This window comes from Hymenobacter gummosus (genome assembly GCF_003970915.1).
Lineage (GTDB): Bacteria > Bacteroidota > Bacteroidia > Cytophagales > Hymenobacteraceae > Solirubrum > Solirubrum gummosum.
In genome coordinates this window covers 1-55,505 of the sequence record NZ_RXOF01000005.1, presented here as the reverse complement: position 1 = coordinate 55,505, position 55,505 = coordinate 1, and the positions used below count along the sequence as shown (strand labels likewise).

Annotated in this window: 54 protein-coding genes and 1 tRNA gene (1 of these 55 running past the window's edge); 29 read left to right on the top strand and 26 right to left on the bottom strand. The window is 63.4% G+C overall.

What is annotated here, in order from left to right:
• A protein-coding gene (locus tag EJV47_RS10310) for a translocation/assembly module TamB domain-containing protein (protein WP_126693077.1) crosses the window boundary here: on the bottom strand, positions 1–1,380 show its beginning. 3,198 nt of this gene lie to the left of the window's left edge; only the first 1,380 of its 4,578 coding nucleotides appear in the window; it begins with the start codon at positions 1,378–1,380; the stop codon falls past the left edge of the window.
• Positions 1,381–1,639: 259 nt separating this feature from the next.
• Between EJV47_RS10310 and tsaD the strand changes: the two genes are divergently transcribed.
• From tsaD to EJV47_RS10280, 6 genes are all read left to right on the top strand, one after another.
• Complete coding sequence (gene tsaD / locus EJV47_RS10305) at positions 1,640–2,650, top strand: tRNA (adenosine(37)-N6)-threonylcarbamoyltransferase complex transferase subunit TsaD (protein ID WP_126693076.1); 1,011 nt, start codon at positions 1,640–1,642, stop codon at positions 2,648–2,650.
• Positions 2,651–2,747: 97 nt separating this feature from the next.
• Positions 2,748–3,227 carry a hypothetical protein gene (locus tag EJV47_RS10300; RefSeq protein WP_126693075.1) on the top strand — a complete coding sequence of 160 codons (480 nt, stop codon included), beginning with the start codon at positions 2,748–2,750 and terminating at the stop codon, positions 3,225–3,227.
• A 62-nt stretch (positions 3,228–3,289) separates the two neighbouring features.
• A complete protein-coding gene (locus EJV47_RS10295; protein WP_126693074.1) occupies positions 3,290–3,697 on the top strand; it encodes a thioesterase family protein in 408 nt (135 codons plus the stop codon).
• Between the two features lie 75 nt (positions 3,698–3,772).
• Positions 3,773–4,243 (top strand): SsrA-binding protein SmpB, encoded by a 471-nt coding sequence (gene smpB / locus EJV47_RS10290; RefSeq protein ID WP_126693073.1) that lies wholly within the window; start codon positions 3,773–3,775, stop codon positions 4,241–4,243.
• Between the two features lie 192 nt (positions 4,244–4,435).
• Positions 4,436–5,239, top strand: a complete 804-nt coding sequence (locus tag EJV47_RS10285; RefSeq protein ID WP_243651102.1) for a C40 family peptidase — start codon at positions 4,436–4,438, stop codon at positions 5,237–5,239.
• A gap of 362 nt (positions 5,240–5,601) precedes the next feature.
• On the top strand, positions 5,602–6,096 hold the full coding sequence (locus EJV47_RS10280; protein ID WP_126693072.1) for an HNH endonuclease: 495 nt from the start codon (positions 5,602–5,604) through the stop codon (positions 6,094–6,096).
• 164 nt (positions 6,097–6,260) lie between these two features.
• Here EJV47_RS10280 and EJV47_RS10275 read toward each other — a convergent pair whose 3' ends face one another.
• Positions 6,261–7,145: an alpha/beta fold hydrolase gene (locus EJV47_RS10275; RefSeq protein ID WP_126693071.1), complete on the bottom strand. Its 885-nt coding sequence runs from the start codon at positions 7,143–7,145 to the stop codon at positions 6,261–6,263.
• A 231-nt stretch (positions 7,146–7,376) separates the two neighbouring features.
• Here EJV47_RS10275 and EJV47_RS10270 point away from each other — a divergent pair, with 231 nt between their 5' ends.
• Positions 7,377–8,612: a DUF3298 and DUF4163 domain-containing protein gene (locus EJV47_RS10270; RefSeq protein WP_126693070.1), complete on the top strand. Its 1,236-nt coding sequence runs from the start codon at positions 7,377–7,379 to the stop codon at positions 8,610–8,612.
• A 90-nt stretch (positions 8,613–8,702) separates the two neighbouring features.
• On the opposite strand, the gene EJV47_RS10265 is transcribed toward EJV47_RS10270, so the two are convergent.
• Together EJV47_RS10265 and EJV47_RS10260 are read right to left on the bottom strand one after the other, a co-directional pair.
• Positions 8,703–8,903, bottom strand: coding sequence for a helix-turn-helix transcriptional regulator (locus EJV47_RS10265; protein ID WP_126693069.1), 201 nt, complete (start codon positions 8,901–8,903; stop codon positions 8,703–8,705).
• The gene (locus EJV47_RS10260; RefSeq protein WP_126693068.1) at positions 8,893–9,366 is read right to left on the bottom strand and encodes a hypothetical protein; all 474 of its coding nucleotides are present in this window, start codon (positions 9,364–9,366) and stop codon (positions 8,893–8,895) included. Before EJV47_RS10260 ends, EJV47_RS10265 begins: the two co-directional genes overlap by 11 nt.
• 221 nt (positions 9,367–9,587) lie before the next feature.
• On the opposite strand from EJV47_RS10260, the gene EJV47_RS10255 reads away from it, so the two are divergent.
• A complete protein-coding gene (locus tag EJV47_RS10255; RefSeq protein WP_126693067.1) occupies positions 9,588–10,664 on the top strand; it encodes a fatty acid desaturase family protein in 1,077 nt (358 codons plus the stop codon).
• 234 nt (positions 10,665–10,898) lie between these two features.
• On the opposite strand, the gene EJV47_RS10250 is transcribed toward EJV47_RS10255, so the two are convergent.
• Positions 10,899–12,440, bottom strand: a complete 1,542-nt coding sequence (locus EJV47_RS10250; protein ID WP_126693066.1) for a hypothetical protein — start codon at positions 12,438–12,440, stop codon at positions 10,899–10,901.
• A 495-nt stretch (positions 12,441–12,935) separates the two neighbouring features.
• Here EJV47_RS10250 and EJV47_RS10245 point away from each other — a divergent pair, with 495 nt between their 5' ends.
• The 11 genes from EJV47_RS10245 (at position 12,936) to EJV47_RS10195 (ending at position 23,367) form a co-directional block, all read left to right on the top strand.
• Positions 12,936–13,835, top strand: coding sequence for a branched-chain amino acid transaminase (locus EJV47_RS10245; protein ID WP_126693065.1), 900 nt, complete (start codon positions 12,936–12,938; stop codon positions 13,833–13,835).
• 224 nt (positions 13,836–14,059) lie between these two features.
• Positions 14,060–15,226, top strand: coding sequence for a 2-isopropylmalate synthase (locus EJV47_RS10240; protein WP_126693064.1), 1,167 nt, complete (start codon positions 14,060–14,062; stop codon positions 15,224–15,226).
• A 196-nt stretch (positions 15,227–15,422) separates the two neighbouring features.
• Positions 15,423–16,862: a 3-isopropylmalate dehydratase large subunit gene (gene leuC, locus EJV47_RS10235; RefSeq protein ID WP_126693063.1), complete on the top strand. Its 1,440-nt coding sequence runs from the start codon at positions 15,423–15,425 to the stop codon at positions 16,860–16,862.
• Between the two features lie 13 nt (positions 16,863–16,875).
• Positions 16,876–17,472, top strand: coding sequence for a 3-isopropylmalate dehydratase small subunit (gene leuD / locus EJV47_RS10230; RefSeq protein WP_126693062.1), 597 nt, complete (start codon positions 16,876–16,878; stop codon positions 17,470–17,472).
• The gene (gene leuB / locus EJV47_RS10225; protein ID WP_126693061.1) at positions 17,460–18,581 is read left to right on the top strand and encodes a 3-isopropylmalate dehydrogenase; all 1,122 of its coding nucleotides are present in this window, start codon (positions 17,460–17,462) and stop codon (positions 18,579–18,581) included. Before leuD ends, leuB begins: the two co-directional genes overlap by 13 nt.
• A gap of 190 nt (positions 18,582–18,771) precedes the next feature.
• A complete protein-coding gene (locus EJV47_RS10220) occupies positions 18,772–19,500 on the top strand; it encodes a nucleoside deaminase (protein WP_126693060.1) in 729 nt (242 codons plus the stop codon).
• Positions 19,501–19,581: 81 nt separating this feature from the next.
• Positions 19,582–19,851, top strand: coding sequence for a hypothetical protein (locus EJV47_RS10215; protein WP_126693059.1), 270 nt, complete (start codon positions 19,582–19,584; stop codon positions 19,849–19,851).
• A gap of 236 nt (positions 19,852–20,087) precedes the next feature.
• Positions 20,088–21,152: a fatty acid desaturase family protein gene (locus tag EJV47_RS10210; RefSeq protein ID WP_126693058.1), complete on the top strand. Its 1,065-nt coding sequence runs from the start codon at positions 20,088–20,090 to the stop codon at positions 21,150–21,152.
• Between the two features lie 136 nt (positions 21,153–21,288).
• Positions 21,289–22,125, top strand: a complete 837-nt coding sequence (locus EJV47_RS10205) for a helix-turn-helix domain-containing protein (RefSeq protein WP_126693057.1) — start codon at positions 21,289–21,291, stop codon at positions 22,123–22,125.
• A gap of 53 nt (positions 22,126–22,178) precedes the next feature.
• The gene (locus EJV47_RS10200; RefSeq protein WP_126693056.1) at positions 22,179–22,760 is read left to right on the top strand and encodes a DUF1772 domain-containing protein; all 582 of its coding nucleotides are present in this window, start codon (positions 22,179–22,181) and stop codon (positions 22,758–22,760) included.
• A 34-nt stretch (positions 22,761–22,794) separates the two neighbouring features.
• Positions 22,795–23,367 carry a cupin domain-containing protein gene (locus EJV47_RS10195; protein ID WP_126693055.1) on the top strand — a complete coding sequence of 191 codons (573 nt, stop codon included), beginning with the start codon at positions 22,795–22,797 and terminating at the stop codon, positions 23,365–23,367.
• Between the two features lie 52 nt (positions 23,368–23,419).
• Here the strand turns inward: EJV47_RS10195 and EJV47_RS10190 are convergent, their stop codons facing one another.
• A complete protein-coding gene (locus tag EJV47_RS10190) occupies positions 23,420–23,950 on the bottom strand; it encodes a hypothetical protein (RefSeq protein WP_126693054.1) in 531 nt (176 codons plus the stop codon).
• A gap of 192 nt (positions 23,951–24,142) precedes the next feature.
• Between EJV47_RS10190 and rpsA the strand changes: the two genes are divergently transcribed.
• The 3 genes from rpsA to cphA all read left to right on the top strand — a co-directional run bounded on the left by rpsA (position 24,143) and on the right by cphA (position 29,745).
• Positions 24,143–25,996, top strand: coding sequence for a 30S ribosomal protein S1 (rpsA, locus tag EJV47_RS10185; protein WP_126693053.1), 1,854 nt, complete (start codon positions 24,143–24,145; stop codon positions 25,994–25,996).
• Between the two features lie 191 nt (positions 25,997–26,187).
• Positions 26,188–26,258: transfer RNA gene (locus EJV47_RS10180), tRNA-Cys, on the top strand.
• Positions 26,259–27,105: 847 nt separating this feature from the next.
• On the top strand, positions 27,106–29,745 hold the full coding sequence (cphA, locus tag EJV47_RS10175; protein WP_126693052.1) for a cyanophycin synthetase: 2,640 nt from the start codon (positions 27,106–27,108) through the stop codon (positions 29,743–29,745).
• A 193-nt stretch (positions 29,746–29,938) separates the two neighbouring features.
• Here cphA and EJV47_RS10170 read toward each other — a convergent pair whose 3' ends face one another.
• Positions 29,939–30,886 carry a hypothetical protein gene (locus EJV47_RS10170; protein WP_126693051.1) on the bottom strand — a complete coding sequence of 316 codons (948 nt, stop codon included), beginning with the start codon at positions 30,884–30,886 and terminating at the stop codon, positions 29,939–29,941.
• A gap of 124 nt (positions 30,887–31,010) precedes the next feature.
• Here EJV47_RS10170 and EJV47_RS10165 point away from each other — a divergent pair, with 124 nt between their 5' ends.
• Genes EJV47_RS10165 through kdsA form a run of 3 tightly spaced genes read left to right on the top strand, consistent with a single transcriptional unit; the run spans position 31,011 to position 32,761 of the window.
• Complete coding sequence (locus EJV47_RS10165; RefSeq protein ID WP_126693050.1) at positions 31,011–31,622, top strand: methyltransferase domain-containing protein; 612 nt, start codon at positions 31,011–31,013, stop codon at positions 31,620–31,622.
• Positions 31,623–31,644: 22 nt separating this feature from the next.
• Positions 31,645–31,887, top strand: coding sequence for a hypothetical protein (locus EJV47_RS10160; RefSeq protein ID WP_126693049.1), 243 nt, complete (start codon positions 31,645–31,647; stop codon positions 31,885–31,887).
• Between the two features lie 49 nt (positions 31,888–31,936).
• The gene (gene kdsA, locus EJV47_RS10155) at positions 31,937–32,761 is read left to right on the top strand and encodes a 3-deoxy-8-phosphooctulonate synthase (RefSeq protein WP_126693048.1); all 825 of its coding nucleotides are present in this window, start codon (positions 31,937–31,939) and stop codon (positions 32,759–32,761) included.
• 248 nt (positions 32,762–33,009) lie between these two features.
• On the opposite strand, the gene EJV47_RS10150 is transcribed toward kdsA, so the two are convergent.
• Positions 33,010–33,813: an O-methyltransferase gene (locus tag EJV47_RS10150; RefSeq protein WP_243651099.1), complete on the bottom strand. Its 804-nt coding sequence runs from the start codon at positions 33,811–33,813 to the stop codon at positions 33,010–33,012.
• A gap of 101 nt (positions 33,814–33,914) precedes the next feature.
• Between EJV47_RS10150 and EJV47_RS10145 the strand changes: the two genes are divergently transcribed.
• Entirely contained in the window at positions 33,915–34,724 is an 810-nt protein-coding gene (locus EJV47_RS10145; RefSeq protein ID WP_126693046.1) for a hypothetical protein, read from the top strand.
• A 117-nt stretch (positions 34,725–34,841) separates the two neighbouring features.
• On the opposite strand, the gene apaG is transcribed toward EJV47_RS10145, so the two are convergent.
• The gene (gene apaG / locus EJV47_RS10140) at positions 34,842–35,228 is read right to left on the bottom strand and encodes a Co2+/Mg2+ efflux protein ApaG (protein WP_126693045.1); all 387 of its coding nucleotides are present in this window, start codon (positions 35,226–35,228) and stop codon (positions 34,842–34,844) included.
• Between the two features lie 123 nt (positions 35,229–35,351).
• On the opposite strand from apaG, the gene EJV47_RS10135 reads away from it, so the two are divergent.
• The gene (locus tag EJV47_RS10135) at positions 35,352–36,014 is read left to right on the top strand and encodes a uracil-DNA glycosylase (RefSeq protein WP_126693044.1); all 663 of its coding nucleotides are present in this window, start codon (positions 35,352–35,354) and stop codon (positions 36,012–36,014) included.
• Between the two features lie 195 nt (positions 36,015–36,209).
• On the opposite strand, the gene lepB is transcribed toward EJV47_RS10135, so the two are convergent.
• The 5 genes from lepB to EJV47_RS10110 form a co-directional block, all read right to left on the bottom strand.
• Entirely contained in the window at positions 36,210–37,397 is a 1,188-nt protein-coding gene (gene lepB / locus EJV47_RS10130; protein WP_126693043.1) for a signal peptidase I, read from the bottom strand.
• 205 nt (positions 37,398–37,602) lie between these two features.
• The gene (gene dapB / locus EJV47_RS10125; protein ID WP_126693042.1) at positions 37,603–38,322 is read right to left on the bottom strand and encodes a 4-hydroxy-tetrahydrodipicolinate reductase; all 720 of its coding nucleotides are present in this window, start codon (positions 38,320–38,322) and stop codon (positions 37,603–37,605) included.
• 5 nt (positions 38,323–38,327) lie between these two features.
• A complete protein-coding gene (locus EJV47_RS10120) occupies positions 38,328–39,014 on the bottom strand; it encodes a DUF5683 domain-containing protein (protein WP_126693041.1) in 687 nt (228 codons plus the stop codon).
• A gap of 47 nt (positions 39,015–39,061) precedes the next feature.
• Positions 39,062–40,015: a ParB/RepB/Spo0J family partition protein gene (locus tag EJV47_RS10115; RefSeq protein WP_126693040.1), complete on the bottom strand. Its 954-nt coding sequence runs from the start codon at positions 40,013–40,015 to the stop codon at positions 39,062–39,064.
• Positions 40,016–40,208: 193 nt separating this feature from the next.
• Positions 40,209–40,559, bottom strand: a complete 351-nt coding sequence (locus EJV47_RS10110; protein ID WP_126693039.1) for a hypothetical protein — start codon at positions 40,557–40,559, stop codon at positions 40,209–40,211.
• Positions 40,560–40,695: 136 nt separating this feature from the next.
• On the opposite strand from EJV47_RS10110, the gene EJV47_RS10105 reads away from it, so the two are divergent.
• On the top strand, positions 40,696–42,690 hold the full coding sequence (locus EJV47_RS10105; protein ID WP_126693038.1) for a site-specific DNA-methyltransferase: 1,995 nt from the start codon (positions 40,696–40,698) through the stop codon (positions 42,688–42,690).
• 129 nt (positions 42,691–42,819) lie between these two features.
• Positions 42,820–45,549 carry a restriction endonuclease gene (locus tag EJV47_RS10100; protein ID WP_126693037.1) on the top strand — a complete coding sequence of 910 codons (2,730 nt, stop codon included), beginning with the start codon at positions 42,820–42,822 and terminating at the stop codon, positions 45,547–45,549.
• A gap of 40 nt (positions 45,550–45,589) precedes the next feature.
• On the opposite strand, the gene EJV47_RS10095 is transcribed toward EJV47_RS10100, so the two are convergent.
• From EJV47_RS10095 to EJV47_RS10040, 12 genes are all read right to left on the bottom strand, one after another.
• Positions 45,590–46,948 carry a D-alanyl-D-alanine carboxypeptidase gene (locus tag EJV47_RS10095; RefSeq protein WP_126693036.1) on the bottom strand — a complete coding sequence of 453 codons (1,359 nt, stop codon included), beginning with the start codon at positions 46,946–46,948 and terminating at the stop codon, positions 45,590–45,592.
• Between the two features lie 59 nt (positions 46,949–47,007).
• Positions 47,008–47,244, bottom strand: coding sequence for a hypothetical protein (locus EJV47_RS10090; RefSeq protein WP_126693035.1), 237 nt, complete (start codon positions 47,242–47,244; stop codon positions 47,008–47,010).
• Between the two features lie 487 nt (positions 47,245–47,731).
• Positions 47,732–48,133, bottom strand: a complete 402-nt coding sequence (locus tag EJV47_RS10085; RefSeq protein WP_126693034.1) for an OsmC family protein — start codon at positions 48,131–48,133, stop codon at positions 47,732–47,734.
• 188 nt (positions 48,134–48,321) lie between these two features.
• A complete protein-coding gene (locus EJV47_RS10080; protein WP_126693033.1) occupies positions 48,322–49,131 on the bottom strand; it encodes a toxin-antitoxin system YwqK family antitoxin in 810 nt (269 codons plus the stop codon).
• Positions 49,132–49,148: 17 nt separating this feature from the next.
• Positions 49,149–49,520 (bottom strand): hypothetical protein, encoded by a 372-nt coding sequence (locus EJV47_RS10075; RefSeq protein WP_126693032.1) that lies wholly within the window; start codon positions 49,518–49,520, stop codon positions 49,149–49,151.
• A 23-nt stretch (positions 49,521–49,543) separates the two neighbouring features.
• A complete protein-coding gene (locus EJV47_RS10070; protein ID WP_207895873.1) occupies positions 49,544–50,038 on the bottom strand; it encodes a YfbM family protein in 495 nt (164 codons plus the stop codon).
• Positions 50,039–50,049: 11 nt separating this feature from the next.
• Positions 50,050–50,697 (bottom strand): CPBP family intramembrane glutamic endopeptidase, encoded by a 648-nt coding sequence (locus EJV47_RS10065; protein WP_207895872.1) that lies wholly within the window; start codon positions 50,695–50,697, stop codon positions 50,050–50,052.
• A 65-nt stretch (positions 50,698–50,762) separates the two neighbouring features.
• Complete coding sequence (locus tag EJV47_RS10060) at positions 50,763–52,262, bottom strand: hypothetical protein (RefSeq protein ID WP_126693031.1); 1,500 nt, start codon at positions 52,260–52,262, stop codon at positions 50,763–50,765.
• Between the two features lie 138 nt (positions 52,263–52,400).
• Entirely contained in the window at positions 52,401–52,748 is a 348-nt protein-coding gene (locus EJV47_RS10055; RefSeq protein WP_126693030.1) for a nuclear transport factor 2 family protein, read from the bottom strand.
• 7 nt (positions 52,749–52,755) lie between these two features.
• Positions 52,756–53,592: a hypothetical protein gene (locus EJV47_RS10050; RefSeq protein WP_207895871.1), complete on the bottom strand. Its 837-nt coding sequence runs from the start codon at positions 53,590–53,592 to the stop codon at positions 52,756–52,758.
• Positions 53,593–53,645: 53 nt separating this feature from the next.
• Positions 53,646–54,191: an agenet domain-containing protein gene (locus EJV47_RS10045; protein WP_126693028.1), complete on the bottom strand. Its 546-nt coding sequence runs from the start codon at positions 54,189–54,191 to the stop codon at positions 53,646–53,648.
• A 250-nt stretch (positions 54,192–54,441) separates the two neighbouring features.
• On the bottom strand, positions 54,442–55,086 hold the full coding sequence (locus EJV47_RS10040) for a SanA/YdcF family protein (RefSeq protein WP_126693027.1): 645 nt from the start codon (positions 55,084–55,086) through the stop codon (positions 54,442–54,444).
• Between the last annotated feature and the right edge of the window lie 419 nt (positions 55,087–55,505).

Genomic DNA, 55,505 nt, shown 5'->3' with positions numbered 1-55,505 from the left:
CACGCCGTCGACCTTGCCATTGATGGCCACGTCGCGAATGACCGACTCGTCGCCGAGCAGCTTGCCCAGCTGGAAGCCAGCCGTGCGCACGGTGCCCTCGTAGCTGGAGTTGCGCGGGTCGTCCTTGAACTTCAGGTTCACGTCGGCCGTCACGTTGCCCAGGCGGGTGCGGAAGTCGCCGTTGGCCACGAAGTCGTTGTAGAAGCCCAGAAACTGCCCGTTCAGCGTGACGGTGCCCAGGCGCTGGAAGTAGGGGTACACCGCGGCGGGCAGTATGGGCTTGAGGTCCTTGGGGTTGACCACCGTGCCCGGGCGCAGGCGCAGCTCGGCGAAGGTTTCCTGCCACTCGGGCAGGCCCTGGGCGGTGATGTTGCCGATGATGTGGGTGCCGCCGTTGCTGTAGCGCAAGTCCAGGTTTTTGGCCGCGAAGTCGCGCACGTAGCCCTTGGCCTCGCCCGAAATCAGGATTTTCTCGCCCCAGCCCCAGAGCTGCGGGGCAAACAGGGCAATGTCGTCGGCGTACACCCGGCTGGGCTTAAGCCGCGCCGTCACCTTCACCGAGTCGTTGAAGTCGGTGAAATTCAGGAAATGGTCGTAGTCGAAGCGCACGTAATCTGCCAGCTGGCTGCCGCCCACGCGCAGCTTCAGCTTTTCGAACTCCCAGAACTTGGAGGCGAAAGTCATGCCCGCCGTCAGCTCGCGCAGCCGCGTTTTGGAGGGTAGATCCAGGGCCCGCAGCCCGTCGATCTGGGCGTGAATGGTGTCGCCCCGAAACCAGATCTGCGAGAGGTCGGCGTACACGCTGTCGATGTACATGTGGTCGTAGTCCATCGACTTGCCGTACTCCGGGGCTCGGGGCTTGTCTTTGCGGTCCAGCACGAAGCGGGCATTCTGCAGGCTCACCGCCTCCACCTTGAAGTCGAAGGGCTTGGTAGTCTTGGTGGTGTCGGGCGCGCCGAGCAGGCGCTGAAAGGCCGTTAGGAACTCATCGAGGTTAGTTTCCTCGTTTTGGGCGCCGGGGTAGGTCACCAGCTCGAAGCGCGGCTCGGTAAGCGTGACCTTGCTGAGGTACAGCTTGTTGGGCGAAAACACCGAGAAGGTACTCACGTCGGCCTCCAGCTCCCCGATGTAGAAGAGCGGGCCGCCGCGCCGGTCGAGCACCTGCACCCGCTCCAGCACCACTTTGGTAAAGGGCCGGACATCCACCCGCCCGATGCTGACGGGCTGCTCCAGCTTATCGGACAGGATTTCGGCCGCCCGCTGGGCCACCTCCGTCTGCACCGCCGGGATGCGCAAAGCCAGAATGGCCGCCCCGAGCAGCAGCGCCAGCAGCAGCACGAGCCCGAGCAGAACCTTCAGGATGGCCTTTATAACTTGCACGCTGGTAGTCGGCGGGGAGAGTTGAAGCGCTGCGGCCGGGCCCAAGCCCGTCCGGCACGAAGACGTAAACGCCGCCGGAATGGATGCTTATACGCATTCAGCCAACGGAAATTCCACAAAAAAAGCTAATAAGCGGCGAAATGGTGAGATGGTGAAATAGTGAACTGGTGAGTTTGCTGTTCGGACAGTCCCAACTGAGCCGGCAGAACCACCCTTCCTAGCCCATCAACTCACCATTTCACCACCTCACCATTTCACCATGGAGCATCCCATTATCCTGGCCATCGAGTCGTCGTGCGACGATACGGGGGCGGCCGTAATTGCCGGGGGCACCGTCCTGGCCAACGTGGTGGCCTCCCAGCAGGTGCACGAGCAGTTTGGCGGCGTGGTGCCCGAGCTGGCTTCGCGCGCCCACCAGCAGCACATTCTGCCGGTGGTGCAGGCCGCCCTGAGCCGGGCCGGCGTCACGAAGGAGGAGCTGGACGCGGTGGCCTTCACCCAGGGGCCGGGCCTGCTGGGCTCCCTGCTGGTCGGCGGCATGTTCGCCAAAAGCTTCGCGCTGGCCCTGGGCAAGCCGCTCATTGCCGTCAACCACATGCGGGCCCACATCCTGGCCCACTTCATCGAGGAGCCGCGGCCGGCCTTTCCTATTCTCTGCCTGACGGTGAGCGGGGGCCACACCCAGCTGGTCATTGTGCGCAGCCCGATGGAAATGGAAATCATCGGCCAGACCCAGGACGACGCCGCCGGCGAAGCCTTCGACAAGACGGCCAAGCTGCTGGGCCTGCCGTACCCCGGCGGCCCCCGCCTCGACAAGCTGGCCCAGCAGGGCGACCCGCTGCGCTTCCCGTTCCCGGTGAACCAGATGCCCGGCTACGACTTCTCCTTCAGCGGGGTGAAAACGGCCGTGATGTACTTTCTGCGCCAGCAGACCCAGCAGAACCCCAAGTTCATCGAGGAAAACCTCCCGGACCTCTGCGCCAGCATTCAGCACACCATCCTGCAGACGCTCATGCGCCAGCTGCGCCGCGCCGCCAAAGACTACGGCCTGACCAACGTGGCCATTGCCGGCGGCGTGGCGGCCAACTCCGGCCTGCGCGCCGAGCTGCAGCGCCTGGCGGGGGAGCTAGGCTGGGAGGTGTTCATCCCCGCCTTCCAGTACTGCACCGACAACGCCGGCATGATTGCCATGACAGCCCACTTCCAATACGAAGCCGGGGATTTTGCCGACCAGCTGGCCAGCCCGGACCCGCGGCTGAAGCTGGCATAGTAGGTTAGGGCGTCATGCTGAGCTTGTCGAAGCATCTCTACCGCTTCGTTTATAAATCACTAACCGTCGCGTCTCCAGCCTGACCCAATATTGAGGTATGAAGTCTTTTATCAGCCCAGTTTTGATTACCAGCCTTTTCGGGCTGAGCTGCCTTACTCTAACGGCTCAAGCGCAAGCTCACTTGCAAACCTTTCCCACTGGTAGCCTAGTGGGGAAATGGGTTCAGATTTCCACTGAGTACAAGGTAACCCGGCGCATTTCAAAGAATACCACGGAGGAAAAAAGCGCACGTACCCTCTGTAACGTATGCTCTGAAATAGATTTCAGAGCCGATTCAACAGCTACCATTATGGCGCACGGATCAGATGTAGCCCCTGCTAATGCCTTCCTATGGGGCGTTAGGGGCAATGCTTTAATCATCCGCAACCTGACTAGTGGTGAGGCAGCAGCAAATCTTCTTCCTGCTGGTCAATACATTATTGAAGCGAAAGGTGGGGGATCTGTAAGCCTTCCTGGTGAAGTAATAATGCTGACAGACATAAAAGGTGTGGGCCACATTCTGGTTAGAAGCAGGTAGTGATTGATGGCCCAGACGAAGCGGTAGAGATGCTTCGACTGCGCTCAGCATGACATTCTAATATGCGCAACCCCTTCCACCCCGGCGACCAGCAAACCCACCGCTACACCGTCGTAGCGGCCGACTTCGCCCAGTTCGAGGCCGGGGGCGGGCTGGTGCACCCGGTGCTGAGCACCTTCGCCCTGACGCGCGAAATGGAGTGGGCCGGGCGGCTGTTTGTGCTGCAGATGCGCGAGGCAGGGGAGGAGGGCATCGGCACCATGGTGGAGGTGCAGCACCACGCCCCGGCCTTCGAGGGCGAAACCGTAGAGCTGACTGCTACCTTTGCCGCCCTCAACGGCCGCGAACTGCTGTGCACCGTAGAAGCCCGCGTGGGTGAGCGGCTGGTAGCCACCGGCCGCACCGGCCAGCGCATCGTGGACAAGCACAAGCTGGCAGCCCGCTTTGCGGCCCTGCGCGCCGCCGAGTAACCACCCGCTATTATATTTCCGTTAAGCAACGGCTGCTACGGCGGTCCGCTGCTTCCCCCGCGACTTTTCCCCATCATGGCCAAAGCCAAAGAAACCACCCCGCGCTCCGTCAACATCCAGAACCGCCGCGCGGGCTACGAATACTCGTTTCTCGTCAAGTACACCGCCGGCATGGTGCTGGTGGGCACCGAAATCAAGAGCCTGCGCACCGGCAACGGCAACATCACCGACGGCTACTGCACCTTCGGGGCCAACGGCACCCTGTGGCTGCACGGCGTGACCATCGCCCAGTACACCCAGGGCACCTACAACAACCACGAGCCCACCCGCCCGCGCCAGCTGCTGCTCACCAAAAAGGAGATGCGTCAGCTCTCAACCAAAAGCCAGGAGCAGGGCCTGACCATCATTCCGCTGCGCATCTTCATCGGCGAGCGGGGCTTCGCCAAGGTGGAAATTGCCCTGGCCCGCGGCAAAAAGCTCTTCGACAAGCGCGAGGACCTCAAAGCCCGCGACGTGAAGCGCGAAATGGACCGCAACCAGTATTAACCGCTGATTTGCGCTGATTGAATTGATTTCGCTGATTTTTAGTCGTTCTGGCGGCCCGGTCAATGGGTTAGGCGCCAGCAACGCTGGTTTTGCGGAATCGATTATTAGCCGGAGCTTCGCGAAAATTTACCTCCGCTGAATTGAATGGTTTTGTATCAGCGAAATCACGTAAATCAGCGTTAATCTGCGATTGTGGAACACGGAATTTGCGCCCTGAGCGTGGTGCCGGTGCGCGCCGAGCCTTCCGATAAGGCCGAAATCGTCACCCAGCTCGTGTTTGGCGACTGTTACACGGTGCTGCTGACGCAGGGCAACTGGCAGCAGGTGCGCACCGCGGCCGACAACTACGTGGGCTGGATGGACCCCAAGCAGCACCAGCCCGTGTCAGCCGAGTACCTGGCGGCCTGGCTCGCCCAGGACCACCCCCGCAGCCTCGACGTGGTGCAGGTGGTCAGCAACGCCAAGGTGCGCATTCCCGTCACCCTGGGCGCCCGCCTGCCGTTTTTCGACGGCATGACCCTGCGCCTGGGCGACGACGCCTACTTCTACAACGGCGCGGCCACCAACCCGCAGAACGGCCACGGTCCGCAGGGGCCCACCGACAAACGCACCGCCCTGCTGCTCAAAGCCGGGCAGATTTTCCTGAAAGCCCCCTACCTCTGGGGCGGCCGCACCCTGTTCGGCGTCGACTGCTCCGGCCTGGTGCAGCAGCTCTACGGCCTTATCGGCGTGCAGCTCCCGCGCGACGCCCGCCAGCAGATCGACCACGGCCGCGTAGTGCACTTCGTGTCGCAGACCCAACCCGGCGACCTGGCCTTTTTCGACAATGCCGAGGGCAACATCATCCACGTAGGCCTGCTGCTCGACGACCAGCAGATCCTGCACGCCAGCGGCGAAGTGCGCATCGACCCGCTCGACCACAACGGCATCTACAACCGCCAGCGCCAGAAATACACCCACAAGCTGCGCCTGATCAAGCGCATCTTGCCCGAGTAACGGTTCGGGTAGCAGTCATTGCGAGCGAAGCGCGGCAATCTTTCCTCTCGCGGCACGACGGCCTAACTGGCAGAAACCAAAAACCGGTCCCGCCCAAAACTGATGCTACAGTTCCGGACGAGGCCGGTTTCGGGCAGTGGGTATTGCGTCGGCGGCGCACTGTACAGGACCGATTGCCGCGGCTGCGCCTCGCAATGACTGCCGGTGTTGCCCTTTGCTGGCGCTACCGTCTGCCGGGGCGGTGCCCAATCTACCGTCGAGCCACTTCCCGAATTGAACCAAGCCCGGGGCGCGGCGGTTGCTAAACCGGCTGGAAACCCCTAGCTTACCGCTAGTTCCGGTCGTTTACCACCACCGCTCGTATGGACCAAAAAGTGCTCGTGCTCAATGGCGACTATACCGCCATTACCCTGTGCAGCGTGCAGAAGGCCTTCGTGTTGCTTTACCTCGACAAAGCCGAGTTGATTGCCAACAAGGAAGGCGCGTTTCTGCGCACCGTTAGCAAGGCGTTTCCCAAACCCAGCATCATCAAGCTGCAGCGCTACGTGCGCGTGCCGTACAAGGGCATTGCCCTGAGCCGGCACAACATCATGAAGCGGGACCATTTTGAATGCCAGTACTGCGGCTCTACCAAGAACCTCACCCTGGACCACGTGCTGCCCCGCTCCCGCGGCGGCGACTCCAGCTGGAGCAATTTGCTCACCGCCTGCGCCCGCTGCAACCACGCCAAGGGCCACCGCACCCCCGAAGAGGCGGGCCTTGTCGTCAGACAAAAGCCCAGGAAACCCACCTTATCCAGTTTCCTCAAGCTCAGTGCCGGTACCATTGACCATACCTGGCACGCGTACCTAAACTGAAAAACCGGCGTAGCGGCAGCTGCACCGGTTTTTTTATTGGGTAAGAAGGGGTGAGAGTAGCAGGGTAGGAGTCAGAAAGTTTAAGAGGGTATGGGGGTAGGAGGGTAGGAGTCGTCCGAATAATGACTCCTTCCCTCCTACCCCCATACCCTCACACCCTAACCCTACGCCAGCGGTTCGCGCACGGCGTAGCGGTTGTCGCCGCTGGCGGTGCTGCCGCTGGTGAAGTCCAGCAGGTCTTGGGTCAGGCGGTCCTTGGAGGTGATAAACAGGCCGTGCGGCTCGCCGTCGTACTTGATGTACGTGGCCTGGGGCAGCAGCTCGGCCGTTTTGTCGCCGCTGGATTTGATGGGCACGGTCTGGTCGTCGGTGCCGTGGATGATGAGCGTGGGCACTTTGATGCTGCGCACATCCTGGCGGAAATCGGTGCTGCTGAAGGCCTTGGCGCACTCCTCGGTGGCGTGCGGGGCGGCCGGCAGGCACAGCATCTGCATCCAGTCGAGGGTGGCCTGGCTGACGGGCTTGCTCACCACGCCCACGCCGTAGAACTTCTTGCCGAAGTCCTGCAGGAAGTCGGGGCGGTCCTTGCGCAGGCCCTCGATGATTTTGTCGAACTCCTCCTGGGGCACGCCGTCGGGGTTGTCGTCGGTTTTGAGCAGGAAGGGCGTCACGGCCGAAACCAGGGCCACCCGGCTCACGCGGGCGCCGCCGTGCCGGCTCATGTAGCGGGCCACTTCGCCGCCGCCCATCGAGAAGCCCACCAGCGTCACGTTCTGCAGGTCGAGCCCGTCGAGGAGGGCTTTCAGGTCGTCGGCCAGCACGTCGTAGTCGTAGCTGCCCCAGGGTTTGTCGGATTTGCCGAAGCCGCGCCGGTCGTAGGCAATGACGCGCTTGCCGTAGTGAGCGAGGCTGTGCGACTGGTGCTCCCACATCTGGTGGTCGGCGGGCCAGCCGTGGATCAGTACGACCGGGTCGCCCTGACCCCAGTCCTGGTAAAAAATGTTGATGTCGTTGCCTCGGGCGTCTTGGCCGGCTTTGATAAAGCTCATGGTGTGGATGGTTGTGGTTGGATTTGTCAAAGGCTTACTTGTAAAGCTGGGCTGTGGTTGCGGGCCCGAATACGTAGTAAAAGGGCCATATTGGCCCAATAAGCCACCAGCCCCGGCGAATCAGCGGTAAACCGGCCCGCCCGGCCGATAAATATTTTGCGCCGCCCCGCGTATAGCCGGCACACCACGCCCGCCGCCGCCGCGGCCGTTTACTTGCCGCTCCCGTTGCCTATGAGCCTTTTCCTCCTTTCCCGCCCCGTCCTGCTGCTGGCTCTGCTGACCGCCTGCAACTCCCGGCAGAACGATACCGCCACCACCGCTCCGGCCCCCGGCCAGCCCACCGCGCCGCGCCCCGCGGCCCCGGCCGATTCGCCCGGGGCGTGGTACCGGCAATACCGCGGCGTGCTGCCCGGCGCCACCGACAGCATCACGCTGCAGCTGCAGGCTTGGCCGCGGCTCACCAACGACTCCGAATCGGCCGGAGTGGCGGGCAGCTACGCCGGCACCGACGGGCAGCCCTTCCTGCTCAACGGCGACTACGGCACCCGCCACGCCCCCGATTCGCTGGTGCTCATCGACTACAGCCCGGAGCACGTAGCCGAGGGGGCGCAGGCCGGCCCGGTGTGGCGCCTGCACCGGCAGGGCCCGCAGCTGACGGGTACCGTAAGCGGCCAGCCCGTGCGTCTGCGCGAAGTGCGCCCCCTGGGCAGCCTGGCGCTGATTTCCAAATTCTACAGCGACTCGGTAGCCGCCTTCCCCAATCAGGCCACGTCGCCCCACGCCCAGCTGCGCCTGCTGGCCCTGCAGCCCGTGGGCCTGGCCACCGGCCTGCTGCGCGACAACCTGCTGCGCCACCTGTGCGGCGACACCCTCGAAAACCAGCCCGCGCCCGACCTCGATGAGCTGTGGGGGCAGCGCCTGGCGGCATATACCAAAGACTACCGCCAGGACGCCGGGGAGCGGCAGCAGGAAACAGCGGGCGACACCCTGCCCAGCTACGCCCTGCGCTACGACGAGCAGCAGCTGATGCACGTATTCTGGAACCAGGCTCCGCTGCTGAGCCTCGGCTACTTCGTCTACAGCTACACCGGTGGCGCCCACGGCAGCTACGGCACCCGCGTCGTGAGCTACGACACGCGCACCGGCCGGCCCTTGCCCTACAGCGCCATCTTCCGCCCCGGCACCGAGCCGCAGCTGGTGGCCCTGCTCGACCGCGCCGCCCGCCGGCAGCTGCGCCTGGCCCCCAATGCCCCGCTCGACGGCCCGCTGTTCGTGCCGCACCTGCCGGCCACCCGCAACGTGTACCTGACCAGCGGCGGGGCCGTGTTCGTGTACTCGCCCTACGAAATTGCCTCCTTCGCCCAGGGCGAAATCCGCCTGTTTCTGCCCTTCTCCGAGCTGCGCCCCCTGCTGAACCCGGACCTGCTCGTGGGCACCGCCGCCGACGTGGCCGACCAGCCCCTGTAAGCCGCGCTGCGCCGGAAAATGACCACGGCCCGCCCCAGCTGCCTGCAGGCAGCTGGGGCGGGCCGTGGTCATTTTCCGGCGCAGCGCGGCTTAGTCGTCGGCTTCCAGCTCGAACAGCTCCTCCACCGATTTGCCCAGCAGCCGGGCCGCTTTCAGGGCCAGCACCGTGGAGGGCACGTACTTGGCCTGCTCCATGGCATTGACGGTCTGCCGGCTCACCCCGATGCGGCGGGCTACGTCTTCCTGCGTGAGGCCCAGGGCTACGCGGGCCAGTTTCAGCTTATTCAGCATAGCGGGCGGCGCGGCTGCTGCGGAACAGCACGTAGTGGAAACGGAGCAGGAACAGCACCAGCGGCGTGAACATGCTGTACACCATGATGTTGAGAAAGAGGAAGTCGTAGGTGAACAGCAGGGCCAGGATGAGCAGACCGTAGTTGACGTACACCGCCCAGAGCAGGGAATCGAGGCGCAGGCGCATGATGAACTCATCCTCGTACCGCTCGCGCGAACAGGCCGCCAGCAGTGCGCCCAGAATGCACAGCACGGCGCTTAGCTCGGGCAGAAAATTGTGGGGCACGGGTACGCCGTCTTTGCCGAGCGTGGGATGCGGCAGCACAAACGCGGGTATTTGAAACGTCAGCCAGGCTGGTTGCCACTCAAAATTCCAGGCGGCGAGACCCAGCACCGCACCGGCGGCAAACAGCACCCAGCCAATGGCCTTGTAGCGGTGCGGAAAAAGAAAGCGGGTATTCATAGCAGCAGAAGGATTGAAGTACGCTGCAAGTGTAAAGTATTCTTGACACAAAGTAAAGTTTGCTTGACAAAAATATTCCACCCGTCTAGGCCCGACGGAACGAGTTAGCCGGTCGGGGTGTCTACCCAAACCCGGCCGCGGCGGAGCTGATTTGCGTCAGGTCGCGTCCGCCGCGGGCTTTGTGCCGTACCTTTACGGCCCGATACCCACTACTCACCCGCATGTCCGTACCCAAGTTTGCCGCCGTCCGGCAGAGTGAATCGTTTCACCAGGAGCTGAAGCGCCGCGTCAACGACTACTTCGAGCAGGCCGGCAAAGCCACCACCGGCAACGCCACCCTGTTCACCAAAGCCGCCCTGCTGACCGGGGCCCTGCTGTTCCTCTACATCCACCTCGTGTTCTTCACGCCCCCGGCGGGCTGGGCCATCCTAGAGTGCGTGCTTATGGGCGCCGTCGGGGCTGCCATCGGCTTCAACGTGATGCACGACGGGGCCCACGGCTCGTTTTCGGAGCACAAGTGGCTGAACCAGGCCGCCGCCTTTACCCTGAACGTATTCGGCGGCAACTCCTTCATGTGGAACATGAAGCACAACCTCATCCACCACATGTACACCAACATCGACGGGGTGGACGACGACATCGATGCCCAGCCCTGGCTGCGCCTGAGCGAGACGCAGCCGCGCCGCGCCCTGCACCGCTACCAGCACTACTACTTCTGGTTTCTGTACGCGCTGTTCTACCTGGCCTGGGTGGTGATGATGGACTACCAGAAATACTTCAAGGGCGCCATCGGCTCGGTGCCGCTCAAGAAGATGACCCTCGGTGACCAGCTCACGTTCTGGGGCTTCAAGGTGCTGTACCTGGGCCTGTTCGTGGCCCTGCCGATTTACATGGTGGGCTTCGTGCCCTGGATTATCGGCTTCCTGATTTTCGCCGCCGTGGCCGGCTTCTCGCTAAGCCTGGTGTTTCAGCTGGCCCACACCGTGGAACCCGCCACCTTCCCCGTGCCCGATGCCCAGACCTACAAGATGGAGGACGAGTGGGCCATTCACCAGCTGAAAACCACCGCCAACTTCGCCACCGACAACAAAGTGGTAACCTGGCTGCTGGGCGGGCTGAACTTCCAGGTGGAGCACCACCTTTTCCCCAAGATTTCGCACGTGCACTACCCGGCCATCAGCAAAATCATCAAGCAGGCCTGCCAGGAATTCGACGTGGTCTACCACGAATTCCCGCGTATGCGCACCGCCGTATTGTCGCACGTGCTGTTCCTGCGCCAGCTCGGCCGGGCGGCGTAGAACGGGTTTGCGTCTGTCATCCTGAGCAGAGCGAACCGAAGGTCGGCGTAGCCAAGGACCTTCCTCGCACCCTGCACCATCTGAAAAGCGCAGCCGCTAACGTTCTATCGTTGGTGGCTGCGCTTTACCGTTTCAGCCAACTAGCGTCTGCACGTTGGCATTTGCGGCGTTGCGTGGTTCGAGGAAGGTCCTTCCTTCGTCAGGATGACGTTCTGTTTTGCTCCGTGCAACCGCCTACTTCATCCGGGCGAATTTCCGCCGCATGATGTCCTCCACTGGTACGTCCTCAATCTTGCTTTCCAGCCAGGAAATGATGTCGAGGTAGAGGAAGGGGCGCCGCTCGTAGGGGTTGTCGGATATGGCCAGCAGGCGGTTTTTTAGCTCAATAAAGGCCTCCTTGAGCTGGTGCGGGGCCAGCCGCCCGGCCGTGCGCAGGAAGCGGAAGATTTCCACCTGCATCTGCTGCTGCTCGTTCATCTTGCCCAGAAAGCGGTACACCGAGCGAATCTGGTACTCCAGCATTTCGTCCTGCCCGGCCTCGTAGTGCGCAATCAGGTTCAGGATGCGGGCAAAGCACTGAATGTCCTCGCGCAGGGTCACGTCGCGGTACTGAATGATTTTGTTCAGGTACTCGATGGCCTTGCGGTAGTGCCCGCTGCCGAAGTACAGGCTGGCAATCTTGTAGTAGAAAATCAGCCGGCGGTGCAAATCGAGCTGGGGCTGAAAGAGGACCAGCTTTTCCAGCAGCTCCGGCATCAGCTGCAGGCTGGCCGTAAAGCGCCCTTCCAAGAACGCCGCGTTGATTTTGTGGGTGTAGATGTACTGAAACAGCAGCACGTCGGTATTGGGCGTGGACCGGGTGAGCGTGGCGGCAAATGCTTCGAGCTTCGCCAGCACCCGCACGAATTTGCTGTAGTACAAGAGGTTGTAGAGGGCCGCCAGCAGGTTGTGCAGGCCTTTGATGTAGAGCATGGGCTGCTGCTCCATCATGTCGGGGGCCTGCTCAAACAAGTCCACCCACTTCTGCGCGTAGCGGTAGCCGGCCCGGAAATCCTGGACGATGGTGGAGTACCACACCTGGGCCTGGTAGTAGTACAGCCGCTCGTAGAAGCCCCCGTGGCTGACGTCGATGCCGGCCAGCGCGGCCTGAAAGCGGGCCGTAATCCGCTCGGCATCCGGCTGGCTGCGGGCGTGGCCCACGCGCAGGTACAGCCCGTACATGCGCAGGGCCACGTTGGAGAGGCGGTGCAGCTGCGTCACGTGCTGCACCGTGTCCAAGGACTCGGCCGACAAATCCTCGGCCCGGCCGCGTAGGCTGCGCGTGATGTACTGGGCTTCGATGAGCTTTTCGAAGTCGAGGGCAATGAGGGCCACGTGGGGCAGCCGGGCCTGCTGGGCCTGCTGCTTGGTGCGCTCCAGCATGCGCAGGGCCTGCTGGTAGAAGCCCTTGTTGTAGAGCACCCGGGCGTAGTCGAGCTGCTCGTGCAGCTGAATGTCCACGTTCTGGCCGGCGTGGTAGGCACGCAGGCTGCTGAGCAGCTGCCGGTACAGGCTGGCTTTGAGGTTGGCCAGCTGCACCTTCTTGATGGCCGGCACCTGCGCCAGAATGCGCTCCTCGTCGTACTGCGCGAGGCCGTCGAGGGCGTCGAACAGGCGCATGAACTTCAGATCCTCGCCGGTGCCGGGCCGGCCGGCAAACAGCCGAAAATGCCGCTTTTCGGTGCGGGTGAGCGACTTAACGAGCTGAAAAACGGGGTCTATACTGCCGTTGGGCATTGTAGCGGGGTTTGGGGCAAGCTGCTGTTAGCAAGATGATTGGCGGGTGAATAGTTGCGCTTGGAAATAGTAGCCACGCGGAAAAGTGGTTTTTGCGGCGCCGGGGCGGGCGTGTTCTTGCGGGCAGCATTCGGGTAGCGCCGCCGGCCGGCCAACTTCTTCACGCCCACGCCGCTGTACCCGCTGGCAATGGCCACGCGGGGGGCGCAAGCTAAGGAGGAAGCCGGCCGCCGCTGCTACCCGCCAGCCAGAAAATAATTCGCCGCCCCTGTCCACCAGCCCGTGCGGAGCGCCGCTCACCGCTCCGCACGCGCCCACCGGCCTTTGCCCCATGCCCGCCGCGCTGTATCTCGTCGTCCACCTCATGCTGCCGCGGGCCACGGGCTGACAAATGGCTTGCTCTTTTGCCCATCAGAATCTGCCTTTCGCCGCCCGTACCGCGCGCCGAAAGGCTTTTTGCTTTCCACCTGCCCCCTTTTAACGCACCCCGCTTACATGTATTTTACCAGCAACACCGTCGCTTTTGTCGACGGAGAGTTTGTCGCGGCCGAGCAGGCTTCGGTCGGCGTCTACGCCCAGTCTCTGCACTACGGCTACGCCGTGTTTGAGGGCCTGCGCGCCTACCACACGCCCGGCGGCACCCGCATCTTCAAGCCCCAGGAACACTTCGAGCGGTTTCACTACTCCTGCCAGGCCATCGGGCTGCCGCTGAACTACTCGGTGGCCGAGCTGACCGAAATCAGCTACCGCCTGCTGGAAATCAACGGGCTCTCGGACGCCTACATCCGGCCGCTGGCCTACGCGGCCACGCCCAACATGACCCTGAAGTGCGCCGCCGCCGGCAACCTGCTCGTGGCCGTGTGGGACTGGGGCAAGTACCTCGGCGACCAGTCCCTGCGCCTGACCATTTCGCCCTATGAGCGGCCCAACCCCAAGGCCGTGCCCATTGAGGCCAAAGTAGCCGGGCACTACGCCAACTCCATCATTGCCAGCTCCGAGGCCAAGGGCCGGGGCTTCGACGAGGCCCTGCTGCTCGACATGCACGGCTACGTGGCCGAGGGGCCCGGCGCCAACTTCTTCTTCGAGCGCGACGGGGAGCTGTTCACCCCGCCCGCCGGCAGCATTCTGCGCGGCATCACCCGCAACACCATCATCGATTTGGCCCGCGAAGCCGGCATCCGGGTGACGGAGAAGTTCTTCCGCCCCGAGGAGCTGCGCGGGGCCACGGGCGCCTTCATGACGGGTACCGCCGCCGAAGTGGTGGGCGTGGCTTCCGTCGACGACATCGTGTTTGAAAAGCCCTTCAGCCAGACCCTCGGGGCCGGGCTGGCCCGCCTCTACACGGCCCTGGTGACGGGGCAAACGGTGGCAGCCGGCGCCGAGGCGACGGAATAACAGCCCGCCGCAAACGCTGCAATCCAACTTCGTAAGGCTAACCGTGCCAGGTTAAGGTGCGGTTAGCCTTTGTATTTTGGGCTGGCGTATGATGTTGTTTATTAAACGGTTAAGCGGCGCTGTTCTCGTTTTGGAAATAGTAGCACCCGCCAAAAATAGTTTTCCTGCCCTGCGTCTGCCCGTGTTCTTGCGGCCTGCAATCCGCTGAACCGAACCCTTAGCTCATGGCAGCTCAGAAAGTACAGATCTTCGACACCACCCTGCGCGACGGGGAGCAGGTGCCGGGGTGCAAGCTCAACCGCGAGGAAAAGCTCGTCATTGCCGGCCAGCTCGAGCTGCTGGGCGTCGACGTCATCGAAGCCGGCTTCCCCGTGTCCAGCCCCGGCGACTTTGCCGCCGTGCAGGCCATTGCCCGGCAGGTCAAGGAGGCCACCGTCTGCGGCCTGTCCCGCGCCGTCGAAAACGACATCCGGGTAGCGGCCGAGGCCCTGCGCGGCGCCCGCCGCCCCCGCATCCACACCGGCATCGGCACCTCCGACTCCCACGTGCAGTTCAAGCTGCAGACCACCCGCGAAGACGTGCTGCGGCGCGCCGTGGCGGCCGTGAAGCTGGCCAAGAGCTTCGTGGAGGACGTGGAGTTTTACGCCGAGGACGCGGGCCGCACCGACAACGAGTTCCTGGCCCGCGTGTGCGAGGCCGCCATCCGGGCCGGGGCCACCGTGCTCAACATCCCCGATACCACCGGCTACTGCCTGCCGGCCGAGTACGGGGCCAAAATCCAGTACCTGCGCGAAAACGTGACGGGCATCGAGGGCGTCACGCTCTCCACCCACTGCCACAACGATTTGGGCATGGCCACGGCCAACTCCATTTCGGGCGTGCTGCACGGGGCCCGGCAGATCGAGTGCACCATCAACGGGGTAGGAGAGCGGGCCGGCAACACGGCCCTGGAGGAAGTGGTGATGATTATGCGCCAGCACCCCTACCTGAACCTGCACACCGGCATCAATACCCGGCTGCTGGCCGAAACCTCGGCCATGGTGGCCCACCTGATGAGCATGCCGGTGCAGCCCAACAAGGCCATCGTGGGCGCCAACGCCTTTTCGCACTCCAGCGGCATTCACCAGGACGGTGTCATCAAGCACCGCGAAACCTACGAAATCATCGACCCGCGCGAAGTGGGCGTGGCCGATTCCTCCATCGTGCTGACGGCCCGCTCGGGCCGCGCGGCCCTGGCCTACCGCCTGCAGAAGCTGGGCTACGATTTGGAGCGCGCCGCCCTCAACCAAGCCTATGCCTCCTTCCTGGCGCTGGCCGACCACAAAAAGGAAGTGGTTGACCAGGACCTGCACGTGCTCATTGAACAGCAAAACCTCGTCACAGCCGGCTAGAACGTCACCATCAGCCCGTCATGCCGACTCCTAAAAGAACGTCATGTCGAGCTTGTCGAGACATCTCGCATGCTGACTTCCACAAGTAATCTTCTCGTCCAGCCAGGAATTTACTACCAGCCATCAGCACGCGAGATGTCTCGACAAGCTCGACATGACGGCCCGATAAATTCTGTACCATCCCACCCCGCCCACCATGCCCAAAACTCTCGTCGACAAAATCTGGGACGCGCACGTGGTCAGCTCCATTGCGGGCGGCCAGGACGTGTTTTACATCGACCGGCACCTCATCCACGAAGTCACCAGCCCGCAGGCTTTCGACGAATTAGAGGCCCGCGGGCTGCCGCTGTTTCGCCGGGAGCAGATAGTAGCCACGGCCGACCACAACGTGCCGACCCGTAATCAGCACCTGCCCATCGAGGAGCCTTTGTCCCGCTCGCAGGTGGATAAGCTGACGGAAAACTGCCGGAAATACGGCGTGGAGCTGTACGGGCTGGGCCACCAGCGCCAGGGCATCGTGCACGTCATCGGGCCGGAGCTGGGCCTTACGCAGCCGGGCATGAGCATCGTCTGCGGCGACTCGCACACTTCCACCCACGGCGCGTTCGGGGCCATTGCCTTCGGCATCGGTACCAGCCAGGTGGCCCAGGTCATGGCCTCGCAGTGCCTGCTGCTGAGCCGGCCCCGGCGCATGCGCATCACCGTCGACGGCCAGCTGCGCCCCGGCGTGACGGCCAAGGACCTGATTCTCTACATCATTGCCCAGCTCGGCACGGGCGGGGCCACCGGCTACTTCGTGGAGTACGCCGGCGAGGCGGTGCGCAGCCTGACGATGGAAGGCCGCATGACCGTCTGCAACATGAGCATCGAAATGGGCGCCCGCGGCGGCCTCATTGCCCCCGATGAAACCACATTTGCCTACCTGCAAGGCCGGCCCCACGCCCCGCAGGGGGCGCGCTGGGAGCAGGCCGTGGCTTACTGGCAGACGCTTTACTCCGACGCCGACGCCACGTTCGACGCCGAAATCCGCTACGACGCGGCCGACATCCGGCCCATGATAACCTACGGCACCAACCCGGGCATGGGCATTGCCTTGAGCGCACCCATTCCGCTGACGGCCGCCGAAGGCGAAGAGACTGGCTTCGGCAAGGCGCTGCAGTACATGGGTTTCCAGCCAGGCGAGTCGCTGCTGGGCAAGCAGATCAGCCACGTCTTCATTGGCAGCTGCACCAACTCCCGCATCGAGGATCTGCGCGCGGTGGCCGCCTACGTGCGCGGCAAGCAGAAGGCCCCGCACGTGGAGGCCATCATCGTGCCCGGCTCCAAGGCCGTGGAGCAGCAGGCCCGCGCCGAAGGCATCGACCAGGTGCTGGCCGCCGCCGGCTTCGAACTGCGCGAACCGGGCTGCAGCGCCTGCCTGGCCATGAACGAGGACAAGATTCCGGCCGGCGCCTACTGCGTGTCGACCTCCAACCGCAACTTCGAGGGCCGGCAGGGCCCCGGGGCGCGCACCCTGCTGGCCAGTCCGCTGGTGGCTGCCATTACCGCCGTCGAAGGCCGGCTGGTCGACGTGGCCGCCGTGCTCGAAACCGCATCTGCCACCCAGCCGGAAGCCGCCCTGGCCGCCAGCGCGTAAGCCGCCTTTGCCCATGGAAAAGTTTGAAATCCTGCGCTCCGGCGCCGTGCCGCTGCCCATCGAAAACGTCGACACCGACCAGATTATCCCGGCCCGCTTCCTGAAGGCTACCTCGCGGGAAGGCTTCGGCGAAAACCTGTTCCGCGACTGGCGCTACACCGCCGACGGGCAGCCCCGGCCCGACTTCGTGCTGAACAATGCGCGCTACAGCGGGCAAATCCTGCTGGCGGGCAAAAACTTCGGCTGCGGCTCCTCGCGGGAGCACGCCGCCTGGGCCCTCTACGACGCGGGCTTCCGGGTGGTCATCAGCAGCTACTTCGCCGACATCTTCCGCGGCAACGCCCTGAACAACGGCCTGTTGCCCCTGCAAGTATCGGAAGAAGTGCTGCAGCGCCTGCTGGCCGAAGTGGAGCGGGAGCCCGGCACCGGCTTCATCGTCGATCTGGCCGCGCAGCAGCTCTACGTGCCGGTGTGGGAGCAGAGTATCGGCTTCGACATTGACCCCTACAAAAAGGAGTGCCTGCTCAACGGCTACGACGACATCGATTTTCTGGTCAATCAAAAAGAGGCCATTGCGGCCTACGAAAAGCAACGCGTATGGGCGTATTAAGCAAGAAAATTACCGTGCTGGCCGGCGACGGAATCGGCCCCGAAGTCTGCCGCGAGGCCCTGAAGGTGCTCGACGCGGTGGCGGAGCGTTTCGGCCACGAGTTCGAGTACGACCACCAGCTGATGGGCGCCTGCGCCATCGACGCCACCGGCAACCCGCTGCCCGACGCGACGCTGCAGGCCTGCTACCACGCCGACGCGGTGCTGCTCGGCGCCATCGGCGACCCGAAGTACGACAACGACCCCAGCGCCCCGGTGCGCCCCGAGCAAGGCCTGCTGCGCCTGCGCAAGTCGCTGGGTTTGTTTGCCAACATCCGCCCCGTCACGGCCTACGACGTGCTGCTGGACCACTCGCCGCTGCGGGCCGAGCGCATCCAGGGCACCGACATGCTCATCTTCCGGGAGCTGACCGGCGGCATCTACTTCGGCCAGAAAGGCCGCACCGAGGACGGCTCGGCCTACGACCACTGCACCTACTCGCGCGAGGAAATCGAGCGGATTGCCCGGCTGGCCTTCCAGGCCGCCGAGACGCGCCGCGGCCACCTTACCCTCGTCGACAAGGCCAACGTGCTGGAAACCTCCCGTCTCTGGCGCGAAGTGGTGCAGCAGCTGGCCCCGGAGTACCCCGCGGTGCAGGTCGATTACCTGTTCGTCGACAACGCGGCCATGCAGGTGATTCTGAACCCGAAGCAGTTCGACGTCATCCTGACCGAAAACATGTTCGGCGACATTATTTCGGACGAAGCCTCGGTTATTGCCGGCTCCCTGGGGCTGCTGCCCTCGGCTTCGGTGGGCAGCTCGGTGGCCTTGTTCGAGCCCATTCACGGCTCCTACCCGCAGGCGGCCGGCAAGGGCATTGCCAACCCCATTGCCACCATCCTGTCGGTGGCCATGCTGCTGGAGCACTTCGGGCTGCTGCAGGAAGCCGATACGGTGCGGGCGGCCGTGCAGAAAGCCCTGCACGACGGCGTGCTCACGCCCGAGCTGAACGCCGACCAGCCCCACACCACCGAGCAGGTGGGCAGCTACATTGCCTTCCAGGTGGCCGAGCGGCTGGAGTCGCCGCTGTACCGCGAAAACATTGAGGTGGGCCTGAGCACCATCATCTAAGAAAAAGGGGAGAGGGAAAGCCCCGCGGCCGGTGGACTTGCGTCAGGGTTGACGACGCAGGGCCGCCGGCCGCTTCGTTTTCGGGCGGCGGTGTGCGGGCCAGGGCCCCGGCGCGGGCGTACCTTCGCGGCAAATCAGCAAGCCGGGCGGGCCGCCTTTGGGGACGGTCCGCAGGCCCGGCGCACAAGGCATGAAAGCACTGCTACCCCTGGCCGGCGCGCTGCTGGCCGCGCCCGTTCTGGCGCCCCCGCCGTCGACGCCCGCGCCCCTGACGGTGCAGCAGGAGCGGGACCAACTCTACGCCTGGCTGGCCTACGCCGTGGTGTACCAGGACTGGCAGACCACCGCCCAGCGCGACTCCAGCCGGGGCTTCAACATCGGCTCGGTGCTGGTGAATGCCGACGGCTACGTGGTGCACTGGGGCCGCAACTCGGTCAACGCCACGCGCAACCAGACCCAGCACGGCGAAGTGCGGCTGATTCAGAGCTACCTGGAGCGCACCCGCCAATATGCCCTGCCGGGCTACACTATCTACACCACGCTGGAGCCCTGCGCCATGTGCTCGGGCATGATGACCTTGACCCAGGTAACGCGCACCGTGTTCGGGCAGCGCGACCCGGATTACGGCGCGGCCCTGCAGCGCCTGCAGCTCGATTCGCGTGCCTGCAGCCCCGCCGGCTACGGCCCGTACCCCCGCACCGTGCAGGTCAGCCAAGCTCCCGATGCCATTTCCAGCGCCATCGACTCGGCCTACGCCCGGTACCGGGGCAAGCGCATTGTGGATTTCCTGGCTGCGCCTGCCACGCGCGTCCTGTACGCCCGGGCGGCGGCCCGCATGCAGCGGTACCGGGCCCAGTACCCGGCCAACCAAGTCCGGCTCGACAGTGCGCGGCGCTTTCTGGCCCGCCTGCCGCAATAGCGGTAGGGCTGGGGGCAGCTGGACCGTAACCCTGGCCGGCGGCGGCAGTACACCAAACTTCAGCCCTTACCGCTTCCTGCCATGTCCGATTTCGCCGCCAACAACAACCAGCTCGTCCGCTACCAACTCACCATCCCGGCCATGACCGCCCCCGACGCCCTGGCCGCAACCCGTAGCCTGCTGCAGCAGCAAGGCCTGGTGGTCGACCGGATAGAGCCCGGTGAGGCGGTGGTAGCCTCCGCCACCGGTACCGAGCCGGATTGGGAAAACCTCAAAGGCGTGCTGCAGACGGCGGGCTACCCCATTACGCACAGCACCACGCTGGACGAAGGGGAGGAGGCGCAGCGGTAGTCTGCTCAAAAAAATAATTCGCGCCCGAAAACCGGGCTCAACGATTGGGTTTACTCTTTTCGGCAACCGGGCGCGGGGCTACCCCGCGGCGGCTGAACTACCCCAGGCTGCGCACCGTTGGAATAAACGTAACTCGCGGCAGAAACGCTGCCGCCAGAGTTGCGACCTATCGTCGGAGGGGTTCTTCGGCCCGGCCTCGGCGCCTTATGGCGGCCGGGGCGCATCACCCTTGCCGAATGTCCCTTCCCAAATTCGCCGCCCCGCGTTCCTTTCACGCGGAGCTGAAACGCCGTATCAGCCTCCACTTCGAAACCACTGGCAAGCCTACCACCGGTAGCACCGGCCTGCTTTCCAAGGCCGCGCTGCTGCTCACCGGCTTCGTTGTGCTGTACGTGCACCTGGTGTTCTTTACCCCGCCCGCCGCCCTGGCCCTGCTCGAAGCGGTGCTGCTGGGCGGCGTCATTGCCGCTATCGGCTTCAACGTGATGCACGACGGGGCCCACGGCTCCTTCTCGCAGCACAAGTGGCTGAACCACTTCGCCGCCTTCACCCTGAACGTGCTCGGCGGCTCATCCTTCATGTGGAACATGAAGCACAACGTGGTCCACCACGCCTACACCAACATCGACGGCGTCGACGACGACATTGACGTGCAGCCCTGGATGCGCCTGAGCCGCACCCAGAAGCGCTACCGCCTGCACCGCTTCCAGCACCTCTACTTCTGGTTCCTCTACTGCATGCTCTACCTGTCGTGGATTTTTGTGATGGATTACCAGAAGTACTTCCGCCGCAAAATCGGCTCGGTGGCGCTGAAGCCGATGGCCCTGAGTGACCATCTGGTGTTCTGGGGCTTCAAGGTGCTCAACCTCGCGCTCTACGTGGCCCTGCCCATCTACACGCTGGGTTTCCTGCCCTGGCTGGTCGGCTTCCTCACCATCACCTGCGTGGCCGGCTTCGTACTGAGCCTGGTGTTCCAGTTGGCCCACACCGTGGAGCACACCGCCTTCCCGATGCCGGACGAAGCCTCGCGCAAGATGGACGACGAATGGGCCATTCACCAGATCAAGACCACGGCCAATTTTGCCACCAACAGCCGCGTTATCAGCTGGCTGGTCGGCGGGCTGAACTTCCAGGTGGAGCACCACCTGTTTCCCAAGATTTCGCACGTGCACTACCCAGCCATCAACCAGATCATCAAGCAGGTGTGCCAGGAATTCGATGTAGCCTACAACGAATTCCCGCGCATGCGCTCGGCCGTGCTGTCGCACGTGCTGTTCCTGCGGCAGATGGGGCGGGCTTAGTCAGGCCGCTTGCGGCATCTCATCAACGGCCGGCGCTTGCGTCGGCCGTTTTTACTTGGCCCTCACATGGTTATGTGGTTGGTTTTGGTAGTAAGCCGAGGCGTCTTTGGGTTATTTTGCAGAATAGCCCGCCCTCATGGAGCAATTCTACCTCGTTCCGCCCCATTCTCCGCTGCGCGACACGCTGCGCCACTGCTGGCAGATGAGCCGGCAGGCCGCCGCCCGGGCGCACGAGACGATTATTCCCAAGGGCCTGGTCGAGGTCATCTTCAACCTCAACGATGAGGAGCCGGTAGCGGCCCAAATCGAAGCGCGTGCCTTCCAGTTGCCGCGCTGCTTTCTGAGCGGCTTCCACTCGGTGCCGGTGCAAACCTGGATGCCGCGCCGACACGCCCTGTTCGGCATGGTGCTCCACCCCACGGCCGTAGCCAGCCTGTTCCGGGTCGAGGCTGCCGACTTTGTTAACCAGTGCCTGGATCTGACGCTGGCCTGCCCGCCTTTGCGGGAGCTGGGGGAGCAACTGCTGGACGCGGCTGATTTCGCGCAGCGGGTGCAACTGGTGCAGCAGTGGCTGCTGCGGCGTCGGCCCGAGCCCACGGCCCAGGAGCGGCTGCTGAACCAGTACCTGAACGCGGCCGCTGCCCCGGGCTTGTCGGTGCCGGCCCTGGCCGAGCAGCTCTGCTACTCGCCGCGCCAGCTTACGCGCCGGCTGCGGGCCCTGACGGGCATGAACGCCGAGCAAACCCTGCTCTACCAGAAATACCGCCACGCCACCGGGCTGATGCACCGCACCGACTGGTCGCTGACGGAAATTGCCCACGCCTGCCAGTTCACCGACCAGGCCCACTTTAGCAAGACCTTCCGCAGCTTCACCCAGCTGGCGCCCCGCGAGTACCGCCGCCGCAAAAGCCACCTGCCGGGCCACCTCTTCGCCGATGTGCTGGAAAGCGGAATGTCCGTTACGTACAAGTAGGCGGCCGGACCGCGGCAGACCTTTGTGATACATCAACCAACCCCACAAAGGCTATGAAAACCACCCCCGCCCCGTCCCTGCGCGCCCAACTGGGCCGCACCCTGTTCTCCCTGGCCTTCATCAGCTGCGGCGCCGTGTTGGGCGGCAGCCTCTACCAGATGGTTGCCGAAGTGCCCAACTGGTCGACCAATCCGGCCGAGGAGCTGCAGGCCTACCGGCAGTTCTTCCGCTTCTCGCACGCCGGCTATTTCTTCCAGACGCTGGTGCCCTTCACCCTGCTGAGCCTGCTGGCCGCCACCGCCCTGCTCTGGAACCAGGGCCGCGCCCTGCGCCGCCCGCTGCTGCTGTTGCTGGCCGGCCTGGTAGTGAATGAGGTCTTCACCTTCGCCTACTTCATGCCCCGCAACCTGGTGCTGTTTCTGCCCTCTACGGCCAGCATCGATGCGGATACGGTGAATACCATGGCCCGCGAGTGGCAAATGGCCAACTACCCGCGCCTGGTCGTGACCCTGGGCATCGTCTACACCTTTCTGCGCACCCACCGCCTGCTGAGCTGGCTGCCCGAAACCAAGGCCGCTGCCCACGCCGGAGCTACCCGACCCGCCGCCGAGCTGCGCCCCGAGCTGACGCACTAAGTTCTTGCCTGCCCTTTTTCTTGCCTTACCCGCTATGAAAACCAACCTGCCCGTTCCCGCTGCCCTGCCCCACACCATCACCAACGGCCTGGGCGAAACCCTGACCTTCCTGCGCCTGCAGCCCGAGCCCGACGGCGACCGGCTTATCGTCGAAAACGCCGTGGCGCCCGGGCACGGCCCGGTGATGCACACGCACTGGCTGCAGGACGAAAGCCTGACCGTGGTTCGGGGCCGGCTGGCCTACCAGATTCTGGGCCAGCCCCCACGATATGCCGGGGTAGGGGAGTCCGTCGTGTTTCGGCGCGGCGTGCCCCACCGCTTCTGGAACGCCGGCGACGAAATCCTGAACTGCACCGGCTGGATCAAGCCGGCCAACACCATCGTGTTCTTCCTCTCCGCCATCTACGACGCCCAGGTCAAGTCCGGCTCCGCCCAGCCCGACCGCTTCGACGCGGCTTACCTGATGATGCGCTACGCCCGCGAGTACGACATGCCCACCATCCCCGGCTTCGTCAAGCGCGTCATCATCCCGGCCACGTACCGCATCGGGCGGCTGCTGGGCAAGTACCACAAATTTGCTGGGGCGCCGGAGCCGGTGCTAGCATAAGGAGCCGTCGTCAACAGAAACGGCCCGCTTCACTCGAAGCGGGCCGTTTGGCTTATGGGCGTTGCTGATCAAGCGCTGCCACTCGGCACCGGATGACGGGCAGGATATTTTTCCGAAACTCCGCCAGCGCCGGCCCCGCTTCTGGCCAGTTGATGGCGTGTAAGACGGAGTCCTGCTGCAGCGCGTTTATGCTATGGATCCTCAGGTCGCAATTGGGCCCAACGAGCCCCTCTGGCTCCTCCACAGGCGCCCCGCAGTTGCAGAAATCGAAGCTATAGAACGTGCGGTTGGCCGGGTGGAAAATCACGAAACCTTTCCGGTTTCGATGCTTTACGACGTAGCTGTTGTCTACCCAGTGGCCGACCAATTCACCGCCTGCAAGCGCGGCTTGCCGCTCTATTATAGGCCGCCACACATCACTTCTAACCTGAATACTGCCGTCCTGAATCAGGCTGATAATGGCCTGTTCCGTCAGCGCCTTGCTGCTGGCTCGGACAGAATAATAGCTTCCGAGCTGCCAACGATAAAAACCGCAGCCGCTCAGCATCGCTCCCATGAATAGCAGGATAAGGCGACTGAACATGTAATGGCCGGGAATTAGCGGCCGGACAAGCTACGCAAATCAACTGAATGCCACCGCTTTTATCCGTCAAAACCCCTATCTTTGCGGCCCGCCAAGGTGGCGGAACGGCGCTTCGGCGCTGGTAATCAATAAAAAACGCGTTCCGGAGGCGGGCCCTGCGCCGGACGTGTAACGAGGGCCAACTGCAATATCATGGCAGAAGTAGTAGACAACTTCGATTGGGACAACGTCGGAGCCAACAGCTTCGGCGGCAACTACTCGAAAGAGGAGCGCGCCCGTCTCGAAGAAATGTACGCCGGCACCCTGACCACCGTTGAGGAGGAGCAGGTTGTGAAGGGCACGGTCGTTTCGGTCAATGACCGCGACGTTATCGTGAACATCGGTTTCAAATCGGACGGTCTGGTTCCGCGCTCGGAATTCCGCGACCTGGCCGAGCTGAAGCCCGGTGATGAAGTAGAAGTCTTCATCGAAGACCAGGAAGACCAGAACGGCCAGCTGATCCTCTCGCGCAAGAAGGCGAAGATCAAGCAAGCCTGGAAGGCCATCTACGACGCGCTGGAAAACGACACCATCCTGGAAGGGGTAGTGAAGCGTCGCACCAAAGGCGGTCTGATCATGGAGCTGGACGGCGTAGAAGCCTTCCTGCCCGGCTCGCAGATCGACGTGAAGCCCATCCGCGACTTCGACATCTACGTGGGTCGTCGCATGGAAGTGAAAGTGGTGAAAATCAACGCCGCTTTCGACAACGTGGTTGTTTCGCACAAAGTCCTCATCGAGAAGGACCTGGAGAAGCAGCGCGAAGCCATCCTCAACAACCTGGAGAAAGGCCAGATCCTCGAGGGCGTTATCAAGAACATGACCAACTTCGGCGTGTTCATCGACCTCGGCGGCGTCGACGGCCTGCTGCACATCACCGACATCTCGTGGGGCCGTATCGCCCACCCGTCGGAAGTACTGCAGCTCGACCAGAAGCTGAACGTGGTAGTGCTGGACTTCGACGAAGCCAAGAAGCGTATTTCGCTGGGCCTGAAGCAGTTGACCCCGCACCCGTGGGATTCGCTGCCGCAAGACCTGCAGCCCGGCTCCAAAGTGCAGGGTCGCATCGTGAACGTAGCCGACTACGGCGCGTTCATGGAAATCGTGCCTGGTGTTGAGGGCCTGATCCACGTGTCGGAAATGTCGTGGAGCCAGCACCTGCGCAACCCGCAGGACTTCATCAAGCAGGGCGACGTAGTGGAGGCGCAGATCCTGACCCTCGACCGCGAAGACCGTAAGATGAGCCTGGGCATCAAGCAGCTGACCGAAGACCCCTGGACCCGCGCTGACTTCGGCTCGAAGTACGCTGTAGGCACCAAGCACAACGGCCTGGTACGCAACCTGACCAACTTCGGCCTGTTCGTAGAACTGGAAGAAGGTGTGGACGGCCTCGTGCACGTGTCGGACCTGTCGTGGACCAAGAAGGTGAAGCACCCCTCCGAAATGGTGAAGGTGGGCGACCGTCTGGACGTGGTAGTGCTGGAGCTGGACGTAGCCAACCGTCGTCTGGCCCTGGGCCACAAGCAGCTGGAAGAAAACCCCTGGGATACCTTCCAGACGGTGTTTACCCCCGGCTCGACCCACAAGGCTACCATCACCGAGAAAACCGACCGCGGTGCGGTGCTGGAGCTGCCCTACGGCATCGAAGGCTTCGCTTACCCCAAGTCGCTGGCCAAAGCCGATGGCTCGTCGCCGGAAGTTGGTGAGTCGCTGGACTTCCGCGTAGTGGAATTCTCGAAGGACGACCGTCGCATCGTGCTGTCGCACACCGCTACCTACGGTGCCGGCCAGCAGGAAGAAGACAGCCGCATGGCCAAGTTCCAGAAGAAGAAGCCTGCCGGTAACGCCGGTGGCGCTGGCGCTTCGCAGGGCGAAGGCAAAGTGGCCGACCTGAAGAAAGCCGAGAAGTCGACCCTCGGTGACCTGGACGCCCTGAGCGCCCTGCGTGACCGGATGATGGGCAACGAGCGTGAAGCTGCCGCCCAAGGTGGCTCGGACGACAACGCTTAATTCGCCGCGTCAAGCGCTGCTGTAAAGCACAAGGAGCCCCCGGCCGCAAGGTCGGGGGCTTTTTTGTGCACCGGCACCCCGATTTTTTCCCGCACGAAACCAATGGCTTACCCGCCGAGGCCGGCAAACCGGACGTTTTAGTTTGGGAAACCAGGAAGATGCCGTATGTTTGCGCCCCCAAGCTACATCAAGGTGACGTGACCGAGTGGCTAGGTAGAGGTCTGCAAAACCTCCTACAGCGGTTCGAATCCGCTCGTCACCTCTCCAAAAAACGCCCCGCAGCAACAGCTGCGGGGCGTTTTGCATTTGTCGGCCTGGTTTGGCGTATCACGAACTGAGCTGCGACGGTTTTACGGACGCAGGCAGCTCATATAATACAGCCGGGGCGCTCCGTCCGGTTCGACCCAACCAAGGGCCACACCTACGATATAGGTGCCTAAGCCCAGCAGCACCAAGAGGACGGACAAGCGCAGCCGTACCGTTTGCGGGTCGATTCGACGGAACATGGTTTAAGATACGAAATCGGGGAGTCGTATCGGGAGGCCCCAAAACGCATAAAGCCCCGGTCCAGAGGACGGGGGCTTTGGGCAAACCTAGCGTGCCGGCTTTGGCCGGACACTCAGACCTACGAAGGGTAGACGCGGACCGGATTTCCGGCCCGTAAATTTTTTTTCTGACGGGCGCCGGATGCCCCCAAACGCAAAAAAGCCGTGCCCAAGGGGCAACGGCTTTTCTCCTTATTCCAAACAAGGTGCTGTTAGACACCCTGCGCATACAACCACGCGGCGTTCGGATAAGTGCCTGATAAACTGTTAGTAATTAGGGGTTGTGTTGTATATTTTGAGGGAAATGCGCTTTGTGGCTATTGAATAAGCCTTTGCGCATTGTAATATGCTTTGCTGAATCTGCTCTTGCTCCACCCCGCCGACAGAATCCGGGCCGCACCGCGCGGCTAAGTCACACCCGGTTTGGCTGCTACGGTTGTCCGCGGTCGGAGCGCGGGAGCTTTTACCAGCAAAAAGGCCGTTTCAAGCCATCTGAGCCATATCCTCCACCCTGGCCGCGCCGTAGAAGCCGGCACCCTCCCACTTCTCTCAACACCTAGCCCCATGAAGATTATCGACCTGCGCACCATGCGCGGCCCGAGCTACTGGTCCGTCAAGCACCGCAAACTCATTGTGCTGAAGCTGGATCTGGAGGATTTGGCCGGCACCTGGAGCAACGCGGCCAAGGGCTTTCCGGCGCGCCTGCTCAAGCTGCTGCCCGGTCTGGAACAGAGCCGCAGCACCAATCCCCGCGACAACGCCAAGCACCCGCCCCTGACCCTGGAGCAGCTGACCGACGGGGAGCCGTGGGGCCACGTGGTGCAGCAGGTGGCGCTGGAACTGCAGCGCCTGGCCGGCATGCCCCTGAACTGGGGCAAAACCCGCCCGGCCTACGAAGAGGGGCAGGAAATCGTGCTGTTTGAGTACCAGGAGGAGCGGGCCGGCCGCGTGGCCGCCGAAGCCGCCGTGGACCTGGTTAACAAGCTGCTGCGCCGGGAAAAGTACGACCTCAAAGCCATCGTCGACGAGCTGCACGAAATCCGGGAAGACGAGTTCTTCGGACCCAGCACCTGGAGCATCGTGGCCGAGGCGGCCTCGCGCGGCATTCCCTACATTCAACTCGAAGGCTCCAGCATCATTCAGCTGGGCTATGGCGTGAATCAGAAGCGCATCTGGGCCACTACGTCCACCCTGACCTCGCACGCGGCGGTGGAAATTGCCGGCAATAAGAACCGCACGAAGCGCATGCTCAAGGCCGCTGGCGTGCCGGTGCCCCGCGGCACCACGGTGTACTCGGTGGAAGGGCTGAAGGACGCGGTGGAGGAACTGGGCTACCCCATCGTGACCAAGCCCCTCGACGGCAACCACGGCAAGGGCGCCACCATCAACATCAAGAACTGGAAGGAGGCCCAAGCCGGCCTGGTGGCGGCGCAGGTATACTCGCGCGCCGTCATCGTGGAGCAGTTCATCGAGGGCTTCGACTTCCGCCTGCTGGTGGTGAACGGCAAGCTGGTGGCGGCGGCCAAGCGCACCCCGGCGGCCGTGACCGGCGACGGGGTCAGCACCATTCAGCAACTGGTGGACGAGGTGAACAAGGACCCGCGCCGCGGCGTCGGGCACGAAAAGGTGCTCACGCAAATCAAAATCGACAAGCACAGCCAGCAGATTCTGAAGGCTCGCGACCTGACGGCCAAGTCGGTGCTGCCGGCGGGGGAGGTGCTGTATTTGAAGAGCACGGCCAACATCAGCACCGGCGGCACGGCCACCGACGTGACGGACCTGATGCACCCCTACAACGTGCTCATGGCCGAGCGCGTAGCCGGCATCATCGGCCTCGACATCTGCGGCATCGACGTGCTGACCACTGACATTGCCATTCCGCTGAACGAAACCCGCGGCGCCGTTATCGAGGTGAATGCCGCCCCGGGCTTCCGCATGCACATTTCGCCGGCCGAGGGGCTGCCGCGCAACGTGGCCGCCCCGGTGGTGGACATGCTGTTTCCGCAGGGCAGCAACGCGCGCATCCCCATCTTCGCCGTAACGGGCACCAACGGCAAAACCACCACCACCCAGCTGCTGGCGCACATCGTGGCCTCCAAGGGCTACAAGGTGGGCAACACCACGACGAGTGGCATCTACATCCAGGGGCGGCAGCTGCAGAGCGGCGACTGTACCGGGGCGCAGAGTGCCGAGTTCGTGCTGAAAGACCCGACGGTGAACTTTGCCGTGCTCGAAACGGCCCGCGGCGGAATGTTGCGCTCGGGCCTGGGCTTCCACTACTGCGACGTGGCCGTGGTAACCAACGTGGCCGCCGACCACCTCGGGCTCAAGGACATTCACACGGTGGAGGAAATGGCCGAGGTGAAGGGTGTGCTGCCGCGCACCGTGCGCAAGGGCGGCTGGGCCGTGCTCAACGCCGATAACGACTACACCTACGCCATGCGCGAGCGGGTGGACTGCAACGTGGCCCTGTTCAGCATGGACGACGACTCGCCCCGCATCCGGGAGCACGTGGAAGCCGGCGGGCTGGCCGCGGTGTACGAGGAAGGCTACCTGACCATCTACCGCAACAGCTACAAGCTGCGCATCGACCGGGCCGTGGAGCTGCCGGTGACCTTCGGCGGCCGGGCCAAGTTCAACATCGAAAACGCCCTGGCGGCTGCCCTGGCCGCGTACTGCTACGGCTTCGACAAGGACGACATCAAGACCGGGCTGCGCACCTTTGTCACCAGCAAGACGCCGGGCCGCATGAACGTGTTCCGCTTCCCCTCCTTCGAGGTTATCGTCGACTACGCCCACAACACCCACGGCATCGAGAAATTCGCCGAGTTCCTCGACGCGACGCCCGCCACGCACAAGGTTGGCATCGTGTCGGGCCTGGGCGACCGGCGCGAGGAGGACACCATCGGCTACGCCCGCGTGGCCGGCCGCATCTTCGACGAGGTAGTGCTGCGTCAGGACCGCGACCTGCGCGGCAAAACCGCCGAGGAGCTGGAGCGCCTGATGCGCCTGGGCCTCACCGCCGATAAGCCCGAGCTGCCCATCACCTACATCGAAACCGAGCCCGATGCCATCGATTACGTGCTGCAGACGGCCAAGGAAGGCTCGGTCATCACCATTTTCACCGAGGACATCAAATCCACCCTGGCCCGGCTGGAAGCCTTCGAAGCCAGCTTGAGCGAGGCCCAGCAGCAACCGGCGTAGCGGCGCCTCACGTTCGCCTCACCCCCCGGCCCCCTCTCCAAAAAAGGAGAGGGGGAGCCACGGCGGCGTGAATGAATATGCAGTAACCAAAAAGCCCCGCCGGACGAATCCGGCGGGGCTTTTTGCGTAATCGGCTGGCGACTTAATCGTCCACGAAATCCGTGTAATCCGAAAAATCCGCAAGAATCCGTGATTATTTCAGCGTGAAGGTAGTCTTGCCGATGAGGTAGCCGTCGGCGTACAGCTCCACGGTGTGCGGGCCGGTTTTGTAGTCGGTGCCCTTGGCGTACAGGAACTGCACGCCCTGGCGGGTGTTGTCGTACACCATTTCCTGCTTGGCGGTGTAGAAGGCTTCGTTGCCGTCGATGAGGAAGGTGCCGCCGCCGGTGCTCAGGTTGTAAAGGGCCGCGCCGTCGGGCTCCAGCAGACGCATCATGATCTGCTTGGTTTCCTTGGGGGCCACGTCGTTCTGGGCCAGGTTGAAGGTCACCTTAATCTTCTCGACTTTCTTGGCCTTGAACTCGTTTTTGTCGTCGTCGTCTTCCTTGTTGCGGCGGTTGACGACGCCCACGCGGATGTTTTCGGCCCGCAGGCGCGAGGCAATGGCCACTTTCTCGCTCAGCTCCTGGTTGGTGCGCGCGATGGTGCCGATGGTGTCGGTGAGCTTGTTCTGCCGCTCCTTCAGGGTCTGCGTCTCGGTGAACAGCATCTCGTTGTCCTTTTTCAGCTGCACGATTTCCTCGTCCTTCTGGCGCAGCTGCCGCTCGAAGTTCTGGGCACGCTGCTGAAAGCGCTTCTGGTCGGCCACGGAGAAGGAGCTGGCGCGGAAGGAGCGCAGCTTCAGCAAGTCGGCGTTGACGGAGGCAATTTTGGCTTCCAGCGAATCATTGGCCAGGCCCATGCCCTGCAGCTCCTGGCTCTGCCGCTCAAAATCGGCCTTGAGCGTCTCGTACTGCTTGATCTGCTCCTCCAGCTTGGTGTCTTTGACTTTGATGTCGGCGGCCAACTGCTCGTTCTGCTTGCTCTTCTGCTGGTTCATGTAGAAGAGGATGCCGTTGATGCCGACAAGCACGAGCACCAGGGCCGCCAGCAGCAGCCAGCGGTTGTTATTGCGGCGTTCGGGAGCTTGTTGTTGTTCCATAAAGCGGGGAAAAGTGAATGAATCCGGGCCAGTTGGGCTAGCAACGGTATTACCTTGTACGCCAAAAATACACGGATAAACTAGCCGGGCAACTTTACGCAGCCCGCGCCGCCGCGTTTTTGCCATGCCCGAATCTGCTTTTGACGCCGCTTACTGGATGCAGCGCTACGCCACCGGCCAGGACCAATGGGACGCCGGCCGCGTGACCGAGCCGCTGCGGGCCTATTTTGCCCAGCTGGGGCCCCCCGATGCGCGCCGCATCCTCATTCCCGGCGCCGGCCGCGCCTACGAGGCGGAGTTTCTGCACCGCGCCGGCTGGCCCCAGGTGTTCGTGGCCGACTTCGCCGCCGAGCCCCTGCGGGCCCTGCAGCAGCGCGTGCCCGACTTCCCGGCGGCTCACCTGCTCGAGGCCGACTTCTTCACGCTGGAAGGCCCGTTCGACCTCATCATCGAGCAGACCTTTTTCTGCGCCCTGGCCCCCGCGCTGCGCCCCGCCTACGCCCGGAAGGTGGCCGAGCTGCTGCGCCCCGGCGGCAAGCTGGTGGGCCTGCTGTTCGACGGCCCGGTGGGGCCGGGCGACGGGCCGCCCTTCGGCGGGACGCGCGAAGAATACCGCGCCTTGTTTGCGCCCTACTTCGATTTTCTGCACTTCGAGGCGGCCCGCAATTCCATCAAGCCGCGGCAGGGGCGGGAGCTGTTCATCAGCCTGCGGCGCAAACCTGTTTCGCGTGCGTAAGCGGCTGATTACCGGCGCAAAGGTGGTTTTTACGCTCGTGGCGGTGCTGGTGTACTGGGCCGCGCTGGCCTATGCCTACCTGACGTACACCCTCACGCAGCTGCCCTACACCCTAACCGGGCACTACTTCGACGGCAAAACCATCTACTACGCCTCCCACATCCCGGGCTTTGCCCTGCTGACCGTTGCCCTTTTTGCCCTGGCCACGCTGCTGACGTACGGCGTGTACCGCCTCTGGCGCCGGGCGGACCAGTCCGCCCGCTAATTTTGCTTTCACATCCTCGTTTTCGTGGCCCGTACGCCGCGCTACTCCCATGATTGATACCCTCGCCCAGGCTCTGCCGCACTTCCGCAACACCAACTCCGGCCAGTTTTTCCTCATGGCCGGGCCCTGCGTCATCGAGGGCGAAGACATGGCCCTGCGCATTGCCGAGCAGGTACGCCAGCTCACCGACCGCCTGCAGATTCCTTACATCTTCAAAGGCTCCTACCGCAAGGCCAACCGCTCGCGCCTCGACTCCTTCACCGGCATCGGCGACGAAACGGCGCTAAAGATTCTGCAGAAAGTCGGCCGCGAAATCGGCGTGCCCACCGTGACGGACATTCACGAGTCGAGCGAAGCCGCGCTGGCCGCCGAGTACGTCGACGTGCTGCAGATTCCGGCTTTCCTGTGCCGGCAGACCGAGCTGCTGGTAGCCGCCGCCGAAACCGGCAAGGTGGTCAACATCAAGAAGGGCCAGTTCTTGTCGGGCGAGGCCATGGGCTTTGCCGTGGATAAGGTGCAGCAGTCGGGCAACCCGCACGTCATCCTCACCGACCGCGGCAACTCCTTCGGCTACACCGACTTGGTGGTGGATTTTCTGAACATCCCGGCCATGCAGCGCTTCGGCGTGCCGGTGGTCATGGACGTGACGCACTCCCTGCAGCAGCCTAACCAGAGCAGCGGCGTGACGGGCGGCAAGCCCGACATGATCCAAACCATTGCCAGCGCCGCCATTGCCGCCGGCGCCGACGGCCTCTTCATCGAAACGCACCCCACGCCCGCCACCGCCAAATCCGACGGGGCCAACATGCTGCAGCTCGACCGCCTGGAAAAGCTGCTGGAGCGCCTCACCCGCATCCGCGAAGCCGTGCGTTAGCCGGTTTGGGTGGCAGTCATTGCGAGGACGAAGGACGAAGCAATCCTTCCTTTAGCAGCACCGCCGCCAAAACTGGCAGAAACCACAAAAACGTCAGAACGAAAACGGCACTGCCCGAAACTAACTATAGTTTCGGGCAGTGCCGTTTTGTGGTTTCTGCTTTTTGTACCGTCGTGCCACGAGAGGAACGATTGGCTACGCTACTTTCGGTTGCCGCGCTTCGCTCGCAATGACAGCGGGTTCTGCAGCTACACCCCTAGGCCGCGGCCCTCAATACGCAGGGTAAAATGCTGCTTGGGCGCGTTTTGGCGGAAGAACACCAAGCCGATGAAGAACAAATCGACGGTTAAGGTCACGGCGGGGTGGGCCTTGATGGCCTCCCAGGCCTGCTCCATTTCGGCCGACCAGTGAATGTCGTCGAATACGAATACCGAGTCGGCGGTGGCGTGGGGCAGACACTGCTCCAGGTAGCGCAGCGTGGGCTCGTAGCGGTGGTTGCCGTCGAAAAAGGCGAAGTCCAGCGGCTCGGTCAGCTGGGCCAGCGCGGCGGGCAGGGTTTCATCGAAGTTGCCCTCAATCAACTCCACGTTGCGCAGCTCCAGCTTCTCGAAGGTTTCGCGGGCCACGGCGGCCGTTTCGGGGCAGCCCTCGAAGGTCAGGACGCGGGCCTGGGTGGCGGCCGAGGCCAAGTAGGCCGTGGTCAGGCCCAGCGAGGTGCCCAATTCCAGCACCGTGCGCGGCCGGCGTTGGTTGACGAGCCGAAACAGCAGCTGGGCCAGCCGTGGGGGCTTGGCCGCGTGCCGGGCCACGTCGCGCACGGCCCGCTCCCGGCCGGCCCCGGTCTGCGAGCCGGCGCCGTAGTCGGTGATGCGTAGGCGGCGCGTATCCCGGCGCAGGGCGGCGCGGCGCAGCTCGATGTTATGGAAGGGGTAAAACGCGCCCGTGTGGCAGATAACGTCGAGGTAGAGCGAAAATACGAACGGGGAGTGCAGCCCGTGGGCGTTGCCCGAGCGCAGCCAGTAGCGGATGTAACGGAAGGCCTGGGCTATCAAACCGGCGGGGTTAGGAGGAAGCGCAAAAGTACGGCGCCCGGGCATACTGCCGGGCGCCGGCGGCCGTTGAAGCAGCGCTTATCCGCTTAACGCCGCATTGTATGTTGACTACTTTACCTCCGGCCCGTCCAGGCGGCCGATTACTCACCGCGTTGCTCCTGGGCCTGCTACCGCTCGCGGCACCGGCCCAGGGGCGTTTCAGCTTCGCCGCCGGGGCCGGCGCGGGCATTTCCCTCGACCGGCTGCACGCCCCCGACGGCCTGCCGCCCAGAGTCCGCTACATGCGGCGGCTGAGCGGGCCGGTGGTGGCCCTGGGCGTGCGTTACGCGCTACGGCCCCGCTGGCAGCTGACGATGGACGTGCGCGGGGCGGCTGTGCGACAGGGCTTCAAAGTCCAGAAGCAAGTGCTGCAGCGCGACGCCAACGGACAGGTTACGGCCTGGCTCAACGGCAGCTCCCAGCAGGGCTTCAACCGGCCGCAGCTGACCAGCGGCGTGCGTTACCTGCTGGGCCGGCCCGGTAGCAAGCTGCGGCTGGCCCCGGAGCTGGGCCTGGGCTACATGGTCGATGTGAGTTACTACGACCCGGAATGGGTGCAGGGCGTAGGGCTGGGTGGCCGCCCCAATTACGTGCCCGAGGAAGAAATTCACGCCTGGCTGCCCCGCGAGCTGGTGCGGCGCGGCAACTGGGGCGGCTACGCCGGCCTGGGCGCCCACTGGCAGCTGAGCCCGCACAGCGCGCTGGCGGTGGACGCGTACAGCCACCACGGCGTGCTGGTGATGAGTGAGCTGCGGGCCACATACTTTCGCTACATCAACAACCGCGACAACGTGGTCCGCGACTACCGCGTGACCGTCAGCAACCGCGGCAGCTACGTGGCGGCCAAGGCTACCTACTGCTACACGCTCTGAACCCAGGCAAAAACAACAGCGCCGCGGCTGCAAGCCGCGGCGCTGTTATGTTCGAGCAGCAGTAGAATTGTCTACAAAATCCGGGTAATCCGCAGAAATCCGGACAAATCCGTGATGCTAGTTCAGGCGGAACGGCACCACGAGGGTAAACTCGGGAATTTCGACCTCGAAGGTGCGGCCGTCGGCTACGCGCTCCATCAGGTAGGTGCCGCGCATCTTGCCGATGCCGGTCTTGAGGTTGCAGCCCGATACGTACTGGTGCCCGTCGCCGGGCTCCAGGGTGGGCTGCTGGCCCACCACGCCTTCGCCCTCCACCTCGCGCACCACGCCGTTGGCGTCGTAGATGTGCCAGTGGCGGCGCAGCAGCTTCACGGTGTACTCGCTGCGGTTGCGAATGTCAATCTTGTAGGCAAACACGAAGTGCTCCTGCTGCGGGCTGGAGTACTCCGAGAGGTAATTGGTCGAGACGCTGACGGTGACGCCTTGGGTGGTCGTGGAGTTCATGGAGCGTGGGAATGACGACAGGTGTGGCAGTAAAAGAGCTAACAGCAGCCTTTCGGATTTGGTTTACGTACGCTCCTCGGCTACGTTTGGCCCGCCGAACCGCATTCCGTCACCCCCAAAGGCATGAGTGTAAAGATAGAAGAAAGCTGGCGCAAGGTGTTGCAGCCCGAATTCGAAAAGCCCTATTTTCAGGAGCTTATTGCGTTTGTCAAGCAGGAATACGCCACGCAGACGGTGTATCCGGCCGGCAACCAGATTTTCCACGCCTTCGAGGCCGCGCCCTTCGACAAAGTCAAAGTAGTCATTCTGGGCCAGGACCCCTACCACGGCCGCGGGCAGGCCCACGGTTTGGCCTTTTCGGTGCAGCACGGCGTGCGCACGCCGCCTTCCCTGGTCAACATCTTCAAGGAGCTGGAGGACGACCTGGGCACCCCGCGCCCGCCCGACGGCAACCTGGACCGGTGGGCCGAGCAGGGCGTGCTGCTGCTCAACGCCACGCTCACCGTACGCGCCGCCACCGCCGGCTCGCACCAGAAAAAGGGCTGGGAAGAGTTTACCGACGGAGTCATCCGCAAGATTTCGGAGCAGAAGGAGCACGTCGTGTTCATCCTCTGGGGCGCCTACGCCCAGAAAAAGGCCGAGCTGATTGACCAGCGCAAGCATCTGGTGCTCAAAGCCGCCCATCCCTCGCCCTACGCCGCCGACAAAGGCTTCTTCGGCTCCCGCCCCTTCAGCAAGACCAACAAGTACCTGCAGGAGCACGGCGAGGCGCCCATTCAGTGGTAAATCACGGATTCGTGCGGATTTGACGAATTACACGGATTTTGTAGACGATTGTCTACCCCATCAAACAGCCTGACCAGATGGTCAGGCTGTTTGCATGTAGCTGTCAGGTTCAGCAGGAAAGCAACAGAGCCGAAGCTGTTAAGCCTCGGCTCTGCAATCGTCCACGAAATCCGTGCAATCCGTCAAATCCGTGATTTAGTCGATGGTATTGAACAGGCGGTTCCAGCGGATTTTGCTCAGCCAGGAGCCGTAGGGGTCCACCGACATCCAAATGAGCACGGCCTTGCCCACCACGTGGTCCTCGGGCACGAAGCCCCAGTAGCGCGAGTCGAGCGAGTTGTGGCGGTTGTCGCCCATCATAAAGTAGTAGTTCTGCTTGAAGGTGTAGGTGGTGATGGGCTGTCCGTTGATGACCACCTGGTCGCCCTGCATGGTCACGTTTTCGTTGTGCTCGTAGCGCAGGATGATTTTCCAGTACATGGGAATGTTCTGGCGGGTCAGCGTCACCGTCTCGCCCTGCTTGGGCACGCTGATGGGGCCGTAGTTGTCCTTGTTCCAGCCCGGGAAGGGCGCCGGCGACAGGGCCGAGCTGTAGGGCGAATCCGGGTTGTTGGGGAACACCGCCTGCTCGTTGGGGCCCACCGGCTGGTTGGGCTGCTCCTTCAAATCGATGATGCCCTTCACGCCCGGCTGCTTGCTGAAAAACGCGCGGGCGGCTTCCGTCATGTGCACGCCGTAGCCCACGCCGTACGTGGGGTGCTGAATGAGGAACGGCTCCCCGTTCTGCTGGTTGTCGTAGTTGACCACCCCGTACTGGCGAAACGCGGCCCGAATCTGGTCGTCGGGGGCCGGTATCTGCAGGAAGTAGCTGCTCTGCATGTCCGGGTACTTGGGCTGGGGCTGGCCGTTCACCACCACCTGGCCCTGCTTCACCTCCAGCTGGTCGCCGGCAATGGCCACGCAGCGCTTGATGTAGTTGGTGCGCAAATCAGCCGGGTGCTCGGCCTCGAAGGGCACGTTGAACACCACCACGTCGTTGCGCTTGATTTCGGAGAAGCCCGGCAGGCGGTAGGAGGGCAGCTGAATGGCGTCGGAGTAGCTCTTGATGCCGGTGCCCCACAGCGTCTGGTGCGTCAGCGGTACCTGCAGCGGCGTCTGCGGGGTGCGCGGGCCGTAGTGCAGCTTGCTCACGAACAAATAGTCGCCCACCAGCAGGGAGTGCTCCATGGAGGGCGTCGGGATGGTGTAAGCCTCGAAGGTGGCCCAGCGGATGAGCGTGGCGGCCACTACCGCAAACAGGATAGCGTCGCCCCACTCGCGCCAGAAGCCTTTGGGCTTGGTCGGCTGCTGGGCTTCTTTTTTCTTCCAGAAAGTAACTGCCATCAGAGGAGCTTGAAGTAACACGTGGCAAGTGACACGTGACAAGTTGGGAGGTAACGATGAATGAGCTGAAATGCCAGCGGCATTGGCCGGGTACGGGGCAACAAGAATAACGGGGCCAGACCACATTTCAGCGCAACCGCCCCGAAAATACAGCCCGTCCCCACAATCGACACGAGTCACCGGTTACGTGCCTCGTGTTACCCAGTTACAGACCGAGCAGGTCCTTCATGCCGAACACGCCCTGCTTGCCGGGCAGCCACTCGGCGGCCAGCACTGCGCCGTGGGCGAAGCCTTCGCGCGAGAGGGCCTCGTGCTTCAGCTCCAGCACGTCCACCGGCGAGGTGTAAGTCACCACGTGGGTGCCTACCGTTTCGGCCAGGCGCTCCGAAATAATGGCCAGCTCCTCGGCCGATTCGGCCGTGTCGTTGCGCCACTTCTTCTTCTCGGGGTAGTGCCGCATGATGCCTTCGGCCACCGTCAGCGCCGTGCCGCTGGGCTGGTCCACCTTGTGCACGTGGTGAATTTCGCGCACCTGCACGTCGTAGCCCCCGAACTGGTGCATTTTGGCCGCCACGTACTCGTTGAAGTGGAAGAACAGGTTCACGCCCACGCTGTAGTTGGAGGCGTAGAACAGCGCCCCGCTTTTCTCCTGGGCCAGGGCCTTGGCTTCGGGGAAGTGGTGCAGCCAGCCCGTGGAGCCGCACACCACCGGCAAGCCCTGGCGCAGGCAGGCCTGCACGTTGGCAAAGGCCGCGTCGGGGTGCGTGAATTCGATGGCTACGTCGGCGTTGTGGGGGCCGAACTGGCCGAGCTGCACCTCGGGGCGCGAGGGGTCGATGATGCCGGCAATCTGGTGGCCGCGGCTCAGGGCCTGGGCTTCAATGGCGCGGCCCATTTTGCCGTAGCCAATCAGGAGAATGTTCATGGGTATTAGTGGCGGCGCGGCACCGCAGGAGTCGGGCGCAGCGTAAAGGTAAAGGCCACGCCGGCGGCCGGCGCGCCGTAAAGCGGCAGAACGTACGGCTCCACCTTCAGCGCGAGGTTGTCGCTCACGTCGAAGTCGTACAGATTGGCATCTACCAGCGCATCGAGAATCTGCGCGCCGTAGGCCAGGCCGATGTAGGCAAAAAAGGTGTCGCGGCGGAGGCGGTAGAAGTTCAGCGCGTTTAGCTGCTTGGCGTCGCCAGCCGCCGTGGCGGGGTAGATTTCCAGGTTGCCGGAGTTCGGGCCGTTATCTACCGTCTGCGGGCCGGTTTCGTTGTTGGCCCGGGCGACGCGGGCGTCCTTGCCGGCTTTGAACTCCTTGTAGCGCGTCCAGTAGAAGTACTCGCCGTAGATGGTGCCGCCCAGGGCCGCGTACACCAGCGGCAGCTTCCAGTACTTGCGGTTGTACACCTGCCCGGCGCCCGGCAGCACCCCGGCCAGGATGATGGCCTTGCGGGGCCGCGTCATGCGCCAGCCCAGCAGGCGCTCGGTCATACGGGCCGTGTCGGGCACGGCCGGGCCGGCCTCCACCTTCACCGAGTCGGGGCCGGCCGTGACGGTCTGGGCCACCGTGGCGGTGGCGGGCAGCAGACAAAACAGCCCCACCGCGAGGGGCAGTGAGGCTCGTTTCAAACGAATGGAATCCGGGTGGCTCATAATTGCTCCCCCCACAACGCCGCTTACGCCGGTTGCAGTATGCTGATGATGCGGTGCATGTCCTCGGCCGAGTCGAAGCTGATGCGAATCTCGCCCCGACCCTGCGCCGTGGGTTTTACTTGTACGCGCGAACCGAACCGGTCGGACAAATGCCGCTCGGCCCGCTTGATTTCGGCCACCGGCACCAGCGGCGCGTCGGTAGCCGGAGTGGCCGGGGCGTTCTTGGCCGTCGGGGCCGCTACGCCCTGGCGCACCAGCTGCTCCACCTTGCGCACCGACATTTCCTCGGCCACAATGCGGTGAAACAGGCCCAGCTGCGCCGCCGCGTCGTCGACGCTGAGCAGGGCGCGGGCGTGGCCCATCGAAATGACGCTGTCGCGCAGGCCGATCTGGATGTCGGGCGGCAGCTTGAGCAGGCGCAGGTAGTTGGTGACGGTCGAGCGGTTTTTGCCCACCCGGTCGCCCAGCTCCTCCTGCTTCAGGTTGCACTCGCTCACCAGGCGCTGGTAGCTGAGGGCAATTTCGATGGCGTTGAGGTTTTCGCGCTGAATGTTCTCAATCAGCGCCATTTCCAGCATCTGCTGGTCGTCGGCCTTGCGGATGTAGGCCGGAATGGCCTCCAGGCCAGCCAGGCGCGAGGCCTGCAGGCGCCGCTCCCCCGAAATGAGCTGGTAGGCGGCGGGCCCGGTCTGGCGCACCGTCACGGGCTGAATGATGCCCTGCACCTTGATGCTTTCGGCCAGCTCCTGCAGCGCCTCCTGGTCGAAGTGGGTGCGGGGCTGGTACGGGTTGGCTTCAATCTGCTCGGTCGGAATCAGCCCCACGGAATTGGCGGGGTGGGGCACCAGGCCCAGCCGCTCGCTCTTTTTCTCGTAGCTACCCTCGATGAGGGCGTTCAACCCACGGCCCAAGCCCCCCACGCGGCGCTTCGCCAGCGGCGTGGTCGGGGTGGGTTTCTCTTCGTGCTTCTCTGACATACTCACTCTGAGGCCCATCGGCCAACTGCCGGCCGATGCGAAATCAAAAATAGCAGAAACCGCCGTGAAACTTCCGATTAAATTTGTGGAACGTTGGGGTTGATTGCTGTTAAAATATTCATTTGTAGTTCGTTGTTCGTGGAACATTTTATCGGCGCTGGTGCCTGATGACGGTCAGACAAGCACCTTGTAGCTACTCTTCGCGGTTAGCCAACAAAGCGTTGTAGCGTTGGATCATGTCCGTATACAGCCCATAAACATACAGGAGTTGGTCTTTGCAGTCTTCTAGGCTGGTCAGCTGATAAGGTATGATGGGCTCGGCGGCAATGGAAACAGGTGCAGCCAATTCTTTAAAATCCACCGCAAAATCGTAGTGAATGAGGGCGCCGACGCGCTTGATAAAGTCAAAGCTCAGGTTGGGGTCTTCGAAGCGCCGGTACAGCGTGGGGCGGCTGATGCCCAACGCGCGGTGCAGCTGGCTCAGCTTAATGCCACTCTTGCGCACAGCCTCGGCAACAATCTCCCCGCGGTGTTGCATTGCCATATTTCGGTCCCTGTTAACTGAGACAAAAGTGGCAAGATTGTGTCCGCTGCTGATTTACATGTAGTTGCCAAATTTGAGTTAAAAACCGCTTATTTTGTTTCAATTTTGTATCTGTTTGGTATCTGCACAAAATGCTATGGACGGCTTTACCCTCGACATTACCGCCGAAAATATCCGCAGCCTGCAACAGCTCTTCCCCGACGTGGTGAGTGAAGGACGGATTGATTTTGACCGCCTGCGGGCCGCGCTGGGAGCCGCCGACGCCCTGGCCCCCGCCGCCCCGGAGCACTACGAGCTGCGCTGGGCGGGCAAAGCCGCCGCCCGGCGTGAGGTGCAGCAGGCCAGCACCGCCACCCTGCAGCCCGACCCTGCGGCCAGCGTCGATTTCGCGGACACCGGGCACGTACTCATCGAGGGCGAAAACCTGGAGGTGCTGCGGGTGCTGCAGCGCGGGTACTTCGGCAAGGTGAAGATGATTTATATCGATCCGCCCTATAACACGGGCAGCGACGCCTTTCCCTATCCCGACGATTTTGCCGAGGAGCGCGAGGCCCACGACCAGCGCGCCGGGCAGCGTGACGAGCTGGGCCAGCTCCGGCGGCAGGACGTATGGGGCAAGAACATGCGCGAAAGCGCCCGTTTTCACTCCGTCTGGCTGTCGATGATGTGGCCGCGCCTGTACCTGTGCCGCAACTTGTTGCGCGAGGACGGCGTGATTTTCGTCTCCATCGACGACAACGAAGTACACAATCTGCGGCTGCTGCTGAACGAGGTCTTCGGGGAGGAGAATTTCGTGGCGCAGTTGGTCTGGCAGCGCTCCAAGAAAGGCGACGCCAAATTGGTTGCCTCCGTGCACGAGTACGTGCTATGCTTTGCCCGCGACAAGGCCGCACTGCAGGGCAAAGGCAACTGGCGCCTCAAGAAGAAAGGCGTTGACGCCGTGCTGACGCAGTATGAGGCGTTGCGGCAGCAGTGGGGCGCCGACCACGCGAAGATTCGGGAAGCTATGCAGGCGTGGTTTCGGGGCCTGCCTGAAGGTGACGCCCGCAAGGCCCATAAACATTATAACTGGTCCGACGACCGGGGCCTGTATTTCGCGGCTGACTTTGCCGGGCCCGACGACGGTCGGGCGTCGCGCCCCCGGCACGATATTCCGCACCCGGTAACGGGCAAGTCGTGCAAGAAGCCTTCTACTGGTTGGCGGTGGGACGAGAACAAAACAGCCTGGGCCCTCGCGCAGAAGCCGCCGCGCATTCACTTCGGGCCGGACGAAAGCACCATTCCGAACCGGAAAAGCTACCTAGCCGAAATCAGTAGTGAGCCTTTTTCGTCGGTGTTTTATCGCGACGGTCGCTCCGCCACATTGGAGGTCGAAGGCTTGGTTGGCAAGGGGGTATTCCCGTTTCCCAAGAACACAGAAGTACTGTCCGAATTGATCGAGCTGGCCACTGGGCCGGACGATTTGATCATGGATTTCTTTGCCGGCTCAGGTTCCACCGGCCACGCGGTAATGACTTTGAACGCCCAGATTGACAGCCAACGGCGGTTTCTGCTGGTGCAGTACCCCGAACCGGTGGAAGAGAAAACCGAAGCCTACAAGGCGGGCTACCGCACCATTGCCGACATCACGCGCACCCGTCTGGCCAAAGTAAGCCAGCAGTTGCGCACTAGGGCCCAGGCCGAAGGCGCCCCGGCGCCCGACTTGGGCTTCCGCTACTACCGGCTGGTGCCCTCGAATTTCCGGCAGTGGCGGCCTCGGATTGCCGGGCCTGCGGAGTTGCTGACGCAGCTGGAACTGTTTCAGCAGCCCCTACGCGCGGGCGTGGCGGCCGGGCCGGCCATGCTCACCGAGCTGTTGCTGAAAATGACCGGCGGCCCTGATTTGCTGCCCCTGTCGGTGCCGGTGCAGACGCGCCGCGTGGGCGAGGCGGAAATACACGACGTGGCCGGCGGGCTGTTGTGGCTGGCACTGGCGGGGCTCACGCCGGAGGTGGTAGCCGCCGCTGTCGACGCCCGGCCGCAGCGCCTGCTGGTGCCCGGCCACGAGTTCGGAGCCGATAACCCCGATGAGCTGGTCAGCAACGCCCGCTTGCAATTGGCCGACGCGGGCGTGCAGCTGCAGCTGCTCTAAAAATCAGGGCAGGCGACTAGGAAGGCAAGAGGGCCGGGGCCGAGGGCGAAGGGGCAACCACACACCTGCCCGCTGGTTCCGGCGCCCTGGCCCGTCTTCCCAGCGCCTGCCCGTTTTCTTTCTTATCCCATGAAGCTTCAGTTCGACGCCGGACAAGGCTACCAGCAGGCGGCCGTACAAACTATTATTGATGCGTTTGAGGGGCAGCCGCTCAGCCCTACGCCGCTGGAAGTGTCGGTGGGCGCGGCCGGGCCGGTGGGCTCCATTGCCTTTACCGAAACGGGTATTGCCAACCGCCTGGTGCTGTCGGAAGCGCAGCTGCTGGAAAACGTCCGGCGGGTGCAGGCCCGGCAAGGCTTGCCGCAGTCGGCCCGGCTGGAGCCGTGCGCGGTGCCGGGCCCGGACGGGCAGCCGGACCTGAGCAGCCTGCCGCTGAACCTGACGGTGGAAATGGAGACGGGTACGGGCAAAACCTACGTGTACCTGCGCACCATCTACGAGCTGTACCGCACCTACGGCTTCCGCAAGTTCGTCATCGTGGTGCCATCGGTGGCTATCCGGGAGGGCGTGTGCAAGTCGCTCGACATTACCCACGAGCACCTGCAGGCGCTGTATGGCTACCCGCCCGTGCGCTACGAGGTGTACGACAGTGGCCGCCTCACCACCTTGCGCAATTTTGCCGTCGGCGACGCGCTGCACATTCTCGTCATCAACATCGACGCCTTCACCAAGGACACCAACATCATCAACAAGGTGCGGGAAACCGGGGTGCGGCCCATCGAATACTTGCAGGCGACGCGGCCCATTGTCATCGTCGACGAGCCGCAGAACCTGGAATCCGAGGCCCGGCGGGCCGCTTTGGCCGAGCTGCACCCGCTGGCCTTGCTGCGCTACTCGGCCACGCACCGGCACCCCTACAACCTGGTGTACTCCCTCAACCCCGTGCAGGCCTACGACCTGGGCCTGGTGAAGCAGATTGAAGTGGACGGCATCACGGCCGACGGCAATTACAACGCCGCTTTTGTGCGGGTGAAAGCCGTGGAGCGGACCAAAAACACCCTGCGGGCCAAGCTCAGCATCTACAGCAACGAGGCGGGGGGCGTGCGGCAAAAAGACGTGCCCGTGCGCCTGGGCAGCGACCTGTACGCGCTCAGCAACCAGCGCGATATTTACCGCACGGGCTTCATCGTCAACGAAATCGACCCCGACGAGCAAAGCGTGACATTCTCGGACGGCCTGCGCGTGGTGGCCGGCCAGGATGTGGGCGGGCTGACCGAGGCGGTAATGCGCTATCAGCTGGAGCGCACCATCAAATGGCACTTCGAGAAGGTGCGGCGGCTCAAGCCCAAGGGTATTAAGGTGCTGTCGTTGATTTTCGTAGACAAGGTGGCCAACTACCGCTACTACGACCCCGTCACCAAGCAGCGGCGGCCCGGGCCGTTTGCCGAGTGGTTTGAGGAGCTTTTCGCCGAATACGCGGCCAAAAAAGAGTACGCGGGCCTTATTGCCCACACCGCCCGCGAGGTGCACAACGGGTACTTTTCGCAGGATAAGGCCAATCCGGCCGGCAAGGATACCCGCGGCGACACGGCCCTGGACAAAGACACCTACGCGCTGATCATGCGCGAGAAGGAGCAGCTGCTGAGCCAGGCAGAGCCCCTGCAGTTTATCTTCTCGCACTCGGCCTTACGGGAGGGCTGGGACAACCCCAACGTATTCCAGATTTGCACGCTCAGCGAAACCCGGAGCGACATCAGGAAGCGGCAGGAAATCGGGCGCGGGCTGCGCCTGCCCGTCGATGCCGGCGGGCAGCGCGTGCACGACCGGGCCCTGAACGTGCTGACGGTGGTGGCCAACGAAAGCTATGAGGACTTCTCGGCCGCGCTGCAGCGCGAAATCCAGGAGGAAACCGGGGTGGCCTTCACGGGGCGCACCCGCAACGCGGCCGAACGCTGCACTGTGCGCCTGCGCAAGGAGCTGACGCCCGAAAACTACCCGGCCTTTTTTCAGATCTGGCAGCGCCTGAAGCACCGCACCCGCTACCAGGTGCACTTCAGCACGGAAGAGCTGATTGCCCGGGCCGTGGCCGAGCTACAGGACCGTACCCGCACGCCCGCCACGCATTACCCGCAGCTGCAGGCGCGTAAGGGGCGGCTGCAATACACGGCGGCGGGCATCGAGGGGATGCTGGCCAGCGAGGCGCAGCACGAGGTGCAGGGCGCTGCCTACGCCGTGCCCGACGTGTACGGCTACCTGCAAAGCCGCATCGACGTCACGCGGCCCACGCTGTACCGGATTCTGCAGCAGTCGGGGCGTTACGCCGAGCTGCTGATCAATCCGCAGATGTTCCTCGACAACGTGGTGCGCGCCATTCGGCGGGCCTTGCAGCAGCTGCAGGTGGCGGGCATAAAATACGAGCAGGTGGCCGGCCAGGAGTACGAAATGCTGCTTTTTGAGGATGAAGAAATAGAGCAGTACCGCAGCCACCTGCACGAGGTGGCCGTGGCGGAGCGCACTCTCTACAACTACGTGCCCGTCGACAGCAACACGGAACGGACCTTTGCCGCTAGCTGCGAAACCGATGAGCGAGTGGAGTTCTACTTCAAGTTGCCCCGCGGCTTCCTGATTCCGACGCCGCTGGGTAACTACCGTCCTGACTGGGCCATTGTGTTTCGCGGCGACCAGCGCGTGTATTTCGTAGTCGAAACCAAAGGCTCAGCCGTCGAAGAGGCCGTTGACCCACTAGCCCTGCGCGGGAAAGAGGAGTTGAAGATTGCCTGCGGCGTGGAACACTTTGCCGTATTCGAGCCGGAAGGTCTGGCATACCAAGTTGCATCGGAGCTAAAACACGTACGGTAGCCAGCCCAGCACCCGATTACCTGTTACCCCCCCCAAAGCCTCACAGCTGCTCCCGCACCAGGGTCAGCACGCGTTCCATCTCGCGGCGGATGACGCCGGTAGGGGCCAGGTGGTTGTTGTTGAGGAAGCTGACGGCCAGCAGGCGGCCGGAGCGGGTGCGCAGGTAGCCGCAGAGGTTGTGGTTGTTGGTGAGCGTGCCCGTCTTGCCCCAGAACCACAGCTCCTTCGGGTCGCGGTAGGCGCGCTTGAGGGTGCCCTGCCGGCCCCCGGCGGCCAGCAAATCGAACAGGCGCGGCTCGGGCACCAGGCGGTAGAGCTGCAGCAGCAGGGCCACCTGGTTGCGCGGGGTGGTCAGGTTCTGGCGCGACAGGCCCGAGCCGTCGACCCAGGCCACCGAGTCGGGTAAGGCGCGCAGCCAGCCCTGCTGCCGCACGTAGCCGATGGTGCGGCCGATGCTGAGCGTGTCGTGGCCGAGCTGGGCGGAGCAGAGCAGCAGGGTCTGCTCGGCCAGGAAATTGTCGCTGACGCGGATGCAGCGGCGCAGCAGGGAGTCGACGTTAAGGCCGTAGTAGGTTTTCGGGGTTTCGCCGGGGCGCAGGCGCCAGCGGGCGGGCTGCACGTCGCGGCGCTTCAGGGTGTCGCGCAGCAGGGTTAGCAGCAGGCCGCGGTCGGTGCGGAAGGGCACCTCGTCGACCCAGGCCGTCTTGCTCGGAAACCAGGTGTAGCGGTTGGCTTCCAGCTCGCGCTGGACGTGGTCGGGGCTGGTGGCGCCGCGCTCGGCCTTGCGTAGGGCTGAGTTGAACCAGGCCGGGCGCACGGCCACGCCCAGGCCCGGCCGGCGGTAGTAGAAGCGCACCGTGTGGCCGTAGATGGGGAAGGAGCCGCGCTCGGGCTGGAAATAGTAGGGGTAGTCGTCCCAGCTCCAGCCGGGGCCGAGCTTGGCGTCGGCCAGCGGCGTTTCGGCGTAGGCCAGGGGGCCGGGCCAGCGGCGCAGCAGCGCGTAGGCGCGGGTGCTGGGCACGTCGCCGTGCAGGAAGGTAGGGTCGGCGGTGCCCCGGAACAGCAGGGTGTCGCCGCGGACCACGTAGCGCAGGGCGGGCACCGAGTCGGGCAGAATGCGCAGCGCGGCGTAGAGCGTGAGCATCTTCTGGGTGCTGGCCGGCACGAAGTACTTGTCGGCGTGCCAGGCGGCCAGGGTTTCGCCGGTGGCCACGTCGGTGAGCTGCAGGCCGGCGTGGTGCTGGCGCAGGATGGGGGAGTTGTCCAGCTCGCGCAGCAGCCAGTCGGTAGGGGCGGCGGGCAGGGGCGGCGGAGTGGCGGGCGGCGAGACGGGTAGGGTCTGGGCAGAAGCCGTAGCGAAGCCGATAAAACCGGCGAGAAGCAGAAGCAGACAGCGCATGGGGCGTCTAAGCTACGGCGAACCGCGCAGCATCCCGCAAATTCCGGCCCGCTACCGGCTTATTGCTCGGCCGGCTTTTCGGCGGGCTCGCGCAGCAGCTCGTTGCGGCGCATAGCCCGGCCGTAGGACGACTCGCGGCGGCGCACCGCGCGCGAAACCCGCTTTTTCTTTGGCTTAACGGTCTTCTTGGGCTGGCTCTTGGCCTCGGGCTCGTCGGGGCGCAGCGGGGCGGCCTCGGCACCCGACCACACGAGGGTAACGGCGAGCAACAGCAGGGTAAACGTAACGGGCTTCATCGGACAATGCATTGAAGGTGAAGGATAAAAGCGCGTCGGTCCACAATTGAGCAGGGTGGATGGCCGACAGCGGCACAACGGTCAGCGTCATCATTCCGACAATGGTATCGGAACGGCATCGTCTGATCCGTAGGCTGATACAATTTTCGGATTGTGCTGGTGCAAGTATAAGTATGAAAAGTTATTGTTAAAATTATATTGTAATTAAAAAGGAAAAAGTAGCCCTGGCGGCTGCGGGAGCAGGCTTGTAGTCGTCGGTCAAACGAAATAGATGCGGGTAGACCCGGTGGCAAAATCAGCTTCTGCCCTCACTGACTGCCCGGATGCGGGTAACAGATAGGCCAGCGGAGCGCCTAAGCCGGCGGTAACTATGGTTGTTGCAAGAGGATTCGCAGCAGGGGGCGGCAGTGGCGCGTCCGAAGGCCGCAATGGCCTTGGAGTAGCGGCGCGGCTGCGGGCTGCTGCTCGGGCCTCGCCTTGTCGTCGCCTAGCCTTCCAGGGTCACGGCCACGCCGCGGCGCAGGGTGTTGTGCACTTCTGCTACTTGGTCGGTGTGCCGGATCAGGGCTTCGATTTCCGCGGCCGAGGCACCCTCGGCCTGCACTTCGGCGCGGTAGCGAAAGTGCTGACCCGGCTCCCCGGCCGCCCCAAACTCGCCCCGGCAATGCACCGTCACGCTGTTCAGGGTGAGGCCGCGTTGGGCGGCTTCGCGGTACAAATCGTTGCAAAAGCAGGTAGCCAGGGCCAGCAGCAGCAGTTCCCCGCCGTTGACGCCGGCGCCCGGGCCGCTGGGCTTGGCGGGCAGCGTGAGGGTCTTGGCCGCGTCGTCGGTTTGCACGGCGGCGTGCAGCTGCCCGGCGGCGCTGCTGATGCGGGCGGAAATAATCATACGGCGGTCCGGCAAGGGGTGAGCACCCAAGATAACGGCCTGACTGCTATGACGCCAGCCGCTGCGTCAGCTGGGCCTGGTCGATGCCGGCGGGCCAGGCCAACCGTAACCGGTCTACTTGGAGCGTACTGCTGCCGGGGCCGCCCCCGTCCTGATCGACTGCGCTGTCCTATGGCCGGCAGCCGACCTTACGGAATCCGGTTGCCGTGTCGGTACGTGACGGTGTTAAGCCGGCCGCCCTGGTGGTCGAAATAGGTGGTCTTGCCCTCCAGCAGGCCCTTGACCAGCCAGCCCCGGGCCTTGACGCGGCCATTCGCATGGTACTCCCGGTACTCGCCGGTGGCTTGGCCGTTCACGTAAGTAGCCGATTCGTACAGCACGCTGTCTTGGTCGAACCACTGCCAGAGTCCGTCTTCCTTGCCGTTGGCGTACTGCCCGCTGACCAGCGTCACCGTGGCCGAATCGACCAGGTGCTCGGTGGTTGGACCATGAGGAACGTCGTGGCGGTAGGTGCGGATTTTCCAGCCCCCGTCCTCGTCCCAGAACCGCCAGGGGCCTTCCTGCTGGCCCTGCACGAGGCGGCCCGCGCTTTCGGGCCGGCCGTTTTCATACCAGGTTCTTTGCAGGCCGTGGGCGACGCCCCGGTTTAGGGTACCGGTCTTTTTCCGGTGGCCGTTCTCGTACCAGCACTGGATGAAGCCGTGCTCTTTCCCGTCGAGCACGCTCCAGGCGGCCGTTTGCTGCCCGTTCTCGGCCCAGCTGCGGAAGCGGCCCGCTTGCGGGCCGTTTTCGTGAATGCCTTCACTGGCCAGCCGGCCGTTCGGGTAAAAGAACTGCTGCTTGTAGTGGGCCTGGTTGTCGCAGTCCGGGTACAGCAGCACGACTTTCTCCTGCTGGTTGGCGTACGTTTCCTTCACCACCCGGCACTCCCGCTGGCAGTTCGCCAGCAGGCCCGCGGTGCCGGCCAGCAGCAGGCGAATGCAGAACAAATGATTCATGGGTTGGGAATGGGTGGCTAGTGCTCCGTGCTTTCAATCAGGACGAATGCGGGCCGCTGCCCGGGCTGCTGGCGGTACTGCAGCACCTGCCGGTCGACCGACAACTCCTCCTCGTAGATGGGGGTATTGGTTTCGACGATGACCTCCGGCATGCCGTCGTGGTTCAGGTCGCGGAAGGTCAGCTCGCCGTAGTCGGCCCCGATGGCCGGCCCCAGCACCACCGCGTGGTCGGCTTTCAGCACCGGCGTAAACGTGACGTACCGGTCGCCCGCGCCCGGGTGCTCCTCCAGCCAGTCGACTTCCGCGAAAGGATTGCGGGAAGCGGCGTTGAAATAACAGCCGCCCAGCAGGACGGCCGCAAGTAGGCAGGGCAACGAGCGAGGCAGCATGGAATCGTAGCAGGGAGGCAGTTTCAGGCAATAAACGTAATCATGCCTTCGCCCCGCTTGGCCGCTTCGGCGTACAGCGCCTGCACCGCCGCGAAGCCGTCGGCCAGGTAGTCGAAGGCATCGTCGCCCTCGGCCCAGATACCGGGGTAGATGCCCAGCGCGGTCATGCGCGCCGGGTCGAAGTGCTTCCGCAGCTCCGCCGCGCCAATGGCCGCCAGCTGCGGCTGCAGCGCGGCTACTTCCGCGGGCTCCAGGTAGTGGGCCGGGCCGTAGCCCAAGTCCTGCTCCTCGTCGACGAGCTGTCCGCTGAACAGCACGCGGGCCAGCGGATGCGTGGCCTCACTCAGGGGCTGCCCCGTCAGCAGAAAAACGAGGCCGTCCCAGGTTTTGTCGATGTCCGTTAGGGCCGGGTCGGTGCCGGTGCCTTGGTACAGCCGGTCTTCCAGCCGGGCGCTGTCGGCCCGGTAAGCTTGCAGCTCCGCGGGGCTTACGCGCAGCAGGTTGCCAATCATGCCCATAGAAGTCCTGATTAGAGTAGCCGGCCGAATACTTCCATGAACGGGTCGCGGCCGACCACGGTGTAAAAGAAAATGGCGCCCAGCCAGCCGTGAAAAATACCCAGCACGTACAGGTTGCGCTCTTTCAGGTACACGAAGCCGTAGAAAACAGCCAGCACAAAGGTGCCCAGCATCAGCCAGCCAAACGGGTAGTGAATAGCCCCGAACAGCGCGGCCGACAGCAGCACGATGAGCACCCGCCCTAGCTGGATGCCCGGCAGCTCGTGCAGGTTGCCGGCCGTCAGCGCAATCAGCAGGAACTGCTGCACCGTGCCCCAAAGCGGGTACAGCAGCAGAATGGGCAGGATGTGCCAGGTGAGGTTGAGGCTGCCCCGGTACGTGCCAATCAGCGCGCAGGCCGCCACGGCGCCCAGACCAAACGGCAGCACCAAGCGCAGGACCCGACCGAAATTGTCCGTCCGGAAGCCCCAGTAAGCCAGGATGCCCGGGCGGCGGCGCTGCCGCACGAACACGTAGAGCCCCCAGGCCGCCATGGCCGTGAGAATAAACGGCAAGCGCCAGTGCAGGTAATCCATAAACAGGAATTTGCCGGCCGCCGTGAGCAGCACCGCCGCCATTTCCAGGAGGCGGGTTCGGGGTGGAATAGCGGGAGTGGGCACGGTAATGCGTTGCTGTAAAGGCGCATCAATATATAGTGGTGCCTCTCATATTGTGAGGCTGCCGGCTACTGCTGCGGCTTGCGGGCTATAAACGGGGCCCCACCGTAGAGCTTTTGGGGTTTGAAGGTCCGGTCGTAAATGGTCCGGTCGATGGGCAGCGCGGAGAACAGCTGGCCGTACAGGTAGAAACCGGAAGCACCGTCGAGGATAAGCCGGAAGGGCTCATTGCTCGACTCAACCGGCGCGTACGCCGTCTGCAGCTTTTTCAGCTCGCCCTTGGGGCCAAACGCCGCGATGGTGATGTTTTGCCTTCTTTCCAGCGAATCCTGGGCGAAAAACCACCGCTTGGCATTCAGGTTCTGGGGGTTGAACTGCTTGTTGAGGCCCAGGGCGTACAGGGTGTTGCCCGGCCCAAAGGCCATGTCCTCAATCGACGCATTGGGCGCAATGGCTTGTTGAGCTTTGCCCTGCTTGTTGAAAAAGCAGATGAGGTTGGCCTGGGCAGCCGCCTCCAGCCGCAGCCCAAACACGCTGCTGGCTTCCCGGGCTGCGAAGCCGATGGCCACCTGGTTTTTATTGGCGGCCACGCACTGAATGCGCCCTTTGCCCACGGCCGTCGTTACCCATTGCAACTTCCCCGTCGGGGAGTACGCCGCCAGGTAGGCTTCCTCCGGCATTGGGTTCTTCGTCGCCGTTGGCTCGGGCGGGGGGCGCTTGGTGACGCTGCCCCCGAACCGGGCGCCGTACAGGTACGTGCCGCCGAGGTACGCTACGCCGTTTTCGTCTACGGCCATGCGGGACTTCTCGCCGGCGTGGCTGCAGCACGACTGGCCCAGGTAGGCCACAACGTCGGCCCAGACGGGCTTGCCGTCCAGGCCCAGCAGCAGAATGAAGTCGCCGCCCGCCTCGCCCGTGGCCGCCCCGAGCAGCGGGCTGATTTTCGCGTTCCGCTCCATGAGGGAGCCGCAGAGCAGCAACCGGCCGGAGGGGTGCAGCATCATTTCACTGACGTCCAAATGGGCGTCGGCGTTGAGCTGGCAGGGGGTAAGCGCCTTGGGCTTCCCGGCGGCGTCCACCGTCGCCAGGTAGTAGCCCGCTTGCAGGCGCTGGCGCTGCCGCAGGTCCGCAACGAAAGAGCCCAGGCCGCCCAGGGCATATTCGCTGTAGGGCGCGGCCAGATCCGGCATGGCCGACAGCAGCACGTACGCGTCGCCGCGCGGGCTGGCCGCCACCCCGCAGAGCTTGAAGAACCGGGACGGCAGCTCCAGCTTCCAGGCCAGGGCGCCCGCCGGGTCCAGGCACACCACCAGCTCGCTCTCGTCGGAAAAACGCTTCGTGATGGGCTGGCCTTGCCCGTCGTACAGCTCCTGGCCGTAGCGCACGTCGCGCCGCGGCGCGTGGTGCCCGCCCACGATGATGTGACCTTCCTGCCCCAGCGCGCCGTACTCCCAGCTCAGCAGCAACTCCTGCCCGCTGCTCACCCAGTCGAAGCGCTGCGCACCGGCCCGGCCAGCCAGGCCCAGCAGCACCGCCAGCAAAAACAGTCGTCGAATCGGAAAAGGCATAGAAATAGTCCAGATGGTTGTGGGGGGATAGTTTACTCAAATTGCGGAACGGGGCTAAAGCTGCTTTCCCTCCTCAGCTGAGAACGGGAAGTAGCTTTAGAGTACACCGCAACATTTCGTTGGCGCTGGCCGCGCGGGCTACGGCTTCAGCACAAACGCCCGCAGCGCCGCCATCTTCCCTTCCCGAAACTGCCATACGTCGCAGTACAGGTGCTCCACCGCCTGCCCGTCGGCATCGGGCAGGGTGATGCGGCCCAGCGCCGTCACAAAATCCCCCTCCGCAATCAGCTGCTCCACCTGAAACTGCGGCGGCTGCTGGTAGGCCGTGCGCATCCACTCGCGCACGGCCGGCTTGCCGCGCAGCGTCTGCTCGCCCACGAAGGTCCACTCGGTGTCCTCGGTGCAGTGGGCGAGGAAGCCTTCGTTGTCGCCGGCCACGATGGCGGCGTTGGCTTGCTGCAGGATGGTTTTATTGTCGATGACCATGGGCGAGCTATTTGGTTCGGGGCAATATCTTGAAGTATTTCATATTGTACTCAAGCACTGTTCCGGGCACTATTGGCTGGTTGTTATATGCGAGTGATGGATAATTGCATCGGTTGTCGGCGGTGACTTTATACACCACGTTGTACCCCTTGCGCCGGGTATTTTTCGCTGTTATCACGCCTTCTATCACGCAATCAAAATTATTGCGGCCACCATAGGCTGAGTATAAGTGCAGCGTTGTTCTATCTGTGCCATCAGTCCGCCATTCGGGGCTGTAGGGCACCTTGATAGTGTCGCCAACAGCCAGGGCCTTGAACCTCTTGTAAAGCTGCCTCCTGGTGATGCTCGTTTGCTTTGCTATTTCTTCGAGCTCTTTTCTGTGAGGAATAAACTCTCTGCTAAAGCACGGCTGGCCATGTTGGAATAGTTGTTTTTGGGCGGCTTGGTAATAAAGTTGGGGTAATTGGTTGAAGTTCTTTAGCCGGAGCCGGTCTACTTTCCTCGGTGAGGTAAAGTCGTAGGTTCCGGAATTGAGCATAATAACTTCAAGCGTGTTGCAGCTGTCTGGCAGATTAATAACAGCTGTTTCTGCCATTAAGCCTAAGAATATCAACTGGTGAACCTCTTTCGGAATGCGGATTTCAAATCGGCCACTACCATCGGTTTCGCCGAGTTTCACTTTGCCAGCGGTTTGAATATGTATCTGAGGCCGATTTACCAGCAATTCGTCAACGACGTGGCCCGTTATGGTGCGGCTTTGGCCGTTCAATCTATGCCCGGCAAGCACCAGAAACAGCAGATTCGCGCCGACAAGGGCAGCCGGGCTACAGCTAATTGCAGGCATACGCATGTCTAATCCAGATCAAATAGAAAGCCCATTCCCTGCCACCCGGCCCGCTACTTCGCCGCCACCCAGCTGCACGTCCACCGGTTGTCGGGGTTGTTCGGAAACACCACGTAGTAGCGGTTTTCCCGGTCCACCATCGGCGTGGCTTCCCCGCCGTTGAAGTAGCCCCCGCTAAACGAAATAACCCCCGACGCCGCCACTGTGAACTTGCCCGTGCTGGGCTTGTCGAAGCCGTAATAAGCGTACGTGCCGTTGCGGGCCAGCACAAAGGAGCCCTTGGGCGAGTACTCGTACTGCCCACTGACGTAGCGGGAAGCCGAGCACCCGTACTTGCCGTATTTCAGCGCCGCCTTGCCCGGGCTGCCGGGGGAGCTGAGGGGGCGGATGCGGCTGGCCGGCACCGTCTCGTCCCAAGAGGAGCCGTAGCCGTCGTAGTGCACCTTGTAGGTCTTAGCCGAGGCGCTGAGGATGGTGGCCTTGTACCACCGCTCTTTCCACAGCACTTCCACCTGCTGGTTGGCGGTGTAGCTGCTCTGGGCCGCGAGCGGCAGCGAAACAAACAAGCCCAGGAGTAAGGGGAGTAAAGCTGGTTTCATGGGGGCGGGGTTGAGCTGAAATATAGGCCTCGGGGCTTGCTCCGCATTCCGCGCACGGCGGGCTGCCGCCCCGCAGTCAGGCCGGCCATACTACACACAAAAAGCCCCCGGCCGCCGGAGGCTTGCCGCACGCAGGGGGCGCGGCGGGCCGGGACACCCGGCGCGAAACCCGCTCCGGCGGCCAGCAGAAAAAGCAAAGAACGTACGGGCGCCTGCGCGGCAGCACGTGAGCGAAGCCGGCGGCCGGGCCTTAGCGCGGAATGAGCACCGGCGGCCCCAGGTAGCGGGGCTCCCGCGCCACCAGGTAGTCGGCGAATAGCTTGACCCGGGCCAGCTTTTCGCGCAGCTGCACCCGCAGGCCGAAGCGTTGGCCCACGTCGCGGGCGTTGAAGCCTACCGCCGTAATGCCCTCCCGCGCCGCCAGGTACAGGGCGCGCTCGTTGTGGAACGGCTGGGAAATAATGGTCACCGAGTCCTGCCCAAACACCTTCTTGAGCCGCACCACCGAATCGAAGGTGCGGAAGCCGGCGTAATCGAGGTAGATGCGCGGGGAGTCGATGCCGGCCGCCACCAGGTCCCGCTTCATCATCACCGGCTCGTTGTAGCCCTGGCGGCCGTTGTCGCCGCTCACCACCAGGTACTTCACCTTGCCGGCGCGCAGCAGGGCCAGCGCCGCCTCGATACGGAACTGGTAATACGGGTTGACCGCGCCGCTGCCCAGGTACTTGCCGGTGCCCAGCAGCAGGCCCACCCGGTGGTAAGGCGTGGCTTCGGGCCGGGAGTAGAGCCGGCCCCGGGCCTCCTGGTCCACCGCGTGGTTGCAGTAATACAGGGTGGTGGCCGCCAGGGCGCAGCCGGCCAGGGCCGTGAACAGGTAACGGGTTCTGCGACGCATAAAACGACTAGGGGGTAGGGGGCAGGTAAGGTAGTTCAGTTCCCGGTGTAGACCGCCGGGGCTATTTCGAAAAATTCTCGCTTTTCAAGTGTTGCTCAGCTAGGGCAAGGCATAGCCAAGACTATTCACGAGTTGTTCTGCGCTAAACGCGCGCTAGTAACTGATTGCTGTATCGTTCAATCGTATTCCTGTACATCATCAATGAAAAGCTGATTGTTTACAGTCACCACTTTTATATCTCTGTTGTACGCTGCGTTATAGTCCAGGTCTTCAATCCGCACCTTGTAAAGCGAGGTAGTGGCTCAACGCGGGTGTTTAGTGGCGTTGTAGTCGTGTAAAAACAGCTTGATGCTGGCGTCGAGTAGCTTCTGAGAACGGGAGAAGGACAGGGATTTGCGCACGAGCCGACCAATGCGTGC

What these genes read in the sequence shown, in the direction of transcription:
- tsaD (WP_126693076.1), top strand. Translation starts at nt 1,640, where the DNA reads ATGGAGCATCCCATTATCCTGGCCATCGAGTCGTCGTGCGACGATACG.
- EJV47_RS10300 (WP_126693075.1), top strand. Translation starts at nt 2,748, where the DNA reads ATGAAGTCTTTTATCAGCCCAGTTTTGATTACCAGCCTTTTCGGGCTG.
- EJV47_RS10295 (WP_126693074.1), top strand. Translation starts at nt 3,290, where the DNA reads ATGCGCAACCCCTTCCACCCCGGCGACCAGCAAACCCACCGCTACACC.
- smpB (WP_126693073.1), top strand. Translation starts at nt 3,773, where the DNA reads ATGGCCAAAGCCAAAGAAACCACCCCGCGCTCCGTCAACATCCAGAAC.
- EJV47_RS10280 (WP_126693072.1), top strand. Translation starts at nt 5,602, where the DNA reads ATGGACCAAAAAGTGCTCGTGCTCAATGGCGACTATACCGCCATTACC.
- EJV47_RS10275 (WP_126693071.1), bottom strand. Translation starts at nt 7,145, where the DNA reads ATGAGCTTTATCAAAGCCGGCCAAGACGCCCGAGGCAACGACATCAAC.
- EJV47_RS10270 (WP_126693070.1), top strand. Translation starts at nt 7,377, where the DNA reads ATGAGCCTTTTCCTCCTTTCCCGCCCCGTCCTGCTGCTGGCTCTGCTG.
- EJV47_RS10265 (WP_126693069.1), bottom strand. Translation starts at nt 8,903, where the DNA reads ATGCTGAATAAGCTGAAACTGGCCCGCGTAGCCCTGGGCCTCACGCAG.
- EJV47_RS10260 (WP_126693068.1), bottom strand. Translation starts at nt 9,366, where the DNA reads ATGAATACCCGCTTTCTTTTTCCGCACCGCTACAAGGCCATTGGCTGG.
- EJV47_RS10255 (WP_126693067.1), top strand. Translation starts at nt 9,588, where the DNA reads ATGTCCGTACCCAAGTTTGCCGCCGTCCGGCAGAGTGAATCGTTTCAC.
- EJV47_RS10250 (WP_126693066.1), bottom strand. Translation starts at nt 12,440, where the DNA reads ATGCCCAACGGCAGTATAGACCCCGTTTTTCAGCTCGTTAAGTCGCTC.
- EJV47_RS10245 (WP_126693065.1), top strand. Translation starts at nt 12,936, where the DNA reads ATGTATTTTACCAGCAACACCGTCGCTTTTGTCGACGGAGAGTTTGTC.
- EJV47_RS10240 (WP_126693064.1), top strand. Translation starts at nt 14,060, where the DNA reads ATGGCAGCTCAGAAAGTACAGATCTTCGACACCACCCTGCGCGACGGG.
- leuC (WP_126693063.1), top strand. Translation starts at nt 15,423, where the DNA reads ATGCCCAAAACTCTCGTCGACAAAATCTGGGACGCGCACGTGGTCAGC.
- leuD (WP_126693062.1), top strand. Translation starts at nt 16,876, where the DNA reads ATGGAAAAGTTTGAAATCCTGCGCTCCGGCGCCGTGCCGCTGCCCATC.
- leuB (WP_126693061.1), top strand. Translation starts at nt 17,460, where the DNA reads ATGGGCGTATTAAGCAAGAAAATTACCGTGCTGGCCGGCGACGGAATC.
- EJV47_RS10220 (WP_126693060.1), top strand. Translation starts at nt 18,772, where the DNA reads ATGAAAGCACTGCTACCCCTGGCCGGCGCGCTGCTGGCCGCGCCCGTT.
- EJV47_RS10215 (WP_126693059.1), top strand. Translation starts at nt 19,582, where the DNA reads ATGTCCGATTTCGCCGCCAACAACAACCAGCTCGTCCGCTACCAACTC.
- EJV47_RS10210 (WP_126693058.1), top strand. Translation starts at nt 20,088, where the DNA reads ATGTCCCTTCCCAAATTCGCCGCCCCGCGTTCCTTTCACGCGGAGCTG.
- EJV47_RS10205 (WP_126693057.1), top strand. Translation starts at nt 21,289, where the DNA reads ATGGAGCAATTCTACCTCGTTCCGCCCCATTCTCCGCTGCGCGACACG.
- EJV47_RS10200 (WP_126693056.1), top strand. Translation starts at nt 22,179, where the DNA reads ATGAAAACCACCCCCGCCCCGTCCCTGCGCGCCCAACTGGGCCGCACC.
- EJV47_RS10195 (WP_126693055.1), top strand. Translation starts at nt 22,795, where the DNA reads ATGAAAACCAACCTGCCCGTTCCCGCTGCCCTGCCCCACACCATCACC.
- EJV47_RS10190 (WP_126693054.1), bottom strand. Translation starts at nt 23,950, where the DNA reads ATGTTCAGTCGCCTTATCCTGCTATTCATGGGAGCGATGCTGAGCGGC.
- rpsA (WP_126693053.1), top strand. Translation starts at nt 24,143, where the DNA reads ATGGCAGAAGTAGTAGACAACTTCGATTGGGACAACGTCGGAGCCAAC.
- cphA (WP_126693052.1), top strand. Translation starts at nt 27,106, where the DNA reads ATGAAGATTATCGACCTGCGCACCATGCGCGGCCCGAGCTACTGGTCC.
- EJV47_RS10170 (WP_126693051.1), bottom strand. Translation starts at nt 30,886, where the DNA reads ATGGAACAACAACAAGCTCCCGAACGCCGCAATAACAACCGCTGGCTG.
- EJV47_RS10165 (WP_126693050.1), top strand. Translation starts at nt 31,011, where the DNA reads ATGCCCGAATCTGCTTTTGACGCCGCTTACTGGATGCAGCGCTACGCC.
- kdsA (WP_126693048.1), top strand. Translation starts at nt 31,937, where the DNA reads ATGATTGATACCCTCGCCCAGGCTCTGCCGCACTTCCGCAACACCAAC.
- EJV47_RS10145 (WP_126693046.1), top strand. Translation starts at nt 33,915, where the DNA reads ATGTTGACTACTTTACCTCCGGCCCGTCCAGGCGGCCGATTACTCACC.
- apaG (WP_126693045.1), bottom strand. Translation starts at nt 35,228, where the DNA reads ATGAACTCCACGACCACCCAAGGCGTCACCGTCAGCGTCTCGACCAAT.
- EJV47_RS10135 (WP_126693044.1), top strand. Translation starts at nt 35,352, where the DNA reads ATGAGTGTAAAGATAGAAGAAAGCTGGCGCAAGGTGTTGCAGCCCGAA.
- lepB (WP_126693043.1), bottom strand. Translation starts at nt 37,397, where the DNA reads ATGGCAGTTACTTTCTGGAAGAAAAAAGAAGCCCAGCAGCCGACCAAG.
- dapB (WP_126693042.1), bottom strand. Translation starts at nt 38,322, where the DNA reads ATGAACATTCTCCTGATTGGCTACGGCAAAATGGGCCGCGCCATTGAA.
- EJV47_RS10115 (WP_126693040.1), bottom strand. Translation starts at nt 40,015, where the DNA reads ATGTCAGAGAAGCACGAAGAGAAACCCACCCCGACCACGCCGCTGGCG.
- EJV47_RS10110 (WP_126693039.1), bottom strand. Translation starts at nt 40,559, where the DNA reads ATGGCAATGCAACACCGCGGGGAGATTGTTGCCGAGGCTGTGCGCAAG.
- EJV47_RS10105 (WP_126693038.1), top strand. Translation starts at nt 40,696, where the DNA reads ATGGACGGCTTTACCCTCGACATTACCGCCGAAAATATCCGCAGCCTG.
- EJV47_RS10100 (WP_126693037.1), top strand. Translation starts at nt 42,820, where the DNA reads ATGAAGCTTCAGTTCGACGCCGGACAAGGCTACCAGCAGGCGGCCGTA.
- EJV47_RS10095 (WP_126693036.1), bottom strand. Translation starts at nt 46,948, where the DNA reads ATGCGCTGTCTGCTTCTGCTTCTCGCCGGTTTTATCGGCTTCGCTACG.
- EJV47_RS10090 (WP_126693035.1), bottom strand. Translation starts at nt 47,244, where the DNA reads ATGAAGCCCGTTACGTTTACCCTGCTGTTGCTCGCCGTTACCCTCGTG.
- EJV47_RS10085 (WP_126693034.1), bottom strand. Translation starts at nt 48,133, where the DNA reads ATGATTATTTCCGCCCGCATCAGCAGCGCCGCCGGGCAGCTGCACGCC.
- EJV47_RS10080 (WP_126693033.1), bottom strand. Translation starts at nt 49,131, where the DNA reads ATGAATCATTTGTTCTGCATTCGCCTGCTGCTGGCCGGCACCGCGGGC.
- EJV47_RS10075 (WP_126693032.1), bottom strand. Translation starts at nt 49,520, where the DNA reads ATGCTGCCTCGCTCGTTGCCCTGCCTACTTGCGGCCGTCCTGCTGGGC.
- EJV47_RS10070 (WP_207895873.1), bottom strand. Translation starts at nt 50,038, where the DNA reads ATGGGCATGATTGGCAACCTGCTGCGCGTAAGCCCCGCGGAGCTGCAA.
- EJV47_RS10060 (WP_126693031.1), bottom strand. Translation starts at nt 52,262, where the DNA reads ATGCCTTTTCCGATTCGACGACTGTTTTTGCTGGCGGTGCTGCTGGGC.
- EJV47_RS10055 (WP_126693030.1), bottom strand. Translation starts at nt 52,748, where the DNA reads ATGGTCATCGACAATAAAACCATCCTGCAGCAAGCCAACGCCGCCATC.
- EJV47_RS10050 (WP_207895871.1), bottom strand. Translation starts at nt 53,592, where the DNA reads ATGCCTGCAATTAGCTGTAGCCCGGCTGCCCTTGTCGGCGCGAATCTG.
- EJV47_RS10045 (WP_126693028.1), bottom strand. Translation starts at nt 54,191, where the DNA reads ATGAAACCAGCTTTACTCCCCTTACTCCTGGGCTTGTTTGTTTCGCTG.
- EJV47_RS10040 (WP_126693027.1), bottom strand. Translation starts at nt 55,086, where the DNA reads ATGCGTCGCAGAACCCGTTACCTGTTCACGGCCCTGGCCGGCTGCGCC.